The sequence below is a fragment of the Billgrantia sulfidoxydans genome (assembly GCF_017868775.1).
Taxonomy (GTDB): domain Bacteria; phylum Pseudomonadota; class Gammaproteobacteria; order Pseudomonadales; family Halomonadaceae; genus Halomonas; species Halomonas sulfidoxydans.
The window spans coordinates 2,137,218-2,193,523 of record NZ_CP053381.1; the positions used below are offsets into that span (position 1 = coordinate 2,137,218).

Below are 56,306 nucleotides of genomic sequence, written 5' to 3' on the forward strand. Positions count from 1 at the left end.
TCGCGAGGGCCGCCGCTGGGGCGTGCTGGAGGAGGATTCACGCTTCGTGCGTGAGGCGGGGCGCTGGTTCTATGTCGATGGCAAACCCGCCATTGAACGCCTCAAGCCGGGCCGCAACGACCCTTGCCCCTGCGGCAGTGGGCGCAAGTTCAAGAGTTGCTGCGGCCTGGGATGATCCCGTCAGATGAGTTCTGTGGGTGAGACCTGTCAGAGCACCATGGCGGCCAGCCAGCCGAAGGCGATCAGCGGCAGGTTGTAGTGCAGGAAGGTCGGCACCACGGTGTCCCAGATGTGGTCGTGCTGGCCGTCGGCGTTGAGCCCGGCGGTGGGGCCGAGGGTCGAGTCCGAAGCCGGTGAGCCGGCGTCGCCCAGCGCGGCGGCGGTGCCCACCAGGGCGATGGTGGCCATGGGCGAGAAGCCGAAGCCGAGCGCCAGCGGCACGTAGAGCGAGGCGATGATCGGCACGGTGGAGAACGACGAGCCGATGCCCATGGTGATGAACAGGCCGACCAGCAGCATGATCAGGGCGGCCAGGCCCTTGTTGTCACCGATCAGTTCCGCCGAGCCTTCCACCAGCGCCGCCACTTCTCCGGTTGCCTGCATCACCCCGGCGAAACCCGCCGCGCTGATCATGATGAAGCCTACCTGCGCCATCATGCGCATGCCTTCAGTGAAGATGCCGTCCTGCTCGTGCCAGCGGAACACGCCGCTGACCGAGAGCAGGGCGAAGCCGAACAATCCGCCGAGCACCATGGAGCCGGAGAGCAGCTGGGTTACCACGGTGCCCACCAGTGCCGCGGCGAGCACGGCCATTTGCCAGGGCGCCAGATGCCGGGCGGCCTGGGCCGGGGTCTCGTCGCCGTGGGCCAGGTCGCGATCCTCGTAGCGGCGCGGGCGGCGATAGCTCAGCAGCGCTGCTATCGCGAGCCCCAGTGCCATGCCGCCGATGGGCATCAGCATGGCCATGGGCACCATGCCGCGAGTGACCTCGAGACCGAGCTCGGCGCCGCTCTCGTTGAGGTTGGTGAGCAGGATGTCGTTGAGGAAGATGGCGCCGAAGCCCACCGGCAGCAGCATGTAGGGTGCGGTGATGCCGAAGGTGATGACGCAGGCGGCGAGGCGGCGATCCAGGCGCAGGTGGTTCATCAGCTTGAGCAGCGGCGGCACCAGCACCGGGATGAAGGCGATGTGCACCGGGATCAGGTTCTGCGAGCTGACCGCGGCGGCGAGCAGGGCGCCGAGCAGGGTGAAGGCGACCCAGCGCCGGCTCGACGGCTGGTCGTCGAGGTGCAGCCCGCGAATGGCACGCTCGGCCAGCAGCTCCGTGACCCCGGAGCGCGACAGGGCCACGGCGAAGGCACCCAGCACGGCGTAGGCCAGGGCGACGGTGGCGCCATTGCCCAGGCCATCGTTGAATGCGCTCATGATGTCGCCGATCGGCAGGCCTGCGGCCAGTCCTCCTACCAGGCTGGCGGCGATCAGGGCGAAGACGACGGAAACGCGGGCGAGGCTCAGGGTGACCATGACCAGGATGGCCAGAACGATGGCATTCATGTGCGGCTCTTGGCTGAATGAACGGATGTCGAAATGAGGGTCAGGCAGAATAAAGCCCCGGGCCGAAGCGCCGGGGCAGCGTATCTTACCTCAGCCGGACTGCCGGGTCAGTGGCTCGGCAGCAGTTCCACCGGCACCAACTCGTTGAGCGTCCGCGACGCGAGCAGCTGGGTGGCCCGCTCGATGTCGGGGGCGAAGAAGCGATCACGGTCGTAGTAGGCGACCGCGCTGCGCAGCGCCTGCCTGGCCCGCTCCAGGCGCGGCGTGCTCTTCATGCGCTGCTGATGCGCATCCAGCCGGAAATCGAGGCCCTGGCAGGCGGCCAGCCATTCGATGGCGACGATGCCGCGCACGTTGTCGGCCATCTCCCACAGCCGCTTGCCGGCGGCCGGCGCCATGGAGACGTGATCCTCCTGGTTGGCCGAGGTGGGCAGGCTGTCGACGCTGTGCGGGTGGGCCAGGGCCTTGTTCTCGCTGGCCAGCGCCGCGGCGGTGACCTGCGCGATCATGAAGCCGGAGTTGACCCCGCCGTTCTCCACCAGGAACGGCGGCAGCTGCGACATGTGGGTATCCATCATCAGCGACACGCGGCGCTCGGTGAGCGAGCCGATCTCGGCCAGTGCCAGGGCCAGATTGTCGGCGGCCATGGCCACCGGCTCGGCGTGGAAATTGCCGCCGGAGAGGATGTCGCCTTCGTCGCTGAACACCAGCGGGTTGTCCGTTACCGCATTCACCTCGACGGCCAGCACCTCGGCGGCCTGGCGGATCTGTGTCAGCACGGCGCCCATCACCTGGGGCTGGCAGCGCAGCGAGTAGGGGTCCTGCACCTTGTCGCAATGGGCGTGGGAGTCGCTGATCTCGCTGCGCTCGCCCAGCAGGTGGCGGTAGGCCGCGGCGGCATCGATCTGGCCGCGCTGGCCGCGGGCGTCGTGGATGCGGGCATCGAAGGGCGCGCGGGAGCTGAGCGTGGCCTCCACGGTCAGTGCGCCGCACACCGTGGCGGCGGCGTAGAGGTCCTCGGCCTCGAACAGGCCCTTGAGCGCATAGGCGCTAGAGACCTGGGTGCCGTTGAGCAGCGCCAGGCCCTCCTTGGGGGCGAGCCTGAGCGGCTCGAGCCCGGCGATCTCGAGGGCCTGGCGGGCGGGGATCCATTCGCCACGATGGCGCGCCTTGCCTTCGCCGAGCAGTACCACGCTCATATGGGCCAGCGGCGCCAGGTCGCCGGAAGCGCCGACGGAACCCTTGAGCGGGATGTGCGGGTAGACCTCGGCGTTGACCAGGGCGAGCAGGGCGTCGAGTACTTCGCGGCGGATGCCGGAGTAGCCGCGGGCCAGGCTGTTGACCTTGAGCACCATGATCAGCCGTATCAGGGCGTCTTCCATGGGCTCGCCGACGCCGGTGGCGTGGGACAGCACCAGCGAGCGCTGGAGATCCTCCAGGTGATCATGGTCGATGCGGGTCTGGGCCAGCAGGCCGAAGCCGGTGTTGATGCCGTAGACGGTGCGATCCTCGGCGACGACGCGATTGACGCAGTCGACGCCGCGCCGGATGGCGGCGTCGGCGCTGTCGGGCAGCGTCACGCGCAGCGGCGCCTCGTAGACCTGGCGTGCCTGGGCCAGGGTCATCTTGCCGGGTTGGATGTCGAGATGGGTCATGAATGGCTCCATTATTTATCGAGCATCGGCAGATCCAACCCATTTTCCCGGGCGCACTGCTTGGCGATATCGTACCCGGCGTCGGCGTGGCGCATCACCCCGGTGCCCGGGTCGTTGCGCAGCACCCGGCCCAGGCGGGCATGGGCGTCGTCCGTGCCGTCGGCGACGATCACCACCCCGGCATGCTGGGAGTAGCCCATGCCTACGCCGCCGCCGTGGTGCAGCGAGACCCAGGTGGCGCCGGAGGCGCAGTTGAGCAGGGCGTTGAGCAGCGGCCAGTCGGAAACGGCGTCGGAGCCGTCCATCATCGCCTCGGTCTCGCGGTTGGGGCTCGCCACCGAGCCGGAGTCGAGGTGGTCGCGACCGATGACCACGGGCGCCTTGAGTTCGCCGTTCTTGACCATCTCGTTGAAGGCCTGGCCGAGGCGGGCGCGATCCTTGAGCCCCACCCAGCAGATGCGCGCCGGCAGCCCCTGGAAGCTGATGCGCTCCTGGGCCATGTCGAGCCAGCGGTGCAGGTGCGGGTCGTCGGGGATCAGCTCCTTGACCTTGGCATCGGTCTTGTAGATGTCTTCCGGGTCGCCGGAGAGCGCCGCCCAGCGGAACGGGCCGATACCCTGGCAGAACAGCGGGCGGATGTAGGCCGGCACGAAGCCAGGAAAGTCGAAGGCGTTGACGACGCCTTCTTCCTTGGCCATCTGGCGGATGTTGTTGCCGTAGTCGAAGGTGGGCACGCCCACCTGCTGGAAGTCGAGCATGGCCTGCACGTGCACCGCCATGGACTGTTTGGCGGCCTTGACCACCGCCTCGGGCTCGGCCTTGCCGCGCTCGACGTACTCGTCCCAGCGCCAGCCGGCGGGCAGGTAGCCGTGCAGCGGGTCGTGGGCGCTGGTCTGGTCGGTGACCATGTCCGGCTTGACGCCCCGCTTGACCAGCTCCGGCAGCACCTCGGCGGCGTTGGCGCAAAGGCCGATGGAGACCGCCTTGCCCTCGGCGGTGTAGCGTTCGAGGCGCGCCAGGGCGTCGTCGAGGTCGTCGGCCTGCTCGTCCAGATAGCGGGTGCGCAGGCGGAAGTCGATGCGCGACTGCTGGCATTCGACGTTGAGCGAACAGGCGCCGGCCAGGCTCGCCGCCAGCGGCTGGGCGCCGCCCATGCCGCCGAGGCCGGCGGTGAGGATCCAGCGGCCGGTGAGGTCGCCGCCGTAGTGCTGGCGCCCGGCCTCGACGAAGGTCTCGTAGGTGCCCTGGACGATGCCCTGGGAGCCGATGTAGATCCACGAGCCGGCGGTCATCTGGCCGTACATCATCAGGCCCTTGCGATCCAGCTCGTTGAAGTGCTCCCAGGTGGCCCAGGCCGGCACCAGGTTGGAGTTGGCGATGAGGACCCGCGGGGCGTCCTTGTGGGTCTCGAACACCCCCACCGGCTTGCCCGACTGGATCAGCAGGGTCTGGTGGTCCTCCAGGCGCTTGAGGGTCGCGACGATGGTGTCGAAGCACTGCCAGTCGCGGGCCGCGCGGCCGATACCGCCGTAGACCACCAGGTCCTCGGGGCGCTCGGCCACGTCCGGGTGGAGGTTGTTCATCAGCATGCGCAGCGCGGCTTCGGTGAGCCAGCTCTTGCAGTTGAGCGTGCTGCCGGTGGGGGCGGCGATGCGGCGGCTGGGATCGTGGCGTGTGTCGGCGAGGGGAGTGTGGCTGTTCATGGACGTGTCTTCTCTCGTTATGTGTCGTTTGGCTGTCTAGCGTTAGGCGTTGGCTCAGCTATCCAACGTGAGCTGGTGGATCAGGCGCGCCGCCGCGCGGGCGGTACGACCGTCGATATCGAAGCCGGGGTTGAGTTCGGCGATATCGGCCAGGCGCAGCTTGCCGCTGTCGCGAACTGCTTCGATCAGCGGTTCGAGCAGCGCCAGCGATACGCCACGGGCGGCGGGGGCGCTGACGCCAGGCGCCTCGGCGGCCGGCAGCACGTCGAGGTCGACCGTCAGGTAGAGGTGGTCACAGTGCGCCATGAAGCGCTGCAGGTCGCGCACGATGGCGTCCAGGTGCTGCGCCGTGAACTCGCGGTCTTCGCGTACCAGTACGCCGAGTTCGCGTGCGCGGGCGAACAGGGCGCGGGTATTGCTGGCGCGGCTGACCCCCAGGCAGGCGTAGCGGAACGGCCAGCCACGACGGTCGCACTCGGCGGCGATCTGGGCGAAGGGCGTGCCGGAGGAGACCGTCCGCCCCGGGTCGCGCAGGTCAAAGTGGGCGTCGAGGTTGATGATGCCGACCCGCGGCCGCGCCTCGGCCTGAGCTTGGAGATGACGGGCCAGGCCCGACCAGCTGCCGAAGGCGACTTCATGACCGCCGCCGAGAATCAGCGGCAGGTGCGACGCCGACAGCAGGGCGGCGACCCGTTCGGCCAGGCGCTGCTGCGCCGCTTCGAGATCGTCATTGCCATGGCAGTTCACGTCGCCGGCATCAAAGACGGGAGCGGTCCGATGCCAGGCCAGCGGGGCCAGCGCGCGGCGAATGGCGCGCGGCCCTTCGGCGGCGCCGATGCGCCCCTGGTTGCGTGCCACCCCGGCGTCGCAGGCGAAGCCGAGCAGGGCGATGCCCGTATTGACGCCCCGCTTCAGCGGGGTAATTGCTTGATGCCAGCGAAGGCTGTCAGGCTCCGAATCCTCGCGCCCGGCCCAGAGGGACATGTCGATGGCCGGATCGGCCAGATGCGGATCAGTGCTGGCTTTGGCCATGGGTCAGCTCTCCATGAAAGTTGCATTGGCCCTGGAAGATACGTTGGCGAAGACGGCCGGGCTGCACGGCATAGGCCAGCTCGGCAGGTGTCTCGGCGTCCCACAGACACAGGTCCGCCGGGGCGCCTTCGGCGATGCGCCCGAGCGATTGCCGATGCAGACCGAGGGCGCGTGCACCGTGGGCGGTCATGCCGGCCAGGGCTTCGCGGGGTGTCAGGCGGAACAGGGTGCAGGCGAAGTTGAGCATCAGCGTCGGCATGAACAGAGGCGAGCTGCCGGGGTTGGCATCGGTGGCGACGGCCATGGGCACGCCGGCCTCGCGTAGCGCGGCAATGGGCGGCAGCTGCGTCTCGCGCAGGGTATGGAAGGCGCCGGGCAGCAGCACCGCCGTGCTGCCGGCCTCGCGCAGGGCGGCGACCCCGGCTGCGTCGAGGTATTCGATATGGTCGGCGGAAAGTGCACCGTGGCGGGCCGCCATGGCGCTGCCGCCCAGATTCGAGAGCTGCTCGGCATGGGCCTTGATCGGCAGGCCATGGGTTGCGGCGGCCTCGAAGACGCGCTCGCACTGGGCGACGGAGAAAGCGATCTTCTCGCAGAACACGTCCACCGCATCGGCCAGGCCCTGCGCGGCGGCGGCCGGAATCATCTCGCGGCACACGAGGTCGATGTAGCCGTCGCTGTCGCCCTGGTACTCCGGCGGCAGGGCATGAGCGCCGAGCAGCGTGGTGACCACCCGCACCGGCAGTGCCTCGCCGAGGCGGCGCGCCACGCGCAGCATCTTCAACTCGTCGGCCACGCTCAGCCCATAGCCGGACTTGATCTCCACCGTGGTGACCCCCTCGCGCATCAGCGCCTCGAGCCGCGGCCGGGCCAGGGCGAACAGTTCCGGCTCGCTGGCTTCACGTGTAGCGCGCACGGTGCTGAGAATACCGCCTCCCTGGCGGGCGATTTCCTCGTAACTCACTCCTTCCAGCCGCTTCTCGAACTCATCGGCCCGCGAGCCACCGAACACCAGATGGGTATGGCAGTCGATCAGACCGGGGGTCATGACGCCACCACGGCCCAGCGTTTCGCAGGCGACGGCCTCGGCGGGATCGAGTTCGCTCATGGGAACCACCCGTTCGATTCGATCTCCCGCGACCACGACCGCCATCGGCTGGGGCTGGGTATCGAGGCCGTCGAACAGCGTGACGTCGCGCCAGAGTCGGCGTGTGATTGAAGGCGTGGACATGATGGCTCCTGATATTCGTATTGTATATACATTTAAGTCGTCATGGGCGCGAGGTCAAGTCGCTCTCGGTGTCCCGGTGGCAGTGAATCGAATCCGGCTCGCCGAAAATTGCATTAAACTATGTAGAATCAGTCCCCTAAAAGAGTGGCGTGTTGCCTTCATGGGGCTGGTTTCAGACTAAGGTCTAAAGGGCTTCGGCAAAACGTCATTGGTGCGTGGGTGGGGTTTATTGTATATACAATAGGCGTGTCCATGCCGATCCGCAGGACGAGCCCTACGATCACAATCACAACGCGAGGAAACGACCATGGCGATACCGGAACCGGCCACCCGCAAGTTGCACGGTGGCGCCTGGATCACAGCGGCCAAGCTGCTTCTGCCCAGCGCGCTGGGCATCCTGATCTTCTTCGTTCCCGTCACCCTTGGCGGGAGACACACCATCCTGCTCGACCATATGGTGACCGTGGCTCGGGGCTTGCTGGGCGAAGCCGCCGGTCTCTATGCCTTGGTACTGATACTCGCCGGGGCGATCTATCCGCTGTGGAAGGGCACCTGGAAACGCAGCCTGACCGATCGGATCTTTACCGCCCTGAAGCTGGCCGGGGTGGCGGTAGCCGTCATGGCGCTGACGGGCTGGGGGCCGACGCTGCTGCACGAGCCGGACATGCTGCCGTTCCTGTTCGACAAGCTGGTGATACCGGTCGGGCTGATCGTGCCGATCGGGGCGGTGTTCCTGGCGCTGCTGATCGGCTACGGGCTGCTGGAGCTGATCGGCGTGCTGCTGCAGCCGGTCATGCGTCCGGTCTGGCGCACGCCGGGGCGCTCCGCCATCGACGCGGTGGCGTCGTTCGTGGGTAGTTACTCGATCGGCCTGCTGATCACCAACCGGGTCTACCAGGCGGGGCAGTACTCGGCACGCGAAGCGGCCATCATTGCCACCGGCTTCTCCACGGTCTCGGCCACCTTCATGATCATCGTGGCGAGAACCCTGGAGCTGATGAGCGTATGGAACCTCTATTTCTGGTTGACGCTGGCGATCACCTTCGTGGTCACCGCCATTACCGTCCGCCTGCCGCCTCTGTCGCGACTGGACGATAGCAGGCGCGACGGTGAACCCGAGGCGCCGGCCGGCAAGCGGTTGGCCACCGCCTGGCGTACCGGCCTGGCGGTAGCCGACCGGGCGCCGGGGCTGCATCGCAGCGTGGCGCTCAACGTGCGCGAGGGCATGCTGATGGCGATCAGCATCCTGCCGTCGATCATGTCGGTGGGGCTTCTCGGGCTGCTCGCCGCCAAGTACACCCCGCTGTTCGAGTGGCTGGGGTGGCTGTTCTACCCGTTCGTGGCGATCTGGGGGCTCGAGGATGGGGTGGCGCTGGCCCAGGCGACGGCAGCGGGGCTGGCCGAGATGTTCCTGCCGGCGCTGCTGATGGCGGAAGCCGAGTTCGTCGCCCGCTTCGCCGCCGGCGTGGTGTCAGTCTCGGCGGTGCTGTTCTTCTCCGCCTCGATTCCCTGCATCCTGGCGACCAGCATTCCGCTGTCGGTAGGGCGCATCGTGGCGGTGTGGTTCCTGCGCGTGGCGTTGAGCCTGACGTTGGCGATACCGGCCGCCTACCTGGTCCAGGCGCTGGGCGTCAGCTAGACGCCACGCCCGCGCCCGGTGTGACTGTAACCCCGGGCGCAGCCTGGCTCGTCAACCCACTTGTGCCTCAGTAGCCACGGTAGGATTAAAAAAATAAGGCGACAACGGTGATTTCAACGCGACCCGAACGGCGACCTCCTTGATGCGATACCTGGCGCCGCCCTGCGAATCGAATCCGCGGCGGGCGGCGCTCAGCTGCGGCGCAACGATGAACGAAGCTTATAGCGTTCACCGGGATGGAGGAGACGGGCATAGCTGATCAGATGATCGCCCGACCAGGTGCGGCGCGTCATGCTGAGGCAGGGACGATTGACTTCGATCTCGAGTCGTCGGGCGGTGGCGGCATCGACCAGGACCGCTTCGACCACGTGTTCGATGTCGGTGATGGGGCACGCCGCCACCAGCACCTCGTTGGGCGTGTGGCGGCTGAAATCGGTCTCCAGGTAATCGGGCACCCAGCGCGGATTGACGAAGCGCTCCTCGAGCTGGATCGGCACGCCGTTCTCGCGATGCACGATACGCGTATGGAAGACCCGGGTGCCGAGGCGAACGCCCAGACGCAGTGCCACTTCGTCGTCGGCGGCGATGGCTTCGGCGAGCAGCACGTCGTTGCTGTAGAGATGGCCGCGGCCGCGCACTTCTTCGGCAATGTTGTGCACGTCGACCAGCGACGACTCCACCTTGCGATCCGCGACGAAGGTGCCTAGTCCCGGCTGTCGCGTCAGGTAGCCCTGCTGCACGAGATCGCGGATCGCCTTGTTGGCGGTCATGCGGCTGACGCCGAAGTCCCGTGCCAGCTGTTCCTCGGGGGGGATCTGGTGATGCGCCTCCCACTCGCCTCCCTGGATCTTTTCCAGCAGGTGCTGCTGAATCTGCAAGTAGAGTGGAGGGGTGCTGCCCATGAATCGGTTCCCTGTGCCGGTTTGTATATACATAGTCTACCTGGCCTGGCGTGAGGAGACAGCCTATGGATGAGCGCGATATGAGCGGGAGCGCGGCGTCGTGTCAATGGAATTAACGAGGCAGGTCCGGCATGTCACGTACCACGCGGCTGCTTGAGCTGATGCAGGTGCTGCGGCGCCATCGCCGTCCGGTCAGCGGCAATTCGCTGGCTCGCGAGCTGGGGGTCTCGCTGCGCACCCTCTATCGCGACATTGCCTCGCTACGCGCCATCGGCGCCGAGATCGACGGCGAACCGGGGATGGGCTACCTGCTCCGCCCCGGCCTGATGCTGCCGCCGCTGATGTTCACGGAAGAGGAGCTCGAAGCGCTCGCCCTGGGGCTCAGGTGGGTGGGTCGCCGTGCCGACGATGGCCTGTCGCTTGCGGCAGGGGATGCCCTGGCCAAGCTGACCGCCGTGCTGCCGGGCGAACTGCGGCACAGGATGCAGGACTCAGCGCTGTGGGTGGGGCCCGGCTGGGAGCGACCCCAGGTCGTCGACCTCGAAACGCTGCGTCGCGCGATCCGCCGCGAACGCAAGCTGCACATCGACTATCGCGACCAGCAGGGGAAGCGCTCGTCACGTCTGATCTGGCCTTTTGCGATTGCCTTCTTCGAGTCGACGCGTCTCGTGGTCGGCTGGTGTGAACTGAGACAGGCCTTCCGCAGCTTCCGAACCGATCGCATCGAGGCGGCCAGTCCGCTCGAGGAGCGCTACCCACGGGCGAGGGCAGTATTGGAAAGGGAGTGGCTGGACTCACTGCTGCCAGAATCTGTCAGTGTCGAGTCGTATGCTGGTGCTACCTCAAACCGAAGGGAGGAGTGCCACATGCAACACGACATCGTTTTCTACACCAACCCGCTGTCACGGGCCGGCATCGTGCACTGGATGCTGGAGGAGATCGGCCAGCCCTACCGCATGGAGGTGCTCGAGTTCGGGGCGCCGATGAAGTCGCCGACGTACCTGGCCGTCAATCCGATGGGCAAGGTGCCGGCGATACGCCATGGCGATACCGTGGTGACCGAGGCCGCAGCGATCTGCGCCTACCTTGCCGAAACCTTCCCCGAGGCCGGGCTGCTGCCGGCAGCCGAGGCTCGCGGGGACTACTATCGCTGGCTATTCTTCGCCGCAGGCCCGGTGGAGATGGCCCTGTCGCTCAAGCATGCCGGTTTCTCGCTCACGGCGGAGCACGAGATGCAGTTCGGCTGCGGCTCCTATGAAGCCGTCGTCGAAACCCTGGCCAAGGCGGTAGCGGGGCGCCGATACATTGCGGGCGATACCTTCACGGCCGCGGACGTCTATGTCGGCTCGCATATCGGCTGGGGCATGCAGTTCGGTACGCTGGAGAGGCGCCCCGAGTTCGAGGCGTACTGGGCCGGTCTCAGGGATCGCCCGGCCAATCGGCGCAGCGAGGCGTACATCGCCGAGGCCATGCAGGCCCAGGCGGCGGCCGGCAGTGCGCAGCCGACATCCTGAGCGAGAGAGTTCGGATACGCAGCCCGGCGTGCCATGCGAGCGGCAACGCCGGGTACGTTGCATCAGATCTCCTTGCCGCCCTGGGGATCGGAGGCGTCGTAATCCTGAGTGTCGTCGGGGGGTGACCCGGGTTCGAGCGAGGTCTCGTGCTCATATTGCCGGGCGGCCTCGATGGCCTCCGGTTCGGTATCGTGGCGCGAGATCTCCTGTGGCAGGTCGGGATCGGTGACGTCGAGCACCCGCCAACCGCTTACCAGAACCGCCTCGCGACTCTCTCCCCTGATCGGCTCGACACGTGCCGTTCGCGTCATGACTTCCTCCATGGTGGTTGAACCACCTTAACCATGGCAGAGGAAGCCATGCTTGGCGAATGACGGCGTGGCGGGAGACCTGCCCGGAAGGGGCCGCTACGCTTGACCTGACCCGTGCCGCGGTCCATACAGGAAGAGTCACTCGCCCGACAACAGGAGGTCAGGTATGAAGAGGCTGATAGGACTCGCGGCCGCATGGTGGCTGCGCAAACCGGAAAATCGTGAGAGGCTCAAGCGCAAGGGCAAGCAGATGATCGACGGCTTTCGTGGTCGTCAGGCGCGCTCGACGGCAGAGCACCAGCGTCGCCGCCATCCGTGAGTTGCCATGCGTGAGATGCTGGCCCCGGCTGACACCGGGGCCTTGTTCGTATCCATTGACCGACCATGAACAGCGAGGCCGACCGAGACCATGAGCCGCCGCATGATGAGCCCAGCCGCGGCTCGCAATCGCCAGCCGATACTCGATGTCCTGAGCGTGATCCTGCCCGAACGGGCCCGGATCCTGGAGGTGGCCAGCGGCAGCGGGGAGCACGGGGTGCACTTTGCCGCGGCAAGGCCCGGCTGGGAGTGGCAGCCCAGCGACCCCAATCCCGAGGCGCGCGACTCGATTACCGCCTGGCGCGAACACGCCGGCCTCGCCAATCTGCGCGCGCCCTTGCCGCTGGATGTCGGGGGAATCTGGCCGGCCGGTCCCTTCGACGCCGTGGTGGCGATCAACCTCGTGCACATCTCGCCGTGGGAAGTGACCGAAGCGCTGATGGCGCGAGCGGCGCAGCGGTTGCGAGAGGGCGGGGTGCTCTATCTCTACGGACCGTACCGCCGTGACGGTCGCCATACCGCGCCGAGCAACGCCGCCTTCGATGCCGATCTCAAGGCGCGCGACCCGCGCTGGGGAGTACGCGATCTCGAGAGCGTCGTGACCGAGGCCCAGGCGCATGGCTTCATGCTGGAACAAACCATCGAGATGCCGGCCAACAACCTCAGCGTGGTGCTGCGCCTGCATGCCTGAGCGGTGTCACTGCTCCGCTTCGCTGCGGGTCTCATCGACCTGCCCAGGTACGCGATAGCGTACGCCTTCGGCCTGGCGATCGTCCTCGTAGCGCCGGGTTTCCTCCTCGGCCGGGACGCCCCATAGGGTCTCGCGGTTGCCGTCTTCGTAGGTGTAGGTGGTGCAGCCCGCGAGCAGGGCGAGGCCAAGGGCAAGACCAAGAGGAAATGCAAGGCGCAGCATGGTAATCACGTGGAATCCCTTCGATGGTGGTTCAGCGGCCAGCCTGAGGCCAGGCCGCAAGGTCGTCAAGTGGTTGAGGCGGCTTCATCCCGACCAGCCCAGCAGGATCGGGACATAGACCACCAGCAGCAGGACCGCGATCAGGCCCAGCAGGTAAGGCAGGATGGCGCGAGTGATCCGCTCCAGCGGTAGCTGGGTCACCGACGAGGCGACGTAGAGGTTGATGGCCACCGGCGGCGTGATCATGCCGATCGCCAGGCCCATCACGATGATGATGCCGAAGTGGATCGGGTCGATGCCGAGCTGGCCGACCAGCGGCAGCAGCACCGGCGTGAGGATGATCAGGGCGCTGGCGGTTTCGATGAACACGCCGGTGAGCAGGATCACCGCCACTACCAGCAGCATGATCACGTAGGGGTTGGTCGAGAGAGACAGCACCGCCTGGGCGATGGCGCCGGGGACCTGCCAGCTGGAGAGCGTCCAGCTCAGCACGGCTGAGGTGGCGATGACCAGCATGATCACCGCAGTGGTGATCGCCGAGCGGATCAGGATGCGATAGACGTCGGCCAAGGAAAGATCGCGATAGACGAACAGCGAGACGAGCAGGGCGTAGTTGACGGCTACCACGGCCGCTTCGCTCGGCGTGAAAATGCCGGAAAAGATGCCACCGAGAATGATCACTGGCGTCATCAGGCCCCAGCTGGCCCCCTTGAAGGTGCGCCAGATCGTCGCCGGTGACAGCGCGGTACCGCGCGGGTAGTTGCGCCGATAGGCCTGGACGATGGCGATGGCGGCCAGCCCGATCCCCATCAGGATGCCCGGCACGATGCCGTTCAGGAACAGCTTCGATACCGACTGCTGGGCGATGACGGCATAGATGATCATCGGCACCGAAGGCGGTATCACCACGCCGATGGTGCCGCTGGCGGCGATCAGGCTGGCCGCCGAGGCCGGATCGTAGCCCTTGCGCTTGAGCTCCGGCACCAGGCTCGAGCCCACCGCGGCGGTGGTGGCGGCACCGGAGCCGGAAATGGCCGCGAAGAACATGCCGGCGCCCACCGACACGATGGAGAGACCGCCCTTGAGGAAGCCGAACAGCGAGTCGGCGAAATCGACCAGTTTCTCGCTCACCTTGCCCTGGGCCATCAGGTCGCCGGCCAGGATGAACATGGGCACGGCCACCAGGGCGAAGGAGTTGATGCCCTGGAACATCTGCTGGGTCACCACCATCAGCGGCACGCCCTGGGCGTTGAGGGCGAGCAGCGTACTGGCACCGATGGCGAGCGCGATCGGTACGCCCAGCAGCATGAAGGCGAAGAACAGCACGAACAGCAGGGCGGTCATGGCGGCGGCTCCTCGGCGGTGTCACTGCCGGTCTCGCCTGCCTTGGGTCCCTTGACGATGAACTCGACGATGTCGATCAGGGCGTACCAGGCCATGATGGCGGCGGCGAGGGGGATCACGGCGTAGACATAGGTCATCGACAGCCGTAGCGAAGCCGAGCGCTGGAAGCTCTGCACCTGCATGTAGCGGTAGCCGATCACGATCAGCGCGATCATGAAGCCCAGTGCCACCAGTACCGCGGCGATACGCGCCAGCTGGGCCAGGCGCGGGGGCAGGGCGTCGACGACGAAGGTCACGGCGATATGGCGACCACGCTGGAACGCCAGGGTGGCGCCGAGGAAGGTGATCCAGATCAGCAGGAAGCGCGCGACTTCCTCGGTCCAGCCCACCGCGGTGAAGAAGACGCGGGAGACGATCTGCAGCGTGATCACGCCGATCAACGCCGCCATGCCCAGGAACACGATGGGCTGGATGACGGCGTCGAGGGCGCGCTCGCTACGCTGCAGCAAGCTCGTGAGAGCGTGCAGCGGAGCGTTCACTTATTGCAGGGCCTCGCGGATGCGGGTGAGGTAGTCGCCGAACTGGTCGCCGTATTTCTCGTAGACCCCCTCCACGGCAGCCTGGAACGCCTCGAGGTCGGGATCCTCGACGATCTCCATGCCGGCGGCGCGCAGCTCGTCGAGCTGGTCGGCCTCCATCTCGGCATTCATGCGGCGCTCGTGCTCGGCGGCCTCCTGGGCCGCTTCGATCAGCACCTCCTGGGCGGCTTCCGGCAGCTGGTTCCAGGCCGGCATGCCCATGACGAAGATGGCCGGCGCGTAGGTGTGGCGCGACAGCGTCATGTGATCCTGGGTCTCGTAGAGCTTGAACGAGTGGATGACGTTGACCGGGTTCTCCTGGCCGTCGATGGTACCCTGCTGCATGGCCGTCAAGGCCTCGGTCCAGGCCATGGGAATGGCGTTGGCGCCGAGTTCGCGGAACGTGTCGGTGTAGACGGGGTTTTCCATGACGCGAATGCGCAGGCCGTCAAGGTCATCGGGGCTGCGTACCGCATGCTCGCTGTTGGTCAGGTTGCGGAAACCGCGCTCGGCGTAGGCCAGGCCCTTGAGGTTGACGTCGGCGAGCTTGTCGAGCAGCTCCTGGCCGATCTCGCCGTCGAGGACCTCGTAGGCGGCTTCGGGCGAGGGGAACAGGAACGGCAGTTCGAACACCGCCATCTCCTCGACGAAGTTGGCCACCGGGCCGTTGGTGATCACGCCCATGTCGACGGTACCGATCTGCATGCCCTCGAGCAGGGTGCGTTCATCGCCCAGCGAGGCATTGGGGTAGATGTCGATGGAAATGGTGCTATCGGTGCGCTCGGCGACCAGTTCCTGGAACCTGACCGCGGCGATGTGGAAACCGTCCTGCTCGTTGACCACATGGGCCAGGCGCAGGGTGACGGGATCCATGTCCTCGAAATCTGAGGCCTGGGCAGCGGAAACCAGGGCGAGAGAGATGCCGAGTGCCAGCGTGCTGCGTGCGAACGTTTTCATTTTTAATTTTCCTTTGTCGGGTCAAACCGTTGTGGAGGATGCCCCAGCCAGCCCGACAGGGTCAATCATTAGACCATTATCAAGTAACAGGCTAACTACCGAGTTGGTGGCCATGGCGCGGCGATTCGCTCGCGCCGGCCTTTCTCACAGCAGGCGGTACATCACATGGGCGTCGACCAACCCCAACTGGGGATGGCGGAAGGCGCAGGGCAGGGTGCCGACGATCTCGAAGCCGTGCTTCTGCCACTGACGGATCGCCACTTCGTTGGTCGAGACCACCATGTTGAACTGCATGGCGGTGAAACCCAGCTCACGCGCGACACGCAGCGAGTCCTCGCACAGCTTGTTGGCGATGCCCTGGCCGCGGGCCTGCTCGGCCACCAGGTAGCCGCAGTTGCACACGTGGTCGCCGGGGCCCGGCTGGTTGGGCTTGAGGAAATAGGTGCCGAGAACGCGCCCGCGGGCATCCTCGGCCACGCGCACGGCGCGCGGCAGCTCGACCCACATGCGGTAGGCGTCGGATTCCCCGATGTCACGCGGTACGGCGTAGCTGTCGCCGGCGTGCAGCACCGGGGCAATGAAATCCCACATGGCGGGCCAGTCACCCGACTGGTAGGGGCGGATGCGGATCATCGGTGTCCTCCTTGATACCTGGCATCGGCCCGATTCTACGGCATGTCAGCGTGGAAAGGGCGTCCTCCCATGTCAGGCCGGGCCAACGAGATGCTTGACCGCCAGGTAGGCGGAAAGCCCCCAGGGCCCAAGCTCGCGACCGATGCCGCTGCGCTTGAAGCCGCCCCAGCCGGTTTCGGGCAGCACCAGTTGCTCGCCGTTGAGCCAGACGCTGCCGGCCTGCAGGGCGCGGCCGATGCGCGCGGCCCGCTCCCGGTCGGCGCTCACCACCGTGGCGGCCAGGCCGAAGTCGCTGTCGTTGGCCAGCATGATCGCTTCCTCCTCGCTCGCGACGCTGCGTGCGCACAGCACCGGGCCGAAGATCTCCTCGCGCCACAGGCGGCTCTGCGTCGGCACGTCGCGGTAGAGAGTGGGGGCGAGGAAATAGCCCCGTGACGGCAGTGTGCGGTGGCTGGCGTCGCGCACCGCCCTGAGCCCCTCCTGCTCGGCGACGGCGAGATAGGCCTGGACGTTCTCGCGCTGGCGGGCGCTGGTCAGCGGCCCCATGTCGCTAGCCTCATCCAGGGGGTCGCCCAGCACCAGGGCGTCGATACGTGCCGCCAAGGCGTCGTACAGGCTTTCGGCGACGGCTTGGTGGACGATCAGCCGCGAGGTGGCGGAACAGATCTGGCCGGCATTGAAATAGATACCGGCCATGACCCAGTCGGCGGCCTGCTCGGGGTCGGCATCTCCCATTACCAGGATCGGCGACTTGCCGCCGAGTTCCAGCGAAATGTCGGCGGCGCGTTCGGCGGCGGCGTGCATCACCGCTTCTCCGACCCGGTTGCTGCCGGTGAACGAGACCTTGTCGATGCCGGGGTGGGCGGCCAGCGGTGCGCCGATGCCCTCGCCGTCACCGAACAGCAGGTTGAAAACGCCGGCTGGCAGGGCGATCTCCTGGGCGATCTCGGCCAGGGCCCGCTCGGGCAGCGGGGTGACCTCGGAAGGCTTGAGCACCACCGTGCAGCCGGCGGCAAGCGCCGGGGCAAGCTTCCAGGCGCTGGTCACCAGCGGGAAGTTCCACGGCGTGATCAGCCCGACCACGCCCACCGGGTCGTGATAGCAGCGTGCCTCCACGCCCGCCGTCTCCAGCTCGACGAGCCGGCCCTGGCGCTCGTCCAGGGCGCGGGCCTGGCCGGCGTAGTAGCGGTAGCAGGCGATGGCGTCATCGAGATCGATGCCGGCCTCGGCCAGTACCTTGCCGTTGTTGGTCGAGGAGAGCCTGACGAGCTCCTCCCGGCGCCGGCTCAAGCCATCGGCGAAACCCTCCAGGTAGATGGCGCGCTGGGCGCCGGACAGCTCCCGCCAGGCCGGTAGGGCGCGACGTGCTGCGGCAACGGCATCGTCGACGTCGTCCGGATGGCCGGCGGTGACCTCGGCGATCGTCTCCTCGCGATAAGGGTTCATCACCGGCAGGTAGCGCTCGCCTCGCGATGACACCCAGCGGTTGTCGATGAATTGTCTGTCGAGTTGCGGCATAGGAACACTCTTCATGATTCGGTGGCCTCGAGCCAGGCGCTGGCGTCCACTTCGATCAGCAAGGGGCCGCCGTTGGGGCGAACGGCAAGGGCCCGGGCCAGCTCGGCGGGATTGCCGACCCGGGTGGCCAGGCAGCCGAAGCCGGCGGCAACGGTCTGGAAGTCGGGCGCCTGGATGTCGACACCGCAACGCGCGACGCCATGGGCATCCATGTAGCGGCGGATCTCCTCATAGCCCTGGTTGTGCCACAGCACGATCACTACCGGCAGGCGCTCTTCCACGGCGGTGGCGAGCTCGCTGAGGGTGAACATCACGCCGCCGTCGCCGACCAGGGCCACCACGGGAAGTGTGGGCTGGCCCAACTGGGCGCCCAGCGCGGCAGGCAGCCCATAGCCGAGGGTGCCGTAGCCGGTGGAGGCGTTGAAGTAGCGGCGCGGCTCGGGCTGCGAGACCAGGTGATTGCCGGCGTAGACCGGGGCGGTGGAGTCGCCGACCAGGATCGCCTCGGGCAGTGCCTCGCGCAGGACGGCATAGAAGGGTACGAAGGGGGCGAAGGCCAGGTCGGCAGCGAGCCCCAGCGCCGCGAGGGTGGCCGCGGTGCGTTCCCTGCCGGCTCGTGAGAGCGCCTCGGGGAAGAACTCGGCGAGCAGTGCCAGGCTGCGCCCGGCATCGCCCACCAGGCCCAGCGAGACCTGCTGGTTGCGCACCAGCTGCTGGGCTTCGAGGTCGATGCGGATCAGCCTGCCGTGCAGTTCGAAGCCGTCGTCGAAGACCACGTCGTAGTCGGTCTCGCCGAGCTCGGTGCCCACGGCCAGGATGACGTCGGCATGGCGGGCCAGCTCGCGCACGGCGGGCAGCGCCGCGTTGGCGCCCAGATCGAGAGGGTGGTCGCGCCCCAGCACGCCCTTGGCGTTGATGGTAGTAACGGTGGGTGCGTCGAGCCGCTCCACCAGGGTGCGGGCCGCCGCGGGGGCCTCGACGCAACCGCCGCCCAGCAGCACCAGGGGCCTTTGCGCCTCACGTAGCCAAGCGGCGGCCAGGGCCAGCCCCTCGGGATCCGGTGCCGGACGGAACAGGCGAGCCGGGGGCGGCAGTTCGGCTGAGGTCACCGGGGCGTCGAACAGGTCGATGGGAATCTCGATATGCACCGGCCCCGGTCGTTGGCTCTCGAACACCGCAAAGGCGCGGGCCAGCACTTCCGGCAGTGCGGCGGGGTCGAGCAGGGTATGGCTGAAGCGCGAAACCCCTGCCATCAGTTGCTGTTGGCTCGGCAGCTCGTGCAAGCGGCCCTGACCGCGCCCCAGGGTGTCGCGGCGGTTGAGGCTGGAGATCACCAGCATGGGGATCGAATCGGCCAGCGCCTGACCCATGGCGGTGGCGATATTGGTCATGCCGGGGCCGGTGATAATCAGGCACACACCGGGCTTGCCGGTAGCGCGGGCATAGCCGTCTGCCATGAAGCCGGCGCCCTGCTCGTGGCGCGGGGTGACGTGGCGCACGCCGCCATTCTCCAGCCCGCGATAGAGCGCCACGGTATGCACGCCGGGAATGCCGAACACGGTGTCGACGCCATAGGTATCGCGTAACAGGCGCAACAGCAACTGGGCACAAGTCATGGGTAAACCTCTCTGGCTACGGGCTACGGGCTACGGGCTACGGGCTACGAACTGCTCGATGCTCGAAGCCCGTTGCTTGCGGTATCAAAAGAAGAAAGTGTGGGCCATGAAGGCAATGATCGGCAGCGTGATGGCGGTGCGCAGCAGGAAGATGGCCACCAGCTCCCACAGCTTGAGCGGGATCTTCGACTTGAGCAGCAACGCGCCGATCTCCGACATGTAGATCAACTGGGTCAGCGACAGGCAGGCGATGACGAAGCGGGTCAGCTCGCTCTCGATGTTGGTCGCCAGTACCGCCGGCAGGAACATGTCGGCGAAGCCCACCAGGGTGGCGGGAGCGGCCGCCTGGGCCTCGGGAATGCGCAGCAGCTCGAGCACCGGCACCATGGGGTAGGAGAGCCAGGTGAACAGCGGCGTGAACTCGGCCAGGATCAGTGCCACGGTACCGATGGCGAACACCAGCGGCAAAAGGGCGAGGAAAATGTCGGCGACGTTGAACAGCGCGTTGCGCACCAGTTCCCTGGGGCCGGGTGCATGTTCGGCACGACGTACGGCCTGGGTCAGGCTATAGCGCAGCAGGCCCATCTCCTCGGTGCGTTTCTCGGCCAGCTGACAGCCCACCGGCTCGTAGTAGGTGTTCGGCTTGCGCGACAGCGGCGGCAGGCGCGGCACGATCACCGCGGCGATCAGTCCGGCCACCACCACGGTGAAATAGAACTGCACGAACATGTGGTTGATGTCGACGAAGCTGGTGATCAGCAGGCTGAAGGCGATCGAGACGATGGAGAAGTTGGTGGCGATCACCGCCGCCTCGCGACGATTGTAATAGCCTTTTTCGTACTGCTGGGTGGTGATCAGCACGCCGACCGTGCCCGAGCCCATCCATGAGGCGGTGGCGTCGATGGCGCTGCGGCCGGGCAGGTTGAAGATGGCTCGGAAGGGCTTGCGCACCAGGCTGCCGATGAACTCCATGAAGCCGAATTCGACCAGGAACGGCAGCAACAGGGCGGCGAAGAAGAAGAAGGTCAGCAGCACCGGGGCCAGGTCGTTGAGCATCACGCCTCCGGTGAACGAGGCGGTGACGAACTCGGGGCCGAACTGGAAGAAGGTCATCAGGGCGAAGGCGGCCCCCAGGATACGCATGCCGAACCACACCGGGCCGACGTGGAACATGTCGCGCAGCACGCCATTCTCGGCCCAGCCCGGGCGGGCCAGCTTGACCCAGCTGGTGGCCAGGACCGAGAGCACCAGCACGACCACGGCGATGGCCGGCAGGGCGCCGGCAAGCAGCGCCTTGAGACCGTCGGCCATCAGGCCCATGCCGATGTTGATGGTGTCGCCGACCTGGAACGGAATCAGGAACAGGCCGACACCGAGCGCGGAGGGAAGCAGGAATTTCAGCAGGCTGCCACGCTCGAAAGGCGCCTGGGCGGCAACGTTTCGCTGGGTGGTATCAGTGGAGGACATGGGATTTCCCTTTGGGTTGTCGTTGTAGGATCAGGTGGTGTCGGGTCAATTGCGACGCTTGTGTCAGTCGCGTCGCTTCACGCTTGTGTCAGTCGCGACGCTTCACGCCGGGCAGGGCGCAGAGCATTTCGTAGAGCAGGGTGGCACCCATCAGCGCCGTGTTGCCGCTCGGGTCGTAGGGCGGCGAGACCTCGACCAGATCGCCGCCGACGATGTTGAGCCCGGCGGTGCCACGCACGATCTCCAGCCCCTGGGCGGAGGTCAGCCCGCCCATCTCGACGGTGCCGGTGCCGGGAGCCACGGAGGGGTCGAGCCCGTCGATATCGAAGGTGACGTAGACCGGCGTGTCGCCCATCTGCTCGCGCACTTCCGCCATCAGCGGCTCGAGCGAGCGATACCAGCACGCTTCGGCGGTGACGACGCGGAAGCCCTGCTGGCGGCACCAGTCGAAGTCTTCGGCGGCGTAGCCGGTGCCGCGCAGGCCGATCTGCACCACCTTGCCGTGGGCCAGCAGCCCCTCTTCCTGGGCGCGGCGGAACGGCGTGCCGTGGGCGATGGGTTCGCCGAACATGTGCTCGTTGACGTCGGCATGGGCGTCGATATGGATCAGCCCCACCGGGCCGTGCCTCTTGGCGATGGCGCGCAGGATGGGCAGGGTGATCACATGATCGCCGCCCAGTGTCAGCGGCGTGCAGCCATGGCCGAGCACCTCGTCGTAGAAGGCGCTGATGATGTCCACCGTCTTGGGCAGATGGAAGGTGTTGATCGGCACGTCGCCGATGTCGGCCACCTGCAGGCTGTCGAAGGGCGCGGCGCGGGTGGCCATGTTATAGGGGCGCAGCATGCGCGACTCGTCGCGGATCTGGCGCGGGCCCAGGCGCGTGCCGGGACGATTGGAGGTGGCGATGTCCAGCGGTACGCCGATGAAGGCCACGTCGAGCCCTGCAGCGGTAGGCTGGGTGGGCAGGCGCATCATGGTGGCGGGTCCGCCGAAGCGCGGCATCTCGTTGCCGCCGAGCGGCTGGTTGAAGTCGGGCATGGTCGGCTCCTTGCGTAACGTTGGGTCTGGGAACGTCTCTCCCCTGCCTATAGCAGCTTTCGTGCCAACCCCGTGCGGCCTGCCATCATGGGATTTTGCCGCCCCGGGTGATGCAAGATTGAATCGCCATCGCCGCTCATGTGATGCATGATTGAATCAGGATTCATCTTTGCATCGGTGGAAGGCATGAGTGACATCGACCGGGAAGTGATCAGGACCATCGTCGAAACGGCCAACGACCATTTCTTCATCGTCGACGGTGAGGGGCTGGTATTGGACGTCAGCCCGGGAGCGGCGGCGGTCTACGGCATGGCGCGGGAGCGCCTTATCGGCAGTACCGTTCAGCGGCTCGAGGCGGAGGGAGTGCTCAAGCCCTCCATCAGCCTGGAGGTGATCCGCAACGGCAAGCCGGCTCAGCTGATGCAGGTGACCGGTACCGGCAGGCGGGTCATTGCCGAGGCCCATCCGGTGTACGTCGAGGGCAAACTTGCACGTATCGTCAGCCGCTCTCGCGACCTCACCGACCTGCAGCTGCTACAGGACGAATACGCACTGCTGCAAAAGCGCTTCAGTGAGCACCTCAAGCGCAGCCAGGGCGGCGGCAATGCCGAGGATGGCCAGCTCGAGGCGGCGCTGGACGAGCTCCAGGTGCGCAGCGACGTGATGCGGGAGCTGGCCCTGCTGCTCAAGCGCGTGGCACCGTCGGATGCCACGGTATTGATGCTTGGCGAGTCGGGCGTGGGCAAGACCGCCTTCGCTCGCCAGCTGCATCGCTGGAGCCGGCGTCACGCAGGGCCGTTCGTCGAGGTGAACTGCGGGGCGATACCGGAGAACCTGTTCGAGTCGGAGATGTTCGGCTACCAGCCGGGCGCCTTCAGCGGGGCGGCGCGACAGGGCAAGGCCGGGCTGCTGGAACAGGCGGAGGGCGGCACGCTGTTTCTCGACGAGATCGGCGAGCTGCCGCTGCCGATGCAGACCAAACTGCTCAAGGTGATCCAGGACGGCAGCGTCACCCGGCTGGGCGACACCCGCCCGCGGCGGGTCGACTTCCGCCTGGTGGTGGCCACCAACCAGGACCTGGCCAGGCGCGTGGAGAGCGGCGCCTTCCGCCTCGACCTCTACTATCGGTTGAACGTCATTCCGGTGACCCTGCCGCCCCTGCGCGAGCGTCGCGAGGACATTCCGGCCCTGGTCGAGGCGTGCCTGGAGCGGCTCAACCAGCGCTATGGCCAGCGCAAGCTGTTGCATGGCAGCACTTGGTCCGAGCTGATGGGCGGTGACTGGCCGGGCAACGTGCGCCAGCTCGAGAACTGGCTGGAGCGCGCCTGGCTGTCGAGTCCGGGCGACCTGATTCACTCACCGACCCGCGCCGAGACGGCGGCTCCGGTGGCGGTCTCGTCGCCCGATCGGGCCACGGCGGCCGTTCCGACGCTGACGCAGGGCGAAGGCCTGAACGATTATCTGGCCCGTGCCGAACGCAGCGTGCTGGAGGAGATGTGCCGTACGCTAGCGAGCACCTATGCCATTGCCGAGCGGCTGGGGGTCAGCCAGCCCAGCGTGGTGCGCAAGTTGAAAAAGCACGGGCTCAGGATCGAACGCTAGAACCCCCGTTCGTGGTGATGGCACGCTCGAGGATCTCGAAGCGACCGGGCACCAGGGCATCCTCCACGGCGGTGATACGCAGCACGTGGCCGAGATCCGGATGCGCGGGGCGGGCGATGAGACGGCCGGCTTCGAGCAGCTCCTGATTGAGTCGTCCCGCCAGCTCCGCGCTGGGCAGGCGGATGGCGATGAAGTTGGTCGCACTGGGCAGCACGTCGGCACCCAGGTCGCGAAAATGCCGGGCAAGGCGTTCGCGGCGCTGCTTGACGTCACGAATGTGCGCTTCCACCTCGCTGTGGTGATCGAGCACGGTCTCGGCGACGGCCAGCGTCAGGGCGGATACGGCGTAATGGATGCGTACCTTCATCATCATGGCCAGGGTTTCCGGCTCGGCAATGGCGTAGCCGATGCGCATCCCGGCCAGCCCGTGGGCCTTGGACAGCGTGCGCAGCCGGATCACCCCGGGCAGGACCTCGCGACTGAACGGCGAGTCGGCGTCGTCGCGAAAGTCGTGGTAGGCCTCGTCGAGCAGCAGCCAGCAGTCATCGGGAAGTTCGGCACGCAGCCGGCGGATCTCCTCGTCGCTGTGGAGATGTCCGCTGGGATTGTCGGGGTTGGCGACGTAGACCAGCCGGGCCCGGTGCTCGTGGGCGCTGGCCAGCAGCGCCTCGAGGTCGGGCGAGAGCAGGCCCGGCGCCTCCCGATAAGGCCGTTCGACGAGATGACAGCCCTGGCCACGGGCGAAGTAACCGAAGGTGGGATAGGTGCCGCTGGCGCTCACCACCGTACAGCCGGACGTGGCCACGGTGCGCAGCGCCAGGGCGATCAGGCTGTCGGCGCCGGCGTCCACCAGGATGGCCTCCAGCGGCAGGCCATAAAGGGAGGCAAGCCGCTGGCGTACCCCGAGCGCTTCCGAATCGCCGTAGCAGTAGACGTGCTCCACCATGGCGTCGCCGAAGCGTTCCCGCAGCGCCCGGTGGGGCATGTCGAGCCCCTCGTTGGAGCCCAGACGATGAGGGATCTCCCGGCCGATACGCCGCTCCAGCACCTTGATGCCGGGAAAGGGGTTGCTGGGACCGGGGCCGGTCAAGTGGTCGGGAAAACGGGGCATGGAAGACTCCAGTACTCGAGAAGCAGTGTAAGGGATCGTCGCAGGAGGCGGTCGCTGGCTCAAGTCGACGCCCGGCAGGGCGTCAGCGGCCTGGGCCGAACCGCACGATTCACTCCTCGGCAGCCAGGACCTTGTCGCGGTTGAGCAGCTTCAGCGGATCCAGCGCACGCTTGAGGGTATGCATCAGGGCGATCTCCTCGGGCGTGCGCGACAGCGCCAGGTAGTCGCGCTTCTCCAGGCCGATGCCATGCTCGGCGGAAACCGAGCCGCCCAGTTCGGCCAGGGGGGCATAGACGATCTGCTCCACGGCACGGCGGGTTGCCGGTTCGCCATCGCCGACGCTGACCGTGACGTGCAGGTTGCCATCGCCCAGGTGACCGAAGACCACGATGCGCCCCTGCGGCCAGCGCTGCTGCACGGCGCGCTCGAGCTCCGCGGCATAGCCTGGCATGTCGGGGATGGGCAGGCTGACGTCGAAGGTGAAGAGGGGGGCCAGATGCTGGATCAGCCCCTCGATGTCCTCCCGTATATTCCAGATGCCCTGGCGCTGGGCATCGGACTGAGCCAGCACGGCATCCTCGATCAGGCCGGCCTCGAGAGCCGACTCCAGGGCGGCGCTGAGCTGTGCCGTATTTGCCGAGTCGTCGCTGCCCAGCGACTCCACGATGGCGTAGTAGGGCCAGCGGGGCGGCAAGGGAGGCGTATTGCGGCCGCTCTCCTCGGTGAGCAGGGCATAGTGGTTGCGCCACATCACCTCGAAGGTGCCGAGGCTGCCGCCGAGTTCACGCCCCAGATGGGCCAGCAGCCCGGCTACCCCATCGAAGTCGGGACAGGCCACCAGGGCAGTGCGCTCGCTGGCCATCCTGGGGTGCAGGCGGAGCACGGCACGTGTGACGATACCCAGCGTGCCTTCGCTGCCGATGAACAGCTGCTTGAGATCGTAGCCGGCATTGTTCTTGAGCATGCGATTCATCGAGCTGACCACGGTGCCGTCGGCGAGTACCGCCTCGAGACCGAGGACCTGCTGGCGCATCATGCCGTAGCGAATCACCCTCACGCCGCCGGCGTTGGTGGCGATGTTACCGCCGATGGTACAGGAGCCCCGCGCGCCGAGATCGAGCGCGAACTGCAGGCCATGCTCGGCGGCGGCTTCCTGCACCCGCTGCAGCGGCGTGCCGGCCAGCACGGTCAGGGTGCCGCCGACCGGGTCGATCGACTCGATGGCGTTCATTCGCTCGAGCGAAATCACCAGCTCGTCGGGTGCCGCCTCGCCGCCATGGACCAGGCCGGTGAGCCCGCCGTGGGTCACTACGGGTTGACGGGCGGCATGGCACAGGCGCATCACCGCGGCCAGCTCGGCAGTGGTGCCGGGGCGTATGATGGCGCCGGCGCGACAGCTCGCGCCGCTCATCCAGTCGACCTGGCGCTGGGTCACGTCGTTACCGGTGAGTACGTTGCCTGGGCCGACGACGGCAGCGATATCCTTCAGCAGTGCTTGCATTCGGTATCCTTTGCTTTCCTTGTTCTTCGAGCTTGTTCTGCGAGCTTGGGCCTTCGAGCCTGGACTTCAGGCCATGGCCGCTTCGTGCGCACGACCGGGAATGGCGTCGAGAAGCTGCTTCGTATAGGCCTCTTGCGGGCTGAGGAAGACCTCCTGGGCGGTGCCCCGCTCGACGATGCGACCCTGCTGCATGACGATGATGGTGTCGCAGATCTGGGCCGCGACGCGCAGGTCGTGGGTAATGAACAGCAGCGAGAGCGACAGTTTCTGCTTGAGCTCTTCGAGCAGTTCGAGCACCTGGGCTTGGATCGAGACGTCGAGTGCCGACACCGCCTCGTCGGCGACGATCAGTTCCGGATTCAGCGCGAGGGCGCGGGCGATGCCGATGCGCTGGCGCTGGCCGCCGGAGAATTCGTGCGGAAAGCGATCCACGGCCACGGCGCCAAGCCCCACCAGCTCCAGCAGTTCCTCCGCCTGGCGCATGGCCTTGGCGCGTGGCACGCCGTTGGCCATGGGGCCCTGGGCAATGGCATAGCCGACCCGGTGGCGCGGATTGAGCGAGGCGTAGGGGTCCTGGAAGATCATCTGCACGCGATGTCGCTCGCGGCGCAGCGCGTCGCCGCGGAGAGCGGAGAAATCGGTGCCGGCCAGCGCGAGCGTGCCGCTGTCGGGCCGCTCGAGGCGCACCACGCAGCGCCCGAGCGTCGACTTGCCCGAGCCGGATTCGCCGACGATACCTACCGTCTCGCCGGGGGCCAGGGTGAAGGAGACGTCGTCCAGTGCGCGTACCTCGCGCGCTGGCCTGAACAGGCCGCCACGGGAGCGGAAGGTCTTGTTCAGGTTGCACACCTCCAGCAGCGGCGCGGGGCGTTCGCCGCCTCTCGCTTCGGGGGTCACGTTGCTGGGGATCGCCTCGAGCAGGGCCCGGGTATATTCGTGGCGCGGGTTGTCGAGCACTTCGTCGGCCATGCCGAGTTCGACGATCCGGCCATAGCGCATCACGCACACACGGGTGGCGACTTCGGCCACCACGCCGAAGTCGTGGGTGATGAACATCACCGCCATGCCGCGCCGCTTCTGCAGGTTGCGGATCAGCTCGAGGATCTGCGCCTGAGTGGTGACGTCGAGTGCAGTGGTGGGCTCGTCGGCGATCAGCAGCTCCGGCTCCAGGGCCAGCGCCATGGCGATCATCACCCGCTGCCGCTGGCCGCCGGAGAGCTGGAAGGGATAGGCCCGAATGGCCCGCTCGGGCTGCGGAATACCGACCTCCTCCAGCAGCGCCAGGGCCTTCTCCTGGCGTTCGCGAACGTTGTACTTGCCGTGGGCCTCGAAGACTTCGGCAATCTGGGCGCCGACCCGCATCAGCGGATTGAGCGCGGTCATCGGCTCCTGAAAGATCATGCCGATGCGCAGGCCGCGCAGCTGGCGGTGCTGCTTCTCGCTCAGCGTGAGCAGGTCCTGGCCGTCGAACAGCACTTCACCGGCGGTGGGGCGTACGCCCTTGGGCAGCAGGCCCATCACGGCATTGGCCGCCATCGACTTGCCGGAGCCGGATTCGCCCACCACGCAAAGGATCTCGCCGCGCGCCACGTCGTAGCTGACGTCCTCCACCGCGTAGTCGCGGTCGGCTCCCTGGGGCAGGGCCAGGGTCAAGCCGCGGATGCTCAGTACCGGGGTATTGTCGTTCATGCTCCCTCTCCTATGTGCGTTCGCGAGCGAGCTTGGGGTTCAGGGCATCGTCGAGCCCCTCGCCGACCAGGTTGAGCGCCAGTACCGTGAGCAGGATCGCCACCCCGGGGAAGAAGCTCAGCCACCAGGCCTGGCGGATCACCGTGCGTGCGGCGCCGATCATGTAGCCCCACGACATTACGTTGGGATCGCCCAGGCCCAGGAAGGAGAGCGCCGACTCCAGCAGGATCGCCGTCGCCACCATCAGCGAGGCGAGCACGATGATGGGCGACAGCGTATTGGGCAGGATCTGCTTGAGGATGATGGTGCCGTTGGTCTGGCCGACCAGTCGTGCTGCCTCCACGTACTCGCGATGGCGCAGCGACATGAATTCGGCGCGCACCAGACGAGCGACCGGCGGCCAGCTGACGATGGCGATCGCCAGCACGATGGAGGTCACGCTCGGCTGCATGATCGCCACCAGCACGATGGCCAGGGCGAAGTTGGGGATGGTCTGGAAGAACTCGGTGAAGCGCATCAGGGCGTCGTCGATCAGGCCGCCGTAGTAGCCGGCCACGGCGCCCAGCGGCACGCCGATGAGCAGCGCCACCGTGGTCGAGATCAGGCCGATCAACAGCGAGACCCAGGCGCCGTGCATCAATCCGGCGGTCACGTCGCGACCCATGGTATCGGTGCCCAGCGGAAAGCCCTCCATCTCGAGCGGCGGAAGGAAGGGGCGCTGCACCATGCGCCAGGGCGACTCGGGGTAGAGCAGCGGCGCGAGAATCGCCATTAGCACGATGGCAAGCAGAATGACGAGGCCGACCAGGGCGCCGCGGTTCTGGGCGAAGCGGGCGAAAAAGCTCATGACGCCTCCTTGATGCGCGGGTCCGCCAGGCGATAGACCAGATCGGTGATGATGTTGAACACGATCACCAGCGCCGCGGAGAAGAAAAAGATCCCGAGCAGCAGGTTGTAGTCGCGCTGTTGCAGCGCCTCGAACATCAGCCGGCCGATGCCGGGCCAGGCAAAGACCGTCTCGGTGAGGATGGCACCACCCACCATCTGGCCCGCCTGCAGGCCGGCCAGGGTGATGATCGGCAGCAGGGCATTCCTGAGAATGTGGCGGCGCTGGATCACGCGGGGGCTGAGCCCCTTGGCGCGAGCGGTCTTGACGTAGTCCTGCTGGCTCGCCTCGAGCATCGAGGCGCGGGTCATGCGGGTATAGATGGCCATGAAGAACAGCGCCAGGGTGGTGGCGGGCAGGACGAGGTGCTTGGCGACATCGAGCACCAGGGCGAAGCCGGTATGCCCGGCACCCACCGTATACATGCCGTAGGCTGGCAGCCAGCCGAGATAGACCGAGAACAACACCACGGCCATCAACGCGACCCAGAACAGCGGGGTGGCGTAGAAGATCAGCGCCAGCGCCATGATCAGCGAACCCGAAGGCTTCTTGACCCGGGCCGCGGCCATGGAGCCGAGCACGATACCCAGTGCCAGCGACAGTACGAAGGCGGTTCCGGTCAGCAGCAGGGTGGCCGGCAGGCGTGCCAGGATCAGGTCGAGCACCGGCATGCCCTGGCGATAGGACCAGCCGAAGTCGAGCGTGGCGATGCCCGACAGATAGTGCCATAGCTGTACGTAGAGCGGCTGGTCGAGGCCGAAGCGCTCGCGTAGCTGGCGCAGGAACTCCTCGTCGGTGGCGCCGGCTTCGCCGGCCAGGATGGCGGCGGGATCTCCCGGCGCCAGCTGGATCAGGACGAAATTGAAGATGACGATCAGGAACAGTACGACGACGGCCTTGAGCAGCCGCATCGCGATCAAGCGGACATAGAGCATGCAGCAAGCCTCTGGTACGTGGGTACGCAACCGCCTGGGCGAGCGAATCGCCGCGTTGCGCGGGGCTCGATCTCGCTCGGCGGCTGGTTGCCGTTCAAGACGGGGCGGCCCGCGGGGCCACTCCCGTCACTTGCATGCGATCAGCGATCGAGCCAGGCGTTCCGGAAGCCATCGTTCACTCCGACGCCGGAGGTGACCAGATCCTTGACGTCGCAGCGGTAGATGGTCGGGAAACCGAGCTCCAGCAGCCAGCCTACCGGCACGTCCTCATGGAGGATCTCCTGGGCCTCGCGATAAAATGCCTCGCGCTCTTCCTCGGGATAGGCGGTGGCCGCCTGGTCGAACAGCTCGTCGATGCGCTCGTTCTCGTAGCCCTCGACGTTGTTCCACGGCGAGCCCTTCTCGATGTTGTCCGAACGGTAGGAACGGGTGATGCCCAGCGCCGGGTCACCGTACTGGTAGAGGTAGGTGAAGGCCATGTCGTAGTCCCAGTCGCCCAGGCGCTGGTTCCAGCCGCCCACGTCGGTGGACTGGGTGCGCACGTTGATGCCCACCTCACGCAGATTCTGCTGTACGGCCTCGGCCCAGCGTGTCCAGGTCTCGCCGTAGGGCAGCGGCAGCAGGCGTACCTCCTCGCCGTCGTAGCCCATCTCGTCGAGCAGTTCGCGGGCCCGGTCCGGGTCGTGGTCGTAGGGCTCCAGGCCGTCGTGGCGGAACTTGGCGTTGGAACCGAAGGCGGAGAGCGGGACCTGGCCGAGCCCGTTCCACAGCACGTCACGGGCAAACTCACGATCCATGGCGTACATCACCGCCTGGCGGAAGCGCTTGTCGGCGGTGGGGCCTTCGCGGTTGTTCATCCACAGCATGGCGAAGGGGCTGAAATACTCGTGCCCCTCCTCCGTGACGCAGGTGTTGTCCATTTCCGTGAGGCGCGGGATATCGAAATTCTCCACGGTACCGTTGGGCAGCACGTCGACGGTACCGTTCTCGTAGGCCACGGCGCGAGAGGCACCGTCGGGGATCACATGCCAGTTGACGCCGTCGAGGTAGGGCAGGCCCTCCTCGTAGTAGTCGTCGTTGCGCACCAGCTGGATCACGGTGCCGCGCTCCCAGTCGTCGAACTTGAACGGGCCGGTACCGATGGGATGGTTGTTGGCCTCGTTGTCGCGGAACTCGGTGCCTTCGTAAATATGCTTGGGCACCATGGTGAAGGTGCCGGCCTCGAACGAGAGCAGGAACGGGCCGAATGGCTCGGCCAGGGTGAAGACGACGGTGTGGTCGTCGGTGGCCTCGATGCTCTCGACGTGCTGCAGCACGGCGCGGGCGCTGGGATTGAGCTCGCGATGGAAGATGTCGGCCGAGAACACCACGTCCTCGGCGGTGAAGGCCTCACCGTCGTGCCATCGCACGTCGTCCCGCAGATGGAAGGTGTAGACCAGGCCATCGTCGCTGACGTCCCACGACTCGGCGAGCTGTGGCCGCGGTTCCAGGTCGGTGGAGTAGCTCAGCAGCCCCTCGTAGATGTTGCCGGCGACCTTGCGGGTGGGGTCGTTCTGGACCATGCCCAGCACCAGGCCGGGCGGTTCGGGCTGGATGATGGTGTCGATGACTCCGCCGCGCTTGGGCTCGTCGGCGGTGGCAAGAGCGGAAGTGAAGGCCAGTGTGGCGACGGCCAAGGCCAAGGGTGTCTTTCGCATTATCGGATTCCTTGTTGTTGTCACGTCTGTTCTGACAGCCCTTTTGACCATAGCAGCGCCTTCCAAAACTGTCGACAGTCGCCAATCGACGGTCGACATGGACGTTGGCTGCGTCATACTCTAGCGAAGTCAACCCGCAAGAGCCCCAGTGAATGACAGCTTCCAATGCGTTCGGTAGCGGCATGGTCATCCAGCAGCGCAATCTGGTGGAGCAGGTCGCCGACTTCCTCACCCAGGCCATCATCAGCCAGCACTACGCCCCCGGCGAGCGCCTGTCGGAAGTGCAGCTGGCTCGCGACCTGGGCATCAGCCGTGCGCCGGTACGCGAGGCGGCCCGGCTGCTCGAGAGCCGTGGCCTGCTGGTGTCCCAGCCCCGGCGTGGTTTCTTCGTGCGCGCGCTGGATGCCAGCGAACTCAACGACGTGTTCGACCTGCGCCTGTGCCTGGAGCGCCATGCGCTGTCACGGCTGGTCGAGGCCTATGATGCCGACAAGGAGCAGGCGCTGCGCCGTCAGGTCGAGTTGATGTGCGAGGTGGCACTCAACGACAGCGACAGCCGCAAGATCGAGGAGGATCTCGTCTTCCATCGGATGCTGATTGCTTTCACCGGCAATCGACGCCTGCTCAAGGCATTCGACGACATCACCCATGAACTGCGTCTTTGCATCGCGTTGATCGGCAAGACCCATGCCGATCCCGACAGCATCGCGACCAGCCACTGGCTGCTGCTCGATGCGCTGGCCAGCGGCGACGCCGAGCGCTGTCGCGAGGCGATCGACTACCACATCGGCGTGGCGCAGCACTACGTGGTGAAGGGGATCGGCGAAGCCTGAGCGCCGCGGCACGTCTTGTCTGCGGCGCCATGTCGCCATGGAACGCCCGCGGTCCGGGCGGGTCAGATGCGTTAAACGGCCAAGGGGTGACCATGCTTGCAACCATTCAGCGCTTTTTTCAGCAGGCCCTGACGGAACCCGCGGGCGAGGGAAGCAGTGGCCCGACGCTCGAGCGCGCCACCGCCGCCCTGTTGTGCGAGGTGGTGCGCGCCGACTATCACACCGACGAAGCGGAACTCTCGTCGCTGCGCCGGATGCTCAAGCGGCATTTCGGCCTCGGCGATGGCGAAGTCGAGGAGCTGATGGAGCTGGCGCGCGAGGAGATCGAGACCTCGGTCGATCACTACCAGTTCGTCAGCCTCATCAAGCAGCATTACGGCTATGCGCAGCGCTGCGAGCTGGTGCGCATGATGTGGTCGCTGGCCTATGCCGATGGCGAGTCCCATCATCTGGAGGAGCATCGTATCCGGCGCCTGGCCGAGCTGCTGCACGTCAGCCACTCCGATTTCATCCGTGCCAAGCTGCAGGCGCAGGCCGACGCCGAGTAGATCGCCTTGATCCGTGGCATGAAATGCGGGATCAAGGCGGCCGCGGGCGTATCGCGCTGCTAGACTGGGCGCTCGTTCCGGCACTTGCGCCGGAGGCGACTGGCCAACTGGAGGAGTGGCATGTCTCGTCAAACCGTCGTTCTGGGTGCCGGCATGGTCGGCGTCTCCATCGCCTGGCACCTGGCCCGTCGCGGCCGTTCGGTGCTACTGGTGGATCGTCGTCCGCCAGGGCGGGAGACCTCCTACGGCAACGGCGGTCTGATCCAGCGTGAGGCGGTGCGCCCGTACACGTTTCCGCGCGAGGTCGGCAAGCTGCTCAGCGCACTGCCCAATCGCCGGGTGGACATTCGCTACCGGGTGAGCGGCATGCTGACCTATGCCGGGCCGCTGTTCGACTATTGGCGCTACTCGTCGCCACGCCATTATGAGCGCATCGCCGACGAGTACGCTTCGCTGATCGCGCTCTCCACCGAGGAGCACGCCCCCATGATCGAGGCGGCGGGGGCGGCCGACCTGATCGGCAAGGAGGGGTGGTTGGAAGTGCACCGCAGCCAGGCCGAGCTCGAGCGCCGCCGGCGTGAGGCAGAAGATGCCGCCAGGCGTTTCGGGGTGACCCACGTTTTTCTCGATGCCGAGGGGCTGGCCGGCCGCGAGCCTTGGCTGAGTGCCGATCTGGCCGGGGCGATTCACTGGACCAACTCGTGGAGCGTGGCCGACCCCGGTGCTCTGGTGGCGGCCTATGCCGCCAGTTTCCAGCAGCAGGGAGGCGAGTTCCTGCAGGCGACCCTCGAGCGCGTCAGCCCGGCCGGCCAGGGCTGGCATGTCGAGACGGATAGCGGCAGCCACGAGGCCGACGAGGTGGTAGTGGCGCTGGGTCCCTGGGCCGGTGAGTGGCTCAGGAGGCTGGGCTACCGGCTGCCGACCTTCGTCAAGCGCGGCTACCACATGCACTATGGCGCCGCGGAGGGGCGGCGGCTGCGTCACTGGATCGCCGATGCCGACATCGGCTACATCCTGGCGCCGATGCGGGCGGGCATCCGCCTGACGACCGGGGCCGAGCTGGCCCGCATCGATGCGCCTCCCTCCCGGGGCCAGTTGGATGCCGCGGAGCGCAAGGCGCGCGAGCTTTATCCCGCTTTGGGTGGGCGCCTGGAAGCGGAGCCCTGGAAGGGGGCCCGTCCCTGCCTGCCGGACATGAAGCCGGTGATCGGGCCGGCGCCACGCCACAAGGGGTTGTGGTTCGCCTTCGGTCACGGTCATCAGGGCTTCACCATGGGGCCGGTGACGGGACGATTGATGGCGGAAATGATGGAGGGGGAACCTGCTACCGTGGACATGTCGCCGTTTCGGGCGGATCGCTTCTGACTGTTACTGTGCCGGCAGGCGTCATCACGCGCGGCGCCGGCGCCGGCGTCGACGCCACTGGTGATGTGCGAACTTGATCACCAGCGTCATCACGTAGACCACCCAGCCGGCGCTGGCGAGCACGTTGAACAGCAGCATCTTCTGCTGCCCGCTCATCGGGGCGAACAGGGTCTCGATGAGCACCCCGAACAGCAGGGCGAGCGCCATCGGGAGGGCGAGGATGTGCATCCACATCTCGGTGCGCCGCTTGCGCACATGGTAGCGGCTCAGGTGGATGCGAAAGGGGCGATGCATGAAGCTGACCAGAATCATTGCGCCGAGGGCGAGCATGGCAGCCAGGGTGGGTTCTACGCTGTCCAACCGGGCCGAGATGCTGATCGACCAGAAGAAGACGATCCACATCAGTCCGGCCAGAATGGCGACGATATCGGCGTAGTGGCGAACCCGGGGCATTGGCAGCGTCTCTCACGGCAAAATCGGCGTCGATGATACGGTAAATCGGCGTTCGTTGCTGCCATCGGGGCAACTTTCTCGACGCTCGGTCGGCTCTCCCCGGTATAATCGGAGTCTCGACATTCATGCTGACCGACAGGAAATGCCGTGACCGCTATTACCCTGACTCGTCCCGACGACTGGCATCTTCATCTGCGTGACGGAGAGGCGCTCCAGGCCGTGGTGCCCGCGACTGCCCGGCAGATGGGCCGCGCGATCATCATGCCGAACCTCAAGCCGCCGGTCACCACCACCGAGCAGGCCTTGCGCTACCGCGAGCGGATCCTGGCGGCACGGCCCGAAGGGTCGGCCTTCGAGCCGTTGATGACGCTCTACCTCACCGACAATACCCCGGCCGAGGAGATCGAGCGTGCCGTCGCCAGTGGCCGGGTCCATGCGGTGAAGCTCTATCCGGCCGGGGCGACCACCAATTCCGATTCGGGGGTCACCGACCTGGCCCACTGCGACGCCGCGATCGCCGCCATGGCAAGGCTGGGGCTGCCGCTACTGGTCCACGGCGAGGTCACCGATGCCGAGATCGACATCTTCGATCGCGAAGCCGTCTTCATCGAGCGCGTGATGAAGCCGCTGCTCGAGCGTCATCCCTCCCTCAAGGTGGTGTTCGAACACATCACGACCGGCGATGCGGCCGAGTTCGTCGCGCGGGCTCCGGCCAACGTGGCGGCGACGATTACCGCCCATCACCTTTTGTTCAACCGCAACCACATGCTGGTCGGCGGCATCCGCCCGCACTACTACTGCTTGCCGATCCTCAAGCGGGAGCGGCATCGCGAGGCGCTGCTGGCGGCCGCCACCTCGGGCAGCGGCAAGTTCTTCCTCGGCACCGACAGCGCTCCCCATGCCCAGGGCGACAAGGAGTCGGCCTGCGGTTGCGCCGGCGCCTATACCGCCCCGGCGGCGATCGAACTCTATGCCACGGCGTTCGAGCAAGCCGGGGCGCTGGACCGTCTCGAGGGCTTTGCCAGCCACTTCGGGCCGGACTTCTACGGCCTGCCGCGCAACACCGACGCCATTACCCTGGTACGCGAGGAGTGGACGTTGCCGGCATCGCTGCCCTATGCCGACGGCCAGCGCATCGTGCCGCTGAAGGCAGGGGAGACGCTGACCTGGAGGCTGCGCGACTCGTGACGCTGGCTCCCCTCCGGTGTGGCTGCCCCATCCGTTGAAATTTCCGGTCAAGCATTGCCGGGTGAGCTATGGTTAATGAGCGCAGGATGCGCTCGATCTTCGTATACCAAGGTTGCCATTGAGGTGCCTGGCGGTTCCGCTGCCGGGTATCGGTGGTCAGTCTTGCGCAGAGAACCGACACAGGATGAAAAAATGGACTCCCAGGCGGGCGCGTAGGGTCTCTCGGAGCTTTGTCGAACTGGCGCTCTTGCTGACCGTCGCCAAGGGAAAGATCCCGGTCGTGTATTTCGACAAGTTGCTCAATGTCGGGGACGCGATCACGCCTTTTCTGGTCCGGCAGCTCACCGGCAAGGATGTTTACCGAGTCCACTCGAACTCGGTCGTTCACCTGCTGGGAGTCGGGAGCATCATCCACCAGGCGAGAAGTCGCAGCCTGGTGTGGGGCAGTGGGCTCATCGATCCGGAGTGGCTGCCAAGGCGCGACGCCCTGAAGCATGCCAGGTTCGTGGCCCTGAGAGGCCGGCTCACCCAGCAGCTGCTGGCCGCCAAGGGTGCGGACGTGTCAGCGTCGGTGCTCGGGGATCCGGCGCTCATCGTACCTATGCTCTACCAGCCTTCTCGCAGCGGTCGAAAATTCCGCATCGGATTGGTGCCCCACTACGTGGATCAGGACAGTCCGGTGGTCCGCTACATGGCGAAACTCCCCGGCGTCCGACTGATCGACGTAAGGCAGCAGCCCGAGCCGTTCATCGATGCGCTCAACCAATGCGATTCGATCATCTCGTCGTCGTTGCACGGGCTCATCCTTGCGGATTGCTACCGAATCCCCAACCTTTGGGTGCGATTCTCCGATGGCATCACCGGGGGGCAGTTCAAGTTCCAAGACTACTACAGCACCACGGACGCACCGCACACCCGCGTCATGCCGGTCGCGGATCGGGCAGCGGCCGATGCTTGCATGTCGGCCTTGCCAGAGCAGGCCGGTGTTGCCCAGTACCTGGGCGATCCGTTACAGCTGGCTGCCGCTTTTCCCTTCTCCGAATTCGGATGGCGACATGGCGATGCGTGGGGCCAATCGTGAAGGCTGTCGTCTGACATGCCCCCTTGATCGACCCATTGCCAGGGTTCAGCCAATGGCGGGCTCGGGTTCCACCTGCGGAGCGAGTCGCGCGATCATTGCCTCGACCATGCGCGCCGAATGGACGGCGGCCTTTTCCAGGAACTGTTCGAACGATAGATGGTTGTCACTGCCGCCGGCGATGTCGGAGAGCGAGCGGACGACCACGAAGGGACAGCCGTAGAGGTGGCAGGTCTGGGCGATGGCCGCGGCCTCCATTTCGGCCGCGAGCATGGTCGGGAAGCGCGAGCGGGTCTTGCTGACCAGTTCCGGACAGGCCATGAAGACATCACCGGTGGCGATCAACCCCTCGACTACCCTGACTTCGCCCAGCGCCTCGACGCACTCGCGGGCAAGCTTGACCAGGCGCTCATCGGGCCGATAGGCGGCGGGCATCTGTGGCACCTGGCCGTGCTCGTAGCCGAACACCACGGCGTCCACGTCGTGATGGCGCACCTCGCTGGAAACCACCACATCGCCGATCTCGAGCCCTTCGCCGAAGCCGCCCGCCGAGCCGGTATTGATGATGGCCTCGGGCCGGTAGACGTCGAGCAGCAGGGTGGTGCCGATGGCGGCGTTCACCTTGCCGATGCCCGATTGCAGGATCACCACGTCGACCCCGTGCAGCCTGCCGTGGTGGAAGGTGCAGCCGACGTGGGTGCGGGTGCGGCGCTCTTCCAACAGCGAGGCGAGATGCTCCACCTCCTGGGCCATGGCGCCGATGATGCCGATGCGTTTCATCGTGTCTTGCATTCTCCGGTGAGCGGCGCAGGGCGCCGTCGGGCTGTGGCCCGGGCTCAGGCCTCGTCGGCGAAGACCTGGGTCCACTCTTGGCGCTTGGCCAGGAAGCCGCGGGCGATCTGCTTGGCGCCCTCCAGGCTGTGGCTGGCCGCCCAGCCGCACTGGACTTCGTTGCAGGCCGGGACCTCGCTGGCTACCAGCACGTCCTCCAGCGTCTTCTGCAACAGATTCAGCACGTCGTCGTAGTCGTCGTGGTTGATCAGAGCGACATAGAAGCCGGTCTGGCAGCCCATCGGGCTGATATCAACGATGCGGTCCGAATGGTTGCGCGACAGTTCGGCCATCAGGTGCTCGAGGGAGTGCAGCGCCGGCATCTCCATGTGCTCGCGATTGGGTTGGCAGATGCGCATGTCGTACTTGTGGATACGGTCGCCATTGAGCCCGGTCTTGATATCGGCCAGGCGCACGTAGGGGGCTTGCACCTTGGTGTGATCAAGGTTGAAGCTTTCGACGTTCATCTTGTCGCTCATGGGCGGCCTCGCGGCAGGTAGGAAACAGGGAGCGCGCATTCTAGCCGAGCGGCGCGCCCGTGTCAGGCCGCGTTTCAGAGTGTCGGGAGTTCCTGCTCCATGGCGTCATGCCGCTCGGCGGCATAGAGCGTGTTCTCCAGCAGCGAGGCGACGGTCATCGGCCCCACGCCGCCCGGCACCGGCGTGATCCAGGCGGCTCGCTCCGCGGCCGGGCCGAACTCGACGTCGCCGACCAGGCGGCCATCCTCCTCGCGGTTGATCCCCACGTCGATGACGATCGCGCCTTCGCGTACCCACTCGCCCTTGACCAGTCCCGGCTTGCCCACCGCCACCACCAGCAGTTCGGCGCGGCGCACGTGCGACTCCAGGTCCCGGGTGAAGCGATGGCAGACGGTGGTGGTGCAGCCTGCCAGCATCAGCTCCAGCGCCATGGGACGGCCGACGATGTTGGAGGCGCCGACCACGGTGGCATCCAGGCCTCGCACCTTCAGGCCCTGGGCCTGGAGCAGCGTCATGACACCCTTGGGCGTGCAGGGGCGCAGTACCGGCAGGCGCTGGGCCAGGCGACCCAGGTTGTAGGGGTGGAAGCCGTCTACATCCTTGTGCGGCAGGATGCGCTCGAGGAGGGGGCGAGAATCGAGGTGGGCCGGCAAGGGCAGCTGCAGCAGGATCCCGTCGATGCGGGGGTCGGCATTGAGCTCGTCGATCAGGCGCTCGAGCGCCTGCTGGCTAGTATCGCTGGGCAGCGTATGCCGAAAGGAGAGGATGCCCGCCTGCTCGCAGGCGCGGTGTTTATTGCTGACGTAGACGTGGGAAGCCGGGTCCTCGCCCACCAGGACGACGGCGAGGCCAGGGATGCGCTTGCCCTCGGTGCGACGCGTCTCGACCTGGCGTGCAACCTGTTCGCGGACCTGCGCGGCAATGGCCTTGCCATCGATGAGTTGGGCGGTCATCGGTTCTCCCCCGTGATGTGTGCTGTTGAGCGGCGCTGGCGAGGCCGTCTGCGGAATGCGAAGGGTGCCGATTTTCGCATGCCGTGCCCGCGAGGCAAAGCGCAAAAGCCTCGTTGCGTCAGGAAGCTATTGACCACGGTTGATTCTCGCGTAGAATACGCAGCGCTCGGCGAGGCCCGTCTGGGCCTCGTGGGCCGTGCGAAGGCCGGCGGGGTGTAGCGCAGTCTGGTAGCGCGCCTGCTTTGGGAGCAGGATGTCGGGGGTTCGAATCCCTCCACCCCGACCACAACCTTCTGTTTATGCTAAAGAAATGGCGAAGCGGGGTTGCGGTCGGAGGCCATGGAACGTAGAATGCGCCCATAGCTCAACCGGATAGAGCAACGGCCTTCTAAGCCGTAGGTTGCAGGTTCGAGTCCTGCTGGGCGTGCCAGTTTGGCGTGGTCCTGGCGGATGAGTCGAGCATCGGTTTGGGCGTGGCGTTTTGCAAGAGCGCGGCTTTTTGCCGCTCGTGTCGATATGGTGGATGTAGCTCAGTGGTAGAGCCCCGGATTGTGGCTCCGGTGGTCGTGGGTTCGATCCCCATCATCCACCCCAATCGACGCCTCGTGGTTCATTTCTGCAATGGTGGATGTAGCTCAGTGGTAGAGCCCCGGATTGTGGCTCCGGTGGTCGTGGGTTCGATCCCCATCATCCACCCCATTGCACCCTCGGTATCTCCTAGTCCTTTCTTTACCTTTTCTTTTTTCCTGTTGCCGGGCGAGCCAGCTCGTTCGGGTAGTGGTGCCGTCGTCACGGCCTTGGCTCGAAATGGCGGGTGGCGGCGCGTCACGTTAGCCGTGCAGAGCCCTTGTAAAATGCCAGATCGCCCCCATCCTGAGGGCGTAACGCTTGCCAGCGTAGGGCGGGATTCTTAGAATCTCTCTTTTACATTCCGCACTTTTCAAGAACGCCCCCAGTCGGTAGAGGACCATTCATGCAAGTTTCCGTCGAAACGACCTCCCAGATCGAGCGCCGTGTCACGTTCCAGGTGCCGGCCGCTGAGGTCGACGAGGCCGTCGAAGCCCGCCTCAAGGACACGGCGAAGAACATTCGCCTCAACGGTTTCCGCAAGGGTCGGGTACCCATGTCCGTGGTGCGCCAGCGTTACGGCCGCGGCGTGCGTGACGAGGTCGTGGGCGAGCTGATGCGTGAGCGTTATGTGCGTGCCATCACCGAGCAGAACCTCAATCCGGCCGGCTTCCCGAGCATCGAGCCCAAGGTCGACCAGGCCGGCAAGGACCTTGAGTTCGTGGCCTCTCTCGAGGTTTACCCCGAGATCGAGCTCGCTTCGGTCGAGGGTACCGAGGTCGAGCGCCCCGTGGTGCAAGTGAGCGACGCCGATCTCGAAGAGATGATCGAGACCCTGCGCAAGCAGAACGCGTCCTGGGAAGAGGTCGACCGCGCCGCCGAAGAGGGCGATCAGGTCAAGATCGACTTCCAGGGCTTCCTCGGCGACGAACCCTTCGAAGGCGGCAGTGCCGAGGGTCATGAGCTGGTGCTGGGCTCCGGCAACTTCATTCCTGGCTTCGAGGACCAGCTCGCCGGTGCCAAGGCGGGTGAGGAGAAGGTGATCAAGGTCACTTTCCCCGAGGACTACCAGGCCGAGCATCTGGCCGGCCAGGAAGCCACCTTCAAGGTCAAGGTGCACGCGGTGAAGGGGCGTGCCCTGCCGGACGTCGACGAGGCGTTCATCAAGCGCTTCGGCGTCGAGGACGGCGATCTCGAGAAATTCCGCGCCGAAGTGAAGAAGAACATGACGCGCGAGGCCAAGCAGGCCGTCGACAACCGCGTCAAGCAGCAGGTCCTCGAGGCGCTGAAGAAGGCCAACGACATCCCGGTGCCGCAGGCGCTGGTGCAGCAGGAGACCGACGCGCTCAAGCGCCAGGCGGCGCAGCAGTTCGGCCTGGGCGAGGATTTCGACGTGTCCCAGCTGCCCAATGAGCTGTTCACCGAGCAGGCCAAGGGTCGCGTTCAGGTCGGCCTGCTGCTGGCCGAGGTGATCAAGGCCCACGAGCTCGACGCCAGCGACGACGAGATCCGCGCCAAGGTCGAGGAGCTTGCCGAGCAGTACCAGGAGCCGCAGCAGGTCATTGACTACTATATGGGCAACGATCAGCTCAAGACTCAGGTCAAGTCGGCTATCCTCGAAGAGAAGGCCGTCGACAAGCTGCTGGAGCAGGCCACCGTCAAGGACGTGGAGATGAGCTACCAGCAGGCGCTGGCCGCCGCTCAGCAGGGCGAGCAGGACGAAGAGGCCGAGGAAGGCGAGCAGGCAGCCAACGGCTGATTCGGCGGCGTGAGCCAACACCTGCCGGTCGCAGAGGTGGCGATCGGCAGGTGGGAAACGCTTCCATTCATCGGATGCAAGGACATCACACTGATGAGCAACGAGTTCGAGACCCGGAACGCCGGCGGCCTGGTGCCGATGGTGGTAGAGCAGAGCGCGCGCGGCGAGCGGGCCTATGACATCTACTCCCGGCTGCTGAAGGAGCGGGTAATCTTTCTGGTGGGGCCGGTGGAAGACCACATGGCCAACCTGATCGTGGCGCAGCTGCTCTTCCTTGAATCCGAGAATCCGGACAAGGACATTCACCTCTACATCAATTCTCCGGGCGGTGCCGTTACCGCCGGGATGTCGATCTACGACACCATGCAGTTCGTCAAGCCCGACGTCTCCACCGTCTGCATTGGCCAAGCGGCCAGCATGGGGGCGCTGTTGCTGGCTGGCGGTGCTGCGGGCAAGCGCTACTCGCTGCCCCACTCGCGCATGATGATCCACCAGCCGCTGGGGGGTTACCAGGGGCAGGCATCGGACATCGAGATCCATACGCGCGAGATCCTGGGTATCCGGGACAAGCTCAACCGTATCCTCGCCCACCATACCGGGCAGGATATCGAGACCATCGCTCGAGACACCGACCGCGACAATTTCATGAGCGGTTCCCAGGCGGTGGAGTACGGCCTGATCGATGCCGTACTGGATAAGCGGCCCACATCCTGATAGCGTGAAATCAGGCACGCTTCAACTACGTGATTAGCGGCGGCCGACCAGGCCGCCGAAGTGACAGAGGTACGCGAATGGCCGACGGCAAAGGCAAGGACGAAGGCGGCAAGCTGCTCTACTGCTCGTTCTGCGGGAAGAACCAGAATGAAGTGCGCAAGCTGATTGCAGGCCCGTCCGTTTATATCTGCGACGAGTGTGTCGACCTGTGCAACGACATCATTCGCGAGGAAGTTCTCGATGCCGATGCCGAGAGCGATGAGGAGCGTCTGCCCGTTCCCCGCGAGATTCGTCGCACCCTGGACGAATACGTGATTGGCCAGGACCGCGCCAAGACGGTGCTGTCCGTGGCGGTCTACAACCACTACAAGCGTCTTCGCGCCGGGATCAAGGGCGATGACGTGGAGCTCGGCAAGTCCAATATCCTGCTCATCGGTCCTACCGGCAGCGGCAAGACCCTGCTGGCCGAGACCATGGCGCGCCTGCTCAACGTGCCGTTCACCATCGCCGATGCCACCACCCTGACAGAAGCGGGCTACGTCGGCGAGGACGTCGAGAACATCATCCAGAAGCTGCTGCAGAAGTGCGACTACGATGTGGAGAAGGCCCAGCGCGGCATCGTCTACATCGACGAGATCGACAAGATCTCGCGCAAGTCGGACAACCCTTCGATCACCCGCGACGTGTCGGGCGAGGGCGTGCAGCAGGCCCTGCTCAAGCTGATCGAAGGCACCACGGCTTCCGTGCCGCCGCAGGGCGGGCGGAAGCACCCGCAGCAGGAGTTCCTGCAGGTCGATACCGGCAACATCCTGTTCATCGTCGGCGGCGCCTTCGCCGGGCTGGACAAGGTGATCCGCGATCGTGCCGAGAAGGGGGGCATCGGCTTCAGCGCAGTGGTGAAGAGCAAGGACGAGACCAAGGGCGTGGGTGACCTGCTCGCCGACGTCGAACCCGAGGATCTGGTCAAGTTCGGCCTGATTCCTGAGTTCGTCGGCCGCCTGCCGGTCATCGCCACGCTGACCGAGCTCAACGAGGATGCGCTGATCCAGATCCTCACCGAGCCCAAGAATTCTCTGGTCAAGCAGTACGCCCGCCTGTTCGACATGGAGGGGGTCGAGCTGGAGTTTCGGGAGGACGCCCTGCGGGCCGTGGCGGCCAAGGCCATGGCGCGCAAGACCGGTGCCCGTGGGCTGCGCTCCATTCTCGAATCGGTGCTGCTCGACACCATGTACGAAATTCCTTCCATGGAGGGGGTCTCCAAGGTGGTCATCGATGCCTCGGTCATCGCCGGCGAAAGCGAGCCGCTGCTGATCTATTCGCAGCAGGAGCAGCGAGTCGACGGTACTGACGGCTGAGGCCCGGCGGCCTCTGCTGCCATGCCCAGACGGAAGGGGGTCGCTCGGGCGGCCCCTTTTCACGTTCGCCGACGCATCTTCCCTTGCAATGGCAGCGGCGTGCCCCCATCCCCCCCTGTATACACCGATTTCTGTTTGAGGAACGTCTGCGATGCAGCAGAACGCCGTTCAGACCTTGAGTCTGCCCCTACTCCCTCTGCGCGACGTGGTCGTCTATCCGCAGATGGTGATCCCGCTGTTCGTCGGCCGCGAGAAGTCGATCCAGGCGCTCGACGCCGCGATGGCCGCCGACAAGCGCGTGCTGCTTGTCGCCCAGCGCGAGGCCGGCCAGGACGACCCCGGCACCGACGACCTCTTCACCATTGGCACCGTTGCCGAGATCATGCAGCTGCTCAAGCTGCCCGACGGCACCGTCAAGGTGTTGATCGAAGGGGTCTCGCGCGCCGACCTGCGTGAAGTCCACCATACTGACGGCCACAGCGTGGCCGAGGCAGTGCTGCGCGACAGCGAGCCGCTGAACGAGCGCGAGCAGGAGGCGCTGGTGCGGGTCCTGCTCAATCAGTTCGAGCAGTACGTCAAGCTCTCCAAGAAGGTTCCCAACGAGGTTCTCAACTCGCTGTCGGGCATCGAAGACCCCAGCCGTCTGGTCGATACCATTTGCGCTCACCTCTCGCTCAAGATCCAGGACAAGCAGCAGCTGCTCGAGATGGATCGCGTGCGTGAGCGCATCGAACACCTGATGGCGCTGATCGAGTCGGAGATCGACCTGCTGCAGGTGGAGAAGCGCATCCGCTCCCGGGTCAAGGACCAGATGGAGAAGTCGCAGCGCGAGTACTACCTCAACGAGCAGATGAAGGCCATCCAGAAGGAGATGGGCGAGCTCGAGAACGTGCCCAACGAAGCCGAGAAGTACGAGAAGGCGATCGAAGAGTCGGGCATGCCGAAGGAGGCGCGCGACAAGGCGGTGCAGGAACTGGGCAAGCTCAAGATGATGTCGCCGAGTTCCGCCGAGGCCACGGTGGTACGCTCCTACCTCGATTGGCTGGTGTCGGTGCCGTGGAAGAAGCGCACCCGGGTACGGCACGACCTGGTGCATGCCCACAGGGTGCTGGACGAGGACCACTTTGGCCTCGAGGAAGTGAAAGAGCGCATTCTCGAGTACCTCGCCGTGCAGAAGCGGGTCAAGAAGCTCAAGGGGCCGGTGCTGTGCCTGGTGGGGCCCCCGGGGGTGGGCAAGACTTCGCTCGGTCAGTCGATCGCCCGTGCCACCAACCGCAAGTACGTACGCCTGGCGCTGGGCGGCGTGCGTGACGAATCGGAGATCCGGGGGCACCGCCGCACCTATATCGGCTCGCTGCCTGGCAAGCTGATCCAGCGCATGAGCAAGGCCGAGGTCAAGAACCCGCTGTTCCTGCTCGACGAGGTCGACAAGATCGGCATGGACCATCGTGGCGACCCCGCCTCGGCGCTGCTGGAGGTGCTCGACCCGGAGCAGAACGACAAGTTCAACGACCACTACCTCGAGCTGGACTACGACCTCTCCGAGGTGATGTTCATCTGTACCGCCAACTCGATGAACATCCCGGGGCCGTTGCTGGACCGCATGGAGGTCATCCGCCTGCCCGGCTACACCGAGGACGAGAAGCTGGCCATCGCCCGCCGCTACCTGGTGCCCAAGCAGCTCAAGGCCAACGGCTTCAAGGATGACGAACTCTCCTTCTCCGACGAGTCGCTGCTCGAGCTGATCCGCTACTACACCCGCGAGGCGGGGGTTCGCGAGCTCGAAAGGCAGATCGCCAAGGTGTGCCGCAAGGTCCTGCGCGAGCGGCTCGAGTACGAGGGCAAGGGCGCTCAGGCGCCGGCGCTGCTCTCGGCGGCGGACATCGAGAGCTACGCCGGCGTGCGTCGCTACAGCTACGGCCTGGCGGACAAGGAGGACCAGGTGGGGCGCGTCACGGGCCTGGCCTGGACCTCCGTGGGTGGCGAGCTGCTCAACATCGAGTCGGTGGTCACGCCGGGCAAGGGGCGTATCAACAAGACGGGGTCGCTGGGCGACGTGATGAAGGAATCCGTCAGTGCGGCGCATACCGTCGTGCGCGCCCGCGCCGCGACGCTGGGCATCGACCCCGAGCGCTTCGAGAAGGAGGACCTGCACATCCACGTGCCCGAGGGCGCCACGCCCAAGGATGGCCCCAGCGCGGGTATCGCCATGGTCACCGCCATGGTGTCGGCCTATACCGGGCGGCCCATCCGCTGCGACCTGGCCATGACCGGAGAAGTGAACCTGCGTGGCGAGGTGATGCCGATCGGTGGGCTAAAGGAGAAATTGCTGGCGGCCCGGCGCGGTGGTATAAAGACCGTGCTCATTCCGGAAGAGAACCGCCGGGACCTCAAGGAGGTACCGGATAATATCAAGGACGCGCTGGATGTCCGGCCCGTTCGTTGGATCGACGAAGTGCTGGAGTCGGCCCTGGCTGAAAGGGCCGCCAATGGTGGGGAAGAATCACGAACGGAAGATTCGGCTTCTTCTTCCAGCATGATCAGTACACATTAACGATAAATACTGCGTCATACTTGGGAGAAGAATCCTTGTATGACGCGGTTTGGCGCCGCAGTTGCTTGACACCTCTTTTGCAGCATTGCTATAAACTGGCAGCCATGCTGTGATCGAGTTGCCAGGCGAAAGGCACGCCGATTAGAGCCATTTTCCGAAACAGTCAAGGGGTGAAGTGTGAACAAATCCGAGCTGATCGAAGCCATCGCCGCGTCTGCCGATATTCCCAAGGCCGCTGCGTCTCGCGCACTGGATGCCATGGTCGACACCGTCTCCGAAAGCCTCAAGAAAGGTGACACCGTGTCTCTCGTCGGATTTGGTACTTTCTCGGTGAAGGAGCGTGCCGCCCGCACCGGCCGCAACCCGCAGACAGGCCAGCCGATCCAGATCAGTGCAGCCAAGGTACCGACGTTCAAGGCTGGCAAGGCGCTCAAGGACTCCGTGAACTGAGTCAAGGGGTCATTTGCGCCGAAGGCCCGAGCGCGAGCGAAGCAACTCGGCAGCAAACGATCAGGCGCATCGCTTCGGCGGTGCGCCTTCTTTTTTTCGCCTTGGTGGCGCCGCCATCGTCGAGGAGGGCCGGGCCGGCGTGATGGCCCGCGACGGCCCGGCCCCGTATAATACGGCGCCACAGCCAGCCAATAACCAGCAATCGAGGCCTGCATGCTGCAAAGTATTCGTGACCGCTCCAGAAGCTGGGGCGCCAAGATCATCGTGGCTGCCGTGGTAGTCACCATGGCACTGTTCGGTATCGAGTCCCTGGTCGGGCTGTTCGGCGGTGGGGGCGATGAAGTCGCCAAGGTCAATGGCCAGACCATCACCCGCCAGGAGCTGGAAATGGAAGTGCAGCGTGCGATCCGCTCCGGCCAGGTTCCGCCGGAGCAGGAGCGGGCCCTGCGTGGCCAGGTGCTCGACGAGATGATCGGTGAGCGGCTGCTGCTGACGTTTGCCGAAGACGGGGGGCTCTATCTTTCCGACGAGCAGCTCGACCAGGTGATCGTGACCCTGCCCGAGTTTCAGGATCAGCGCGGCCGCTTCGATACCGAGCTGTTCCGCAATCGCCTGGCGAGTGCCGGCTTCACGCCGAACTCGTTCCGCGCGGCGCTGCGTGTCGACCTCAAGCGTCAGCAGCTGCAGCAGGGCCTCGCGGTCAGCGACTTCGTTCTCGACAGTGAGCGCGAGGCGCTGGCATCGCTGCAGCGGCAGGTTCGCAGCTTCCGCTACTACGTGCTGGGAGCCGAGGAGCTCGACGAGCCCGTGAAGGTCAGCGACGCGGATCTCGAGGCCTATTACCAAGAGAACCGCGAGCGCTATCAGCGCCCCGAGCAGGTTCGCCTCGAGTACGTCATCGTCGACCGTCAGCAGATGGCCGAACAGGTCGATGTCGACGAGGAGGCGATTCGCCAGGCTTGGGAGGAGCGTGGTCGCGACGCCGATCGTCGCGTGTCGCATATCATGGTGACGTTCGATGGCGAGCGCAGCCGCGACGAGGCAGTAGCACGCCTCGAGGAGGTGCGCGAGCGTCTTGCCGATGGCGAGTCATTCGAAGATCTCGCGCTTCAGTACTCCGACGATCCTTCGACGGCCGAGCAGGGGGGTGACCTGGGCATGATCAGCCGCGGCTTCTTCGGCGATGCGTTCGATGAAGCGGCCTTCGCGCTTTCGCCGGGCCAGGTGTCCGGCATCGTGGAGACCGACAACGGCCTGCATCTGGTCAAAGTCACCGAGCTGGACCAGGCCCCACTCGAGGAGGTGCGCGACGACCTGGCGCGCGGGCTGGCGCTCGAGCAGGTGAACGACGAATACAATCGCCGGGTCCAGGCCCTCATCGACGAGAGCTTTGCGGCCGACGACCTTGCCAGCGTAGCCGATAGCCTGTCGCTCGAGCTGCACGAGAGCGACTGGGTGTCGCGTGACGGGGGCGATGGCGTGCTTTCCGAGCCGGGCGTCATGAGCGAGGCCTTCAGCGAAGACGTGCTGGTGGAAGGCTTCAATAGTGAGGTGATAGAGCTCGACGAGGATCGCCGCATGGTGCTGCGTGTGGCCGGGCATCGCGAGGCGACGGTATTGCCGCTCGATGAAGTGCGGGAGCGTGTGGCGGCCGCCGTGGAGCAACGCAAGCAGCGCGAGGCGCTGCTCGATGTGGCCAGGCAACGGGTCGAGCGCCTGCGCGACGGTGAAGAGCTCGACCTCGACTGGCAGCAGGTCGAGCAGGCGACCCGGCAGCAGGACAATGTGCCGCGGTCCGTCCTGCAGACTGCCTTCCGGCTCCCTCATCCGCAGGGGGACGAGGCCGTCTATGGCCATACCAGCGACAGTGAGCGGGTCACGCTGATCGCGCTGGACAGCGTAGGGGCCGGAGAGGTCGACGAGCAGACCGAGGCGTTCGTCGCGCGCATGGCACAGCAGCTGCGTGCCCAGGCGGCCATCCAGGGGCTTCGCAATCACTTGCGTGAGACCGCCGAGATCGAGCGTTACTGAGCCGTTGGGTAAGGAAAAAGGGAGGGCATTAGCCCTCCCTTTTTTCGATGCCGTCTTTATACCGTTATCTTGTAGCGTGCATCATCGTGCCCCGCGCTGTTGAGCGATGTTGAATCTGTTACTCTATAACGATTTCGAGTCAGCAGGTTCTCCCATGAGTGCACCCCCTCTCGCAGCGATTCCCGTCCATTTGTTCACCGGCTTCCTCGGCAGCGGCAAGACCACCCTGATCCGCCGCTTGATCGAACAGAAGCCGAAGGAGGAGCGCTGGGCGATTCTGATCAACGAGTTTGGCCAGGTCGGCATCGACCAGGCCATGTTCGAGGCGCGTGACGACGTCATCGTCAAGGGGCTGCCCGGTGGCTGCCTGTGCTGCCAGCTGGCCTTCGTGCTGCAGGCGACCCTGATCAACCTGCTGCATCGACACCGTCCCGATCGCGTCGTCATCGAACCGTCCGGGCTCGGGCATCCGGCCGGGCTGCTCGACGTGCTGCGCGGCGAAAGCTTTGCCGACGTGCTCGACCTGCGCGATATCGTGGTACTGCTTGATCCGGCGCGGCTCGATGACCCGCGTGCACGTGAGCACGAGACCTTCAATGACCAGTTGGCCCTGGCCGATGCGGTGGCCTTGACCATGGGCGATCGGGCGACACCCGAGCAGCAGGAGGCCGCCCGGCGGCACGTCGAGACGTTGTGGCCGCCGAAGAAGTGGGTGGCCCAGGCCGACCATGGCGAGCTGCCGCTGGCGCTGCTGCTGGCAAGCGGGCGGCACCGGAAGGAGGCGGCGCGCCGGGGAAGCGGTGGCCATGACGCGCTTCGCGACGCGGCGCGCCAGGTGGTGTTCCTGGATGGCTTCGCCGAGGCCAAGCCACAGCCGGGAGAGCCGCGCCAGGAGCGAGGCACGGCGCTTGGCTACGACACCTTGAGCTGGCGCTGGTCTCCGCAGGATGTCTTCGATCTCGACCGCTTGACCCGAGTGCTGGACCGGCTGCCCTCCAGGATGAGGGTGAAAGGGGTGCTGCATACCGACGCGGGTTGGAAGCTCTACAACCGGGGGGAAGGGGCGGCAAGCCTGGCTACCTGCGCCTGGCGCCAGGACTCGCGTCTGGAACTGATCGCCGAGACGGGGCTCATGCCGCCGGCCGAGGAGACCCTCGCGGCCCTGCAGGCGTGCCGCCTGCAGGGCCGGGGGAGCGATGAGCAGCGCTGAGAGCGTTGGTTAGAGTGTGACCTGACGCAGCACCGGGTCGCCGTCAGGTCCGATCTCGACTTCCCAGCCGTGGTCGGGCTGCCAGTCGCCGAGCACGATGCGCCGGGCGGGCTGCTCGTCGATCTCGAGTGCATGGACCGCGGGGCGGTGCGTGTGGCCGTGGATCAGCGTGGTGACGCCATGGTCTCGCATGGTGCGTACCACCTCCGCCGGGGTGACATCCATGATGTCCTCGGCCTTGTTGGAATTCGCTTCGCCCGATTGCTGGCGCAACTGGGCGGCCAGTTGGATGCGGTCGGCCAGCGGCATGGCGAGGATCTGTTCCTGCCAGGCCGGACTGCGCGCCTGGCGGCGAAAGGCCATGTAGGCTTCGTCGCGGGTGCACAGGCTGTCGCCGTGCATGAGCAGGACCGGTTCGTCGGCGAAGCGCAGCACGGCCGGATCGGTGACCAGCTTGGCGCCGGCTGCGCTGGCGAAGCGGTGGCCAAGCAGAAAGTCGCGATTGCCGTGCATCAGGTAGATGGCAGTGCCTTCGTCAGCGAGCCTGCGTAGCGCGCCGGCCACGCGGATGGCCAGTGCGGCGTTGCCAGTGGGATCCTGGTCGACATGATCGAGCAGATCGTCGCCGATCCAGGCCTCGAAGAAGTCACCCAGGATGTAGAGCGCATCCGCGCCGCTGGCCCGTCGCGCGAGCCAGTCGAGAAAGCCTTCGGTGACCTCGGGGGCGTCGGGGTGAAGGTGCAGGTCGGAGATCAGCAGGGTGGTGGACATGACCGTGTCTCGCTGGCTCGGGCGAACGGAAGGGAAACGAAAGGCACGCCCTGCGGTGGGCGTGCCGGAAGAGGGCGATCAGCTGTCGCTGGCCTCGTCCTTGACGTAGGCGCGCTTGATGATCACGTCCTCGGCGGGGACGTCGGCATGCATGCCGCGGCGCGTGGTGTCCACGGCGGTGATGCGTCCCACCACGTCCATGCCTTCGACGACTTCGCCGAATACGCAGTAGCCCCACCCCTGGATCGACTTGCCGCTATGGTTGAGGAAGTCGTTGTCGGCCACGTTGATGAAGAACTGCGCGGTGGCGGAGTGCGGATCCTGGGTGCGGGCCATGGCCAGGGTGCCGGTCAGGTTCTTCAGGCCGTTGTCGGCCTCGTTCTCGATTGGGTCATGGGTGGGCTTCTGGTTGAAGTCCTGGTCGAAGCCGCCGCCCTGGATCATGAATCCGGGAATCACGCGGTGGAAGAGGGTACCGTCGTAGTGCCCTTCGCGAACGTACTGTTCGAAGTTGGCCGCGGTCTTGGGCGCCTGGTCGTGATTCAGGGCGACGGTGATGTCGCCGAAGCTGGTCTCGAGAATGATCATCGAAGTTTTCCTGTCAGAGGGAGCGCGCCTTGGCGCCGTGCATGGGCGTGGCGTTATAATAGCGGTTTTGCATCGATGCGCGAAGCGCACCGGGCCCATCGATACCGAGGCCCCTTCCCGATTCGCGACCCAACCAGAGGTTTGCCGCAACGACATGAGCAGCGAAAACGCCAGTGCGCCGAATTTCATCCGCAACCAGATCCGCGACGAGATCCAGGCCGGCCGTGCCGACAAGGTCGTGACCCGTTTCCCGCCGGAACCCAACGGTTTCCTGCACGTGGGACACGCCAAGTCGATCTGTCTGAATTTCGGGCTGGCCGAGCAGTTCGGCGGAGACTGTCACCTGCGCTTCGACGACACCAACCCGGCCAAGGAGGAGCAGGCCTACATCGATGCCATCAAGGCGGACGTCAGCTGGCTCGGCTTCGAGTGGGCCGGTTCGGTACGCTATGCGTCCGACTATTTCGATCAGCTCTATGCATGGGCGCAGCACCTGGTTCGCGAGGGCAAGGCCTACGTTGACGATCTCTCCCCCGACGAAATGCGTGAGTACCGCGGCACCCTGACCGAACCGGGGCGCCCCAGCCCGTGGCGCGAGCGCAGCGTGGAGGAGAATCTCGACCTGCTCGAGCGCATGCGCGCCGGCGAGTTCAACGAAGGGGAGCGGGTGCTGAGGGCCAAGATCGACATGGCCTCGCCCAACATCAACCTGCGCGACCCGATCCTCTACCGTATTCGCCATGCCCATCACCACCAGACCGGCGACAAGTGGAAGATCTACCCCTCCTACGATTTCGCCCACGGCCAGTCCGATGCCATCGAGGGGGTGACCCACTCCATCTGCACCCTGGAGTTCGAGGACCACCGTCCGCTCTATGAGTGGTTCCTCGACAACCTGCCGGTGCCGGCCAAGCCGCGTCAGATCGAGTTCGCCCGGCTCAACATGAATTACACCCTGACCTCCAAGCGCAAGCTCAAGCTGCTGGTGGACGAGGGTATCGTCGACGGCTGGGACGACCCGCGCATGCCGACCATCTCGGGCATGCGTCGGCGCGGCTACACCCCGGCCTCGATCCGCAAGTTCTGCGAGATGATCGGCGTGACCCGCGCCGACGGCGGGCTGGTCGACATCGCCATGCTCTACCACGCCATCCGTTCGGACCTCGAGGACAACGCGCCGCGCGCCATGTGCGTGCTCAACCCGCTCAAGGTGGTGTTGACCAACGTGGCCGAGGACCACGAGGAAGTCTACGAGGTGCCGGGACATCCCGCCCGGGAGGACATGAGCCTGCGCCGGGTGCCGTTCACCCGCGAACTCTACATCGACCGCGACGACTTCATGGAGGAACCACCCAAGAAGTTCTTCCGCCTGGCGCCGGGGCAGGAGGTGCGCCTGCGCAACTCCTACGTGATCCGTTGCGACGAGGTGGTCAAGGACGCCGCTGGCGGGATCGAGGAGCTGCGCTGCTCGGTGGATTTCGACACCCTGGGCAAGAACCCGGAAGGGCGCAAGGTCAAGGGTGTGATCCACTGGGTCAGCGCGACCCATGCGGTGCCCATGGAGGTACGCCTCTACGACAACCTGTTCCTGGTCGAGCAGCCCGACAAGGACAAGGACGCCGATTTCCTCGAGCATCTCAACCCCGAGTCGCTCAAGGTCTGTCAGGCCATGGGCGAGCCCAGCCTGGCCGAGGCGTCACCCGAGTCGCGCTTCCAGTTCGAGCGCGTGGGCTACTTCTGTGCCGACCGCCACGCCTGTCGTGACGGCAAACTGGTGTTCAACCGTACCGTTGGGCTGAAGGACAGCTGGGCGAAGATACAGAAGAAGGGCTGACATGCAGATCTACAACACGCTGACGCGGCGCAAGGAGACGTTCAGTCCGATCGAGCCGGGCAAGGTGCGCATGTACGTCTGCGGCATGACCGTCTATGACTACTGCCACCTGGGCCATGCGCGGGTGATGGTGGCCTTCGATGTGGTCACCCGCTACCTGCGCTGGCGTGGCTACGATGTCACCTACGTGCGCAACATCACCGACATCGACGACAAAATTCTCAAGCGCGCAGACGAGAACGGCGAGAGCATCACGGCGTTGACCGAGCGCATGATCGCTGCCATGCACGAGGACGAGACGCGCCTCGGCGTGCTGCGTCCGGATCACGAGCCGCGTGCCACCGGGCACGTGCCCGAGATCATCGCCATGGTCGAGACCCTGATCGCCAAGGGCTATGCCTACCCGGCCGACAACGGCGATGTCTACTACCGGGTGCGCAAGTTCGAGGGCTACGGCAAGCTCAACAACCGCAAGCCGGACGAGATGCGCGCCGGCGCCCGGGTCGAGGTCGACGAACACAAGGAGGATCCGCTCGACTTCGTGCTGTGGAAGGCGGCCAAGCCGGGTGAGGCGAGCTGGCCTTCGCCCTGGGGCGAGGGGCGCCCCGGTTGGCACATCGAGTGTTCGGCGATGTCGACCTGCTGCCTGGGTGAGACGTTCGACATCCACGGCGGCGGGCCGGACCTGACCTTCCCGCATCACGAGAACGAGATCGCCCAGTCCGAGGCGGCCACCGGCAAGCCCTACGTCAACACCTGGATGCACGCCGGGGCGGTACGGGTGAACCAGGAGAAGATGTCCAAATCGCTGGGCAATTTCTTCACCATCCGCGAGGTGCTCGAGGTTCACGATCCGGAGGTGGTGCGCTACCTGCTGGTGGCCAGCCACTACCGCAGCCCGATCAACTACGCCCCCGAGTCGCTGGCCGAGGCGCGCAAGTCGCTGGAGCGTTTCTACACCGCTCTCGACGGTATCGCGCTCCAGGATGTCGGGGGCGCGAGGGGCGAGGTCGATAGCCGCTTCGACGAGCGCTTCAGCGCCGCCATGGACGACGACTTCAACACGGCCGAGGCCCTCTCGGTGCTGTTCGAGCTGGCCCGAGAACTGAATCGCGCCAAGGCGGAAGCGCCCGGCGAGGCTGCCCCCCTGGCCGCCGAGCTGCGTCGCCTGGGCGGGGTGCTGGGGCTGTTCGGCCAGGAGCCAGCCCGTTTCCTCAAGGGCGGCCAGGCGGCACTGCCGCTCAACGAGCAGGAGATCGAGGCGCGCATTGCCCAGCGGGCCGAGGCCAAGAAAGCGAAGGACTTCGCCGCCGCCGATGCCATCCGCGATGAGCTGGCGGCACTTGGCATCGTGCTGAAGGACTCGCGCGAAGGCACGAGCTGGGTCTTCGAGTCGCCCCGGCCATGACGGGGCGACTCCGCTCTCTGCGCCCGGCTTCGACCGGGCGCAGTCGTTTCAGGCAGGTGAACGAGGCGGCAGCGGAATCTGCAGCGGCCAGCCATCGTCCACGACGAAGAGACGCCTCAGGCGGCGGCAGGCAGACGAATCGAGCAGTGCAATCTGCAGCGGTGCGGCCGGGCGGGAAAAATGCTGGGCGAGGCGTGCCTCGACCTGTTGCAGGGGCAGAAAGGCTTCGTACCGCGGCAACGCCAGCCAGTGGGGTTTTATCAGCCAGGCCGCCCGTGTGTCCCGAGGCAGGCTGTCGCGCAGGCGCCGCCAGTCGCGCCAGTGCAGCCAGTGGCCGCGCAGGTGATCGGACGCCGCCTCGTTTGGGGCCGGCATGGAAAGCTGCCAAGGGTAAAACAGCACACCCGGTATCGCCAACTGACGCCGAATGGTAGCGTCCTGGGGCGGGCCGATGTCGCGTGGCTGGGTATGCTGACGGATCGTTAGGCGGGTCTCGGCGCGATCGGTCAGGCGCAATTGATGCCGATCGAGATGCTCACGCTTGGTGGCCAGGCTGTCGGCGCCGCCGGGGCCGATCCAGCGCGCCTGGCCATTGTCCGGCCCCGGTCCTGTGGGCAAGCCGAGGTAGAACTTGATGGCCACCTCGAGATGCACCGGCGTCGGGTCGTCGAGTCGCCGATAGAGCAGGTCGAGTTCACCCAGGGTGCGCTTGCCCTCATGTATCCTCAGGTTGCTGGCGAGCAGGCGAGTGCCCGGTGCGGCGTCGAGCAGGTACTGCCACAGCCGCTCGTGGTAGTGACCCATGCGACCGTCGACCGTATTGCCCACCCGGCGCTCCAATGCCTGGGGGTTGGCTTCGCATTCATCGAGCCAGTCGCCCAGGCGATCATCGCCCGCCAGGCCCAGGTCCGCACGGCTGGGGCGCCCCGGCCAGGGGGTGCGGATCAGGTCGGGCGCCAGCACGATCCACGCCAGGTCGCGCACCAGCGGATGATGACATCGGGCGAGCAGGGCGGCATCGTCCTCGGACATGGTGGGCCTGTGGTTCCGCGTTGAGATCGGGGTCTGACAGTCAAACTGTACACGCCTTATACTCTACTGACATTCACAACGGATGGTGGTGACATGAAACGCTCCTTGTCCGGTCTGGCGGCGCTAGCCGCCTCTTCCCTGCTGCTCGCTGCCGGCGTGCAGGCCAACGAACCGGTGACGGTCGCTTCCAAGATCGATACGGAAGGCTCGGTACTGGGCCAGTTGATCATTCAGCGCCTGCAGCAGGGCGGTATCGAGACCGAGGACAGGCTGCAGCTCGGCGCCACCAATATCGTGCGCCAGGCCTTGATGAGCGGCGAGATCGACCTCTATCCCGAGTACACCGGCAATGGCGCCTTCTTCTTCGACATGGCCGACAGCGACGTCTGGCACGATGCGGCACGGGCCTTTGAAACGGTGCGCGAGCGGGATGCCGAGAATGGGCTGGTATGGCTGACGCCGGCGCAGGCCAACAACACCTGGGCGATGAGCGTGCGCGGCGACCTGGCCCGCGAGCATGGCCTCGAAACCCTAGAGGATCTCGCCGAATATCTGGATGAAGGCGGGGAGTTCAAGTTCGCCGCCAGCGCGGAGTTCGTCGAGTCGGAGCAGGCGCTGCCGGCGTTCCAGGAGGCCTATGGCTTCGAACTGAGCGCCGATCAGCTGCTGGTGCTTTCCGGCGGCAACACCGCAGCCACCATGCGCGCTGCCGCCCAGCAGACCAGCGGCGTGAACGGCGCCATGACCTACGGCACCGACGGCGGGCTCAATGCCCTCGACCTGGTGGTGCTGGAGGATACGCTGGGCGTGCAGCCGGTCTACCAGCCGGCCCCGGTGGTGCGCCAGGAAGTGCTCGATGCCCATCCGCAGATTGCCGAACTGCTCGAACCGCTGTTCCGGTCGCTGGATCTCGAGACGCTGCAGGAGCTCAATGGCCGGGTGGCGGTGGAGGGCCTCGAC

General features: G+C 66.0%; 50 protein-coding genes and 4 tRNA genes (2 of these 54 cut by a window edge). 25 read left to right on the top strand and 29 right to left on the bottom strand.

Annotated elements, in window-relative coordinates:
• Nucleotides 1–175 carry the final stretch of a YchJ family protein gene (locus tag HNO51_RS09915; protein WP_197450828.1) on the top strand. It extends 305 nt beyond the left edge of the window, so only the last 175 of its 480 coding nucleotides appear in the window; the start codon falls outside the window, past its left edge; it ends in the stop codon at nucleotides 173–175.
• A 32-nt stretch (nucleotides 176–207) separates the two neighbouring features.
• Here the strand turns inward: HNO51_RS09915 and HNO51_RS09920 are convergent, their stop codons facing one another.
• The 5 genes from HNO51_RS09920 to hutI form a co-directional block, all read right to left on the bottom strand.
• A complete protein-coding gene (locus HNO51_RS09920) occupies nucleotides 208–1,554 on the bottom strand; it encodes a Na+/H+ antiporter family protein (protein WP_209539100.1) in 1,347 nt (448 codons plus the stop codon).
• A gap of 107 nt (nucleotides 1,555–1,661) precedes the next feature.
• On the bottom strand, nucleotides 1,662–3,209 hold the full coding sequence (gene hutH, locus HNO51_RS09925; RefSeq protein WP_209539101.1) for a histidine ammonia-lyase: 1,548 nt from the start codon (nucleotides 3,207–3,209) through the stop codon (nucleotides 1,662–1,664).
• Nucleotides 3,210–3,220: 11 nt separating this feature from the next.
• On the bottom strand, nucleotides 3,221–4,912 hold the full coding sequence (gene hutU / locus HNO51_RS09930; protein ID WP_209539102.1) for a urocanate hydratase: 1,692 nt from the start codon (nucleotides 4,910–4,912) through the stop codon (nucleotides 3,221–3,223).
• A gap of 54 nt (nucleotides 4,913–4,966) precedes the next feature.
• Nucleotides 4,967–5,944, bottom strand: coding sequence for a formimidoylglutamase (hutG, locus tag HNO51_RS09935; RefSeq protein WP_209539103.1), 978 nt, complete (start codon nucleotides 5,942–5,944; stop codon nucleotides 4,967–4,969).
• Nucleotides 5,925–7,175, bottom strand: coding sequence for an imidazolonepropionase (hutI, locus tag HNO51_RS09940; protein WP_209539104.1), 1,251 nt, complete (start codon nucleotides 7,173–7,175; stop codon nucleotides 5,925–5,927). Before hutI ends, hutG begins: the two co-directional genes overlap by 20 nt.
• A gap of 307 nt (nucleotides 7,176–7,482) precedes the next feature.
• Here hutI and HNO51_RS09945 point away from each other — a divergent pair, with 307 nt between their 5' ends.
• On the top strand, nucleotides 7,483–8,814 hold the full coding sequence (locus tag HNO51_RS09945; protein ID WP_197450834.1) for a YjiH family protein: 1,332 nt from the start codon (nucleotides 7,483–7,485) through the stop codon (nucleotides 8,812–8,814).
• A gap of 191 nt (nucleotides 8,815–9,005) precedes the next feature.
• Here HNO51_RS09945 and hutC read toward each other — a convergent pair whose 3' ends face one another.
• A complete protein-coding gene (gene hutC, locus HNO51_RS09950) occupies nucleotides 9,006–9,716 on the bottom strand; it encodes a histidine utilization repressor (RefSeq protein WP_197450835.1) in 711 nt (236 codons plus the stop codon).
• Between the two features lie 131 nt (nucleotides 9,717–9,847).
• On the opposite strand from hutC, the gene HNO51_RS09955 reads away from it, so the two are divergent.
• The gene (locus HNO51_RS09955) at nucleotides 9,848–11,230 is read left to right on the top strand and encodes an HTH domain-containing protein (protein WP_209539105.1); all 1,383 of its coding nucleotides are present in this window, start codon (nucleotides 9,848–9,850) and stop codon (nucleotides 11,228–11,230) included.
• Between the two features lie 62 nt (nucleotides 11,231–11,292).
• On the opposite strand, the gene HNO51_RS09960 is transcribed toward HNO51_RS09955, so the two are convergent.
• Nucleotides 11,293–11,541: a hypothetical protein gene (locus HNO51_RS09960; protein WP_209539106.1), complete on the bottom strand. Its 249-nt coding sequence runs from the start codon at nucleotides 11,539–11,541 to the stop codon at nucleotides 11,293–11,295.
• A 166-nt stretch (nucleotides 11,542–11,707) separates the two neighbouring features.
• On the opposite strand from HNO51_RS09960, the gene HNO51_RS09965 reads away from it, so the two are divergent.
• Both HNO51_RS09965 and HNO51_RS09970 read left to right on the top strand, forming a co-directional pair.
• Nucleotides 11,708–11,860, top strand: coding sequence for a hypothetical protein (locus tag HNO51_RS09965; protein ID WP_209539107.1), 153 nt, complete (start codon nucleotides 11,708–11,710; stop codon nucleotides 11,858–11,860).
• A gap of 102 nt (nucleotides 11,861–11,962) precedes the next feature.
• Entirely contained in the window at nucleotides 11,963–12,550 is a 588-nt protein-coding gene (locus tag HNO51_RS09970) for a DUF938 domain-containing protein (protein WP_234283495.1), read from the top strand.
• 6 nt (nucleotides 12,551–12,556) lie between these two features.
• On the opposite strand, the gene HNO51_RS09975 is transcribed toward HNO51_RS09970, so the two are convergent.
• From HNO51_RS09975 to speB, 9 genes are all read right to left on the bottom strand, one after another.
• Nucleotides 12,557–12,772, bottom strand: a complete 216-nt coding sequence (locus HNO51_RS09975) for a hypothetical protein (RefSeq protein WP_159551913.1) — start codon at nucleotides 12,770–12,772, stop codon at nucleotides 12,557–12,559.
• Nucleotides 12,773–12,856: 84 nt separating this feature from the next.
• Nucleotides 12,857–14,116 (bottom strand): TRAP transporter large permease, encoded by a 1,260-nt coding sequence (locus HNO51_RS09980; RefSeq protein WP_209539108.1) that lies wholly within the window; start codon nucleotides 14,114–14,116, stop codon nucleotides 12,857–12,859.
• Nucleotides 14,113–14,655 (bottom strand): TRAP transporter small permease, encoded by a 543-nt coding sequence (locus tag HNO51_RS09985; RefSeq protein WP_242597244.1) that lies wholly within the window; start codon nucleotides 14,653–14,655, stop codon nucleotides 14,113–14,115. The genes HNO51_RS09980 and HNO51_RS09985 overlap by 4 nt, the downstream gene beginning before the upstream one ends.
• A complete protein-coding gene (locus tag HNO51_RS09990; protein ID WP_209539109.1) occupies nucleotides 14,656–15,651 on the bottom strand; it encodes a TRAP transporter substrate-binding protein in 996 nt (331 codons plus the stop codon).
• A gap of 144 nt (nucleotides 15,652–15,795) precedes the next feature.
• On the bottom strand, nucleotides 15,796–16,284 hold the full coding sequence (locus HNO51_RS09995; RefSeq protein WP_197450843.1) for a GNAT family N-acetyltransferase: 489 nt from the start codon (nucleotides 16,282–16,284) through the stop codon (nucleotides 15,796–15,798).
• 72 nt (nucleotides 16,285–16,356) lie between these two features.
• A complete protein-coding gene (locus tag HNO51_RS10000) occupies nucleotides 16,357–17,802 on the bottom strand; it encodes an aldehyde dehydrogenase family protein (protein ID WP_209539110.1) in 1,446 nt (481 codons plus the stop codon).
• 11 nt (nucleotides 17,803–17,813) lie between these two features.
• On the bottom strand, nucleotides 17,814–19,418 hold the full coding sequence (locus HNO51_RS10005) for a 5-guanidino-2-oxopentanoate decarboxylase (protein WP_209539111.1): 1,605 nt from the start codon (nucleotides 19,416–19,418) through the stop codon (nucleotides 17,814–17,816).
• 84 nt (nucleotides 19,419–19,502) lie between these two features.
• Entirely contained in the window at nucleotides 19,503–20,885 is a 1,383-nt protein-coding gene (locus tag HNO51_RS10010; RefSeq protein ID WP_209539112.1) for a YjiH family protein, read from the bottom strand.
• 88 nt (nucleotides 20,886–20,973) lie between these two features.
• A complete protein-coding gene (gene speB, locus HNO51_RS10015; RefSeq protein ID WP_159551923.1) occupies nucleotides 20,974–21,924 on the bottom strand; it encodes an agmatinase in 951 nt (316 codons plus the stop codon).
• Between the two features lie 186 nt (nucleotides 21,925–22,110).
• On the opposite strand from speB, the gene HNO51_RS10020 reads away from it, so the two are divergent.
• Nucleotides 22,111–23,526, top strand: coding sequence for a sigma-54 interaction domain-containing protein (locus HNO51_RS10020; RefSeq protein WP_197450847.1), 1,416 nt, complete (start codon nucleotides 22,111–22,113; stop codon nucleotides 23,524–23,526).
• On the opposite strand, the gene HNO51_RS10025 is transcribed toward HNO51_RS10020, so the two are convergent.
• The 6 genes from HNO51_RS10025 to HNO51_RS10050 form a co-directional block, all read right to left on the bottom strand.
• Nucleotides 23,510–24,637, bottom strand: a complete 1,128-nt coding sequence (locus tag HNO51_RS10025) for a pyridoxal phosphate-dependent aminotransferase (protein WP_209539113.1) — start codon at nucleotides 24,635–24,637, stop codon at nucleotides 23,510–23,512. The genes HNO51_RS10020 and HNO51_RS10025 overlap by 17 nt on opposite strands.
• Nucleotides 24,638–24,746: 109 nt before the next feature.
• Entirely contained in the window at nucleotides 24,747–26,138 is a 1,392-nt protein-coding gene (locus HNO51_RS10030; protein ID WP_209539114.1) for an FAD-binding oxidoreductase, read from the bottom strand.
• Between the two features lie 66 nt (nucleotides 26,139–26,204).
• Entirely contained in the window at nucleotides 26,205–27,827 is a 1,623-nt protein-coding gene (locus tag HNO51_RS10035) for an ABC transporter ATP-binding protein (protein ID WP_209539115.1), read from the bottom strand.
• 10 nt (nucleotides 27,828–27,837) lie between these two features.
• Nucleotides 27,838–28,674: an ABC transporter permease gene (locus HNO51_RS10040; protein ID WP_209539116.1), complete on the bottom strand. Its 837-nt coding sequence runs from the start codon at nucleotides 28,672–28,674 to the stop codon at nucleotides 27,838–27,840.
• The gene (locus tag HNO51_RS10045; protein WP_209539117.1) at nucleotides 28,671–29,648 is read right to left on the bottom strand and encodes an ABC transporter permease; all 978 of its coding nucleotides are present in this window, start codon (nucleotides 29,646–29,648) and stop codon (nucleotides 28,671–28,673) included. Before HNO51_RS10045 ends, HNO51_RS10040 begins: the two co-directional genes overlap by 4 nt.
• Nucleotides 29,649–29,788: 140 nt before the next feature.
• The gene (locus tag HNO51_RS10050; RefSeq protein ID WP_209539118.1) at nucleotides 29,789–31,345 is read right to left on the bottom strand and encodes an ABC transporter substrate-binding protein; all 1,557 of its coding nucleotides are present in this window, start codon (nucleotides 31,343–31,345) and stop codon (nucleotides 29,789–29,791) included.
• A 152-nt stretch (nucleotides 31,346–31,497) separates the two neighbouring features.
• Here HNO51_RS10050 and HNO51_RS10055 point away from each other — a divergent pair, with 152 nt between their 5' ends.
• The 3 genes from HNO51_RS10055 (at nucleotide 31,498) to HNO51_RS10065 (ending at nucleotide 34,091) form a co-directional block, all read left to right on the top strand.
• Complete coding sequence (locus HNO51_RS10055) at nucleotides 31,498–32,178, top strand: GntR family transcriptional regulator (protein WP_209539119.1); 681 nt, start codon at nucleotides 31,498–31,500, stop codon at nucleotides 32,176–32,178.
• A gap of 92 nt (nucleotides 32,179–32,270) precedes the next feature.
• On the top strand, nucleotides 32,271–32,726 hold the full coding sequence (locus HNO51_RS10060; RefSeq protein ID WP_197450855.1) for a tellurite resistance TerB family protein: 456 nt from the start codon (nucleotides 32,271–32,273) through the stop codon (nucleotides 32,724–32,726).
• A gap of 120 nt (nucleotides 32,727–32,846) precedes the next feature.
• Nucleotides 32,847–34,091: an NAD(P)/FAD-dependent oxidoreductase gene (locus tag HNO51_RS10065; RefSeq protein WP_209539120.1), complete on the top strand. Its 1,245-nt coding sequence runs from the start codon at nucleotides 32,847–32,849 to the stop codon at nucleotides 34,089–34,091.
• A 24-nt stretch (nucleotides 34,092–34,115) separates the two neighbouring features.
• Here HNO51_RS10065 and HNO51_RS10070 read toward each other — a convergent pair whose 3' ends face one another.
• Nucleotides 34,116–34,544 carry a hypothetical protein gene (locus tag HNO51_RS10070; RefSeq protein ID WP_197450857.1) on the bottom strand — a complete coding sequence of 143 codons (429 nt, stop codon included), beginning with the start codon at nucleotides 34,542–34,544 and terminating at the stop codon, nucleotides 34,116–34,118.
• A gap of 147 nt (nucleotides 34,545–34,691) precedes the next feature.
• Here HNO51_RS10070 and pyrC point away from each other — a divergent pair, with 147 nt between their 5' ends.
• Both pyrC and HNO51_RS10080 read left to right on the top strand, forming a co-directional pair.
• Nucleotides 34,692–35,732 (top strand): dihydroorotase, encoded by a 1,041-nt coding sequence (pyrC, locus tag HNO51_RS10075; protein ID WP_209539121.1) that lies wholly within the window; start codon nucleotides 34,692–34,694, stop codon nucleotides 35,730–35,732.
• A 247-nt stretch (nucleotides 35,733–35,979) separates the two neighbouring features.
• Nucleotides 35,980–36,813: a polysaccharide pyruvyl transferase family protein gene (locus HNO51_RS10080; RefSeq protein WP_209539122.1), complete on the top strand. Its 834-nt coding sequence runs from the start codon at nucleotides 35,980–35,982 to the stop codon at nucleotides 36,811–36,813.
• Between the two features lie 45 nt (nucleotides 36,814–36,858).
• Here HNO51_RS10080 and mtnN read toward each other — a convergent pair whose 3' ends face one another.
• The 3 genes from mtnN to folD form a co-directional block, all read right to left on the bottom strand.
• Nucleotides 36,859–37,590, bottom strand: coding sequence for a 5'-methylthioadenosine/S-adenosylhomocysteine nucleosidase (gene mtnN, locus HNO51_RS10085; RefSeq protein WP_197450860.1), 732 nt, complete (start codon nucleotides 37,588–37,590; stop codon nucleotides 36,859–36,861).
• Nucleotides 37,591–37,646: 56 nt separating this feature from the next.
• A complete protein-coding gene (locus tag HNO51_RS10090; RefSeq protein ID WP_197450861.1) occupies nucleotides 37,647–38,120 on the bottom strand; it encodes an S-ribosylhomocysteine lyase in 474 nt (157 codons plus the stop codon).
• Between the two features lie 74 nt (nucleotides 38,121–38,194).
• On the bottom strand, nucleotides 38,195–39,073 hold the full coding sequence (folD, locus tag HNO51_RS10095; RefSeq protein ID WP_197450862.1) for a bifunctional methylenetetrahydrofolate dehydrogenase/methenyltetrahydrofolate cyclohydrolase FolD: 879 nt from the start codon (nucleotides 39,071–39,073) through the stop codon (nucleotides 38,195–38,197).
• Nucleotides 39,074–39,282: 209 nt separating this feature from the next.
• Between folD and HNO51_RS10100 the strand changes: the two genes are divergently transcribed.
• From HNO51_RS10100 to HNO51_RS10150, 11 genes are all read left to right on the top strand, one after another.
• Nucleotides 39,283–39,359 (top strand) — tRNA-Pro (locus HNO51_RS10100).
• 67 nt (nucleotides 39,360–39,426) lie between these two features.
• A tRNA-Arg gene (locus tag HNO51_RS10105) sits at nucleotides 39,427–39,503 on the top strand.
• A gap of 89 nt (nucleotides 39,504–39,592) precedes the next feature.
• A tRNA-His gene (locus HNO51_RS10110) sits at nucleotides 39,593–39,667 on the top strand.
• Between the two features lie 30 nt (nucleotides 39,668–39,697).
• Nucleotides 39,698–39,772, top strand: a tRNA-His gene (locus HNO51_RS10115).
• 274 nt (nucleotides 39,773–40,046) lie between these two features.
• Nucleotides 40,047–41,399: a trigger factor gene (gene tig, locus HNO51_RS10120; RefSeq protein ID WP_197450863.1), complete on the top strand. Its 1,353-nt coding sequence runs from the start codon at nucleotides 40,047–40,049 to the stop codon at nucleotides 41,397–41,399.
• 93 nt (nucleotides 41,400–41,492) lie between these two features.
• Nucleotides 41,493–42,113 (top strand): ATP-dependent Clp endopeptidase proteolytic subunit ClpP, encoded by a 621-nt coding sequence (gene clpP, locus HNO51_RS10125; protein WP_197450864.1) that lies wholly within the window; start codon nucleotides 41,493–41,495, stop codon nucleotides 42,111–42,113.
• 77 nt (nucleotides 42,114–42,190) lie between these two features.
• On the top strand, nucleotides 42,191–43,468 hold the full coding sequence (gene clpX, locus HNO51_RS10130) for an ATP-dependent Clp protease ATP-binding subunit ClpX (protein WP_197450865.1): 1,278 nt from the start codon (nucleotides 42,191–42,193) through the stop codon (nucleotides 43,466–43,468).
• A gap of 151 nt (nucleotides 43,469–43,619) precedes the next feature.
• Nucleotides 43,620–46,022 (top strand): endopeptidase La, encoded by a 2,403-nt coding sequence (lon, locus tag HNO51_RS10135; protein ID WP_209539123.1) that lies wholly within the window; start codon nucleotides 43,620–43,622, stop codon nucleotides 46,020–46,022.
• Between the two features lie 177 nt (nucleotides 46,023–46,199).
• Complete coding sequence (locus tag HNO51_RS10140; protein ID WP_197447248.1) at nucleotides 46,200–46,472, top strand: HU family DNA-binding protein; 273 nt, start codon at nucleotides 46,200–46,202, stop codon at nucleotides 46,470–46,472.
• A 213-nt stretch (nucleotides 46,473–46,685) separates the two neighbouring features.
• Nucleotides 46,686–48,503: a SurA N-terminal domain-containing protein gene (locus HNO51_RS10145; protein WP_209539124.1), complete on the top strand. Its 1,818-nt coding sequence runs from the start codon at nucleotides 46,686–46,688 to the stop codon at nucleotides 48,501–48,503.
• A 154-nt stretch (nucleotides 48,504–48,657) separates the two neighbouring features.
• The gene (locus tag HNO51_RS10150) at nucleotides 48,658–49,713 is read left to right on the top strand and encodes a CobW family GTP-binding protein (protein ID WP_209539125.1); all 1,056 of its coding nucleotides are present in this window, start codon (nucleotides 48,658–48,660) and stop codon (nucleotides 49,711–49,713) included.
• Between the two features lie 9 nt (nucleotides 49,714–49,722).
• On the opposite strand, the gene HNO51_RS10155 is transcribed toward HNO51_RS10150, so the two are convergent.
• Together HNO51_RS10155 and HNO51_RS10160 are read right to left on the bottom strand one after the other, a co-directional pair.
• Entirely contained in the window at nucleotides 49,723–50,484 is a 762-nt protein-coding gene (locus HNO51_RS10155; RefSeq protein WP_197447251.1) for a UDP-2,3-diacylglucosamine diphosphatase, read from the bottom strand.
• Between the two features lie 78 nt (nucleotides 50,485–50,562).
• Nucleotides 50,563–51,072, bottom strand: a complete 510-nt coding sequence (locus HNO51_RS10160; protein WP_197447252.1) for a peptidylprolyl isomerase — start codon at nucleotides 51,070–51,072, stop codon at nucleotides 50,563–50,565.
• A gap of 154 nt (nucleotides 51,073–51,226) precedes the next feature.
• Here HNO51_RS10160 and HNO51_RS10165 point away from each other — a divergent pair, with 154 nt between their 5' ends.
• Together HNO51_RS10165 and cysS are read left to right on the top strand one after the other, a co-directional pair.
• Nucleotides 51,227–52,906, top strand: coding sequence for a glutamine--tRNA ligase/YqeY domain fusion protein (locus HNO51_RS10165; RefSeq protein WP_197447253.1), 1,680 nt, complete (start codon nucleotides 51,227–51,229; stop codon nucleotides 52,904–52,906).
• Between the two features lies 1 nt (nucleotide 52,907).
• Nucleotides 52,908–54,314, top strand: coding sequence for a cysteine--tRNA ligase (cysS, locus tag HNO51_RS10170; protein WP_209539126.1), 1,407 nt, complete (start codon nucleotides 52,908–52,910; stop codon nucleotides 54,312–54,314).
• Nucleotides 54,315–54,362: 48 nt separating this feature from the next.
• Here the strand turns inward: cysS and HNO51_RS10175 are convergent, their stop codons facing one another.
• Nucleotides 54,363–55,346: a DUF1853 family protein gene (locus HNO51_RS10175; RefSeq protein ID WP_209539127.1), complete on the bottom strand. Its 984-nt coding sequence runs from the start codon at nucleotides 55,344–55,346 to the stop codon at nucleotides 54,363–54,365.
• A 93-nt stretch (nucleotides 55,347–55,439) separates the two neighbouring features.
• Here HNO51_RS10175 and osmF point away from each other — a divergent pair, with 93 nt between their 5' ends.
• On the top strand, nucleotides 55,440–56,306 hold the 5' portion of the coding sequence (gene osmF, locus HNO51_RS10180) for a glycine betaine ABC transporter substrate-binding protein OsmF (RefSeq protein WP_209539128.1). 45 nt of this gene lie beyond the right edge of the window; 867 of the gene's 912 nt are visible here — the first part of the coding sequence; its start codon is at nucleotides 55,440–55,442; its stop codon lies off the right edge, out of view.

Bases quoted from the DNA above. Each gene is read 5' to 3' on its own strand.
- speB (WP_159551923.1), bottom strand. From the start codon at position 21,924: ATGCCCGACTTCAACCAGCCGCTCGGCGGCAACGAGATGCCGCGCTTC.
- HNO51_RS09965 (WP_209539107.1), top strand. From the start codon at position 11,708: ATGAAGAGGCTGATAGGACTCGCGGCCGCATGGTGGCTGCGCAAACCG.
- HNO51_RS10020 (WP_197450847.1), top strand. From the start codon at position 22,111: ATGAGTGACATCGACCGGGAAGTGATCAGGACCATCGTCGAAACGGCC.
- HNO51_RS10065 (WP_209539120.1), top strand. From the start codon at position 32,847: ATGTCTCGTCAAACCGTCGTTCTGGGTGCCGGCATGGTCGGCGTCTCC.
- mtnN (WP_197450860.1), bottom strand. From the start codon at position 37,590: ATGAAACGCATCGGCATCATCGGCGCCATGGCCCAGGAGGTGGAGCAT.
- HNO51_RS10070 (WP_197450857.1), bottom strand. From the start codon at position 34,544: ATGCCCCGGGTTCGCCACTACGCCGATATCGTCGCCATTCTGGCCGGA.
- HNO51_RS10050 (WP_209539118.1), bottom strand. From the start codon at position 31,345: ATGCGAAAGACACCCTTGGCCTTGGCCGTCGCCACACTGGCCTTCACT.
- HNO51_RS10010 (WP_209539112.1), bottom strand. From the start codon at position 20,885: ATGTCCTCCACTGATACCACCCAGCGAAACGTTGCCGCCCAGGCGCCT.
- HNO51_RS10090 (WP_197450861.1), bottom strand. From the start codon at position 38,120: ATGAGCGACAAGATGAACGTCGAAAGCTTCAACCTTGATCACACCAAG.
- HNO51_RS10155 (WP_197447251.1), bottom strand. From the start codon at position 50,484: ATGTCCACCACCCTGCTGATCTCCGACCTGCACCTTCACCCCGACGCC.
- HNO51_RS09955 (WP_209539105.1), top strand. From the start codon at position 9,848: ATGTCACGTACCACGCGGCTGCTTGAGCTGATGCAGGTGCTGCGGCGC.
- hutG (WP_209539103.1), bottom strand. From the start codon at position 5,944: ATGGCCAAAGCCAGCACTGATCCGCATCTGGCCGATCCGGCCATCGAC.
- HNO51_RS10160 (WP_197447252.1), bottom strand. From the start codon at position 51,072: ATGATCATTCTCGAGACCAGCTTCGGCGACATCACCGTCGCCCTGAAT.
- hutC (WP_197450835.1), bottom strand. From the start codon at position 9,716: ATGGGCAGCACCCCTCCACTCTACTTGCAGATTCAGCAGCACCTGCTG.
- HNO51_RS10060 (WP_197450855.1), top strand. From the start codon at position 32,271: ATGCTTGCAACCATTCAGCGCTTTTTTCAGCAGGCCCTGACGGAACCC.
- HNO51_RS09945 (WP_197450834.1), top strand. From the start codon at position 7,483: ATGGCGATACCGGAACCGGCCACCCGCAAGTTGCACGGTGGCGCCTGG.
- HNO51_RS09970 (WP_234283495.1), top strand. From the start codon at position 11,963: ATGATGAGCCCAGCCGCGGCTCGCAATCGCCAGCCGATACTCGATGTC.
- HNO51_RS10025 (WP_209539113.1), bottom strand. From the start codon at position 24,637: ATGCCCCGTTTTCCCGACCACTTGACCGGCCCCGGTCCCAGCAACCCC.
- HNO51_RS10030 (WP_209539114.1), bottom strand. From the start codon at position 26,138: ATGCAAGCACTGCTGAAGGATATCGCTGCCGTCGTCGGCCCAGGCAAC.
- HNO51_RS09975 (WP_159551913.1), bottom strand. From the start codon at position 12,772: ATGCTGCGCCTTGCATTTCCTCTTGGTCTTGCCCTTGGCCTCGCCCTG.
- HNO51_RS10040 (WP_209539116.1), bottom strand. From the start codon at position 28,674: ATGAGCTTTTTCGCCCGCTTCGCCCAGAACCGCGGCGCCCTGGTCGGC.
- HNO51_RS10150 (WP_209539125.1), top strand. From the start codon at position 48,658: ATGAGTGCACCCCCTCTCGCAGCGATTCCCGTCCATTTGTTCACCGGC.
- cysS (WP_209539126.1), top strand. From the start codon at position 52,908: ATGCAGATCTACAACACGCTGACGCGGCGCAAGGAGACGTTCAGTCCG.
- HNO51_RS10000 (WP_209539110.1), bottom strand. From the start codon at position 17,802: ATGCCGCAACTCGACAGACAATTCATCGACAACCGCTGGGTGTCATCG.
- HNO51_RS09990 (WP_209539109.1), bottom strand. From the start codon at position 15,651: ATGAAAACGTTCGCACGCAGCACGCTGGCACTCGGCATCTCTCTCGCC.
- clpP (WP_197450864.1), top strand. From the start codon at position 41,493: ATGAGCAACGAGTTCGAGACCCGGAACGCCGGCGGCCTGGTGCCGATG.
- HNO51_RS10005 (WP_209539111.1), bottom strand. From the start codon at position 19,418: ATGACTTGTGCCCAGTTGCTGTTGCGCCTGTTACGCGATACCTATGGC.
- lon (WP_209539123.1), top strand. From the start codon at position 43,620: ATGCAGCAGAACGCCGTTCAGACCTTGAGTCTGCCCCTACTCCCTCTG.
- hutH (WP_209539101.1), bottom strand. From the start codon at position 3,209: ATGACCCATCTCGACATCCAACCCGGCAAGATGACCCTGGCCCAGGCA.
- HNO51_RS10055 (WP_209539119.1), top strand. From the start codon at position 31,498: ATGACAGCTTCCAATGCGTTCGGTAGCGGCATGGTCATCCAGCAGCGC.
- hutU (WP_209539102.1), bottom strand. From the start codon at position 4,912: ATGAACAGCCACACTCCCCTCGCCGACACACGCCACGATCCCAGCCGC.
- HNO51_RS10045 (WP_209539117.1), bottom strand. From the start codon at position 29,648: ATGCTCTATGTCCGCTTGATCGCGATGCGGCTGCTCAAGGCCGTCGTC.
- HNO51_RS09960 (WP_209539106.1), bottom strand. From the start codon at position 11,541: ATGACGCGAACGGCACGTGTCGAGCCGATCAGGGGAGAGAGTCGCGAG.
- HNO51_RS09980 (WP_209539108.1), bottom strand. From the start codon at position 14,116: ATGACCGCCCTGCTGTTCGTGCTGTTCTTCGCCTTCATGCTGCTGGGC.
- HNO51_RS10035 (WP_209539115.1), bottom strand. From the start codon at position 27,827: ATGAACGACAATACCCCGGTACTGAGCATCCGCGGCTTGACCCTGGCC.
- HNO51_RS10165 (WP_197447253.1), top strand. From the start codon at position 51,227: ATGAGCAGCGAAAACGCCAGTGCGCCGAATTTCATCCGCAACCAGATC.
- clpX (WP_197450865.1), top strand. From the start codon at position 42,191: ATGGCCGACGGCAAAGGCAAGGACGAAGGCGGCAAGCTGCTCTACTGC.
- tig (WP_197450863.1), top strand. From the start codon at position 40,047: ATGCAAGTTTCCGTCGAAACGACCTCCCAGATCGAGCGCCGTGTCACG.
- HNO51_RS10145 (WP_209539124.1), top strand. From the start codon at position 46,686: ATGCTGCAAAGTATTCGTGACCGCTCCAGAAGCTGGGGCGCCAAGATC.
- hutI (WP_209539104.1), bottom strand. From the start codon at position 7,175: ATGTCCACGCCTTCAATCACACGCCGACTCTGGCGCGACGTCACGCTG.
- folD (WP_197450862.1), bottom strand. From the start codon at position 39,073: ATGACCGCCCAACTCATCGATGGCAAGGCCATTGCCGCGCAGGTCCGC.
- HNO51_RS10175 (WP_209539127.1), bottom strand. From the start codon at position 55,346: ATGTCCGAGGACGATGCCGCCCTGCTCGCCCGATGTCATCATCCGCTG.
- HNO51_RS09920 (WP_209539100.1), bottom strand. From the start codon at position 1,554: ATGAATGCCATCGTTCTGGCCATCCTGGTCATGGTCACCCTGAGCCTC.
- HNO51_RS09995 (WP_197450843.1), bottom strand. From the start codon at position 16,284: ATGATCCGCATCCGCCCCTACCAGTCGGGTGACTGGCCCGCCATGTGG.